Raw genomic sequence first — 56,957 nt, 5'->3', positions numbered from 1 at the left:
GAGACCCACCTCGTCGCAGTCCCGGCCAATCACGGGCCGCCCCGGTGACGACCCCGGCCCCTCGCGGCCCTCCACCCCGCCACGTCCGTCCGGCCCCACCGGCCCCTCGGCCACCCGATCCCATCCCGACCGCCCCGCCCCGTCGACCCTCCCCTCCCCGCCCCGCCCCGCCCCGCCCCGCCCCGCCCCGCCCCGACGATCTTGCACTTTCGGCCCCCAGGAGGGGGCTTTTGCGGCAATTGCCGGGGCCGCAAGTGCAAGATCGCGTGAAAGTGGGGCCGCCACGGGGGCAGGAGCACGGCCGCGAGGGTGGAGGGTGACGCGAGGGGCGAGACCGGGCGGGGGAGAGGGTGGGGCGGAGAGGAGTAGCCGGGGGTGTGCGGGGGATGCCGGGGCGGGCCAGCCTGAGGGACGCGGGAAGGCCGGTCGCCGTGCGGAGGGATCGGGCGCTGCGAATGTGAGCTGGATCACATTCATTTGGCGCGCAAGGACTTGTCAGCATGGATAAGGCCAGATCCAGGCGGCTCAGGTATTATGGAGCAGTTGCCGTGGGCGCCGATGCGATCGAAGTCCTGCCTACGGCGCGCGTGCGGCCCGGTCCGGTTCGGCACTTTCTGGCCCCCGACCGTGTGGCCCGCGCCACACCGAAGCGCCCTGAGGACAGAGCGGGGCGCACCACGAGAGGGCACCCCGACATCCACATGAACGAACAGAACCAAGATCACACAGACGGGCAGGACCTGTCCCCCGTCGTACCCGTGCGCCCCGAGGCGCCGACCTTCGCGGCGCTCGGCGCCCGCCAGGAGACGGTCGAGGCACTGGCCGCCGCCGGCATCACCCGCGCCTTCGCCATCCAGGAGTACGCGCTGCCGATCGCGATGCGCGGCACCGACCTGATCGGGCAGGCGCCGACCGGCACCGGCAAGACCCTCGGCTTCGGCGTACCGCTGCTGGAGCGGGTCTTCGCCCCCGACGAGGGGGGCGACGGCGTGCCCCAGGCGCTGGTCGTCGTACCCACCCGTGAGCTGGGCCTCCAGGTCGCCAAGGACCTCGACACCGCCGGGCGGACCCGGGGCGTGCGGGTGCTGCCGATCTACGGCGGCGTCGCGTACGAGCCGCAGATCGAGGCGCTGCGCAAGGGCGTCGAGATCCTCGTCGGCACCCCGGGCCGGCTGCTCGACCTCGCCAAGCAGAAGCACCTCCGGCTGGACCGGGTGCACGCGCTGGTGCTGGACGAGGCCGATCGGATGCTCGACCTGGGCTTCCTCGACGACGTCGAGAAGATCCTGGCGATGCTGCCGGAGGACCGGCAGACGATGCTCTTCTCGGCGACCATGCCGGACCCGATCGTCGCCCTGTCCCGGCGCTTCCTGCGCCACCCGGTGACCATCCACGCCGGGCACACGGCCGAGACCGGCCCGAACCCGCAGACCAAGCAGCTCGCCTACCGCACCCACTCGATGAACAAGATCGAGATTGTGGCGCGCATCCTCCAGGCGGAGGGACGCGGGCTGACCATGATCTTCACCCGGACCAAGCGGGCCGCCGACCGGGTCGCCGAGGACCTCGACTTCCGGGGCTTCGCCGTCGCCGCCGTCCACGGCGACCTCGGCCAGGGCGCCCGGGAGCGGGCGCTGCGCGCGTTCCGCGCCGGCAAGATCGACACGCTGGTCGCCACCGACGTGGCGGCGCGGGGCATCGACGTCAGCGGGGTCACCCACGTCGTCAACTACGACTGCCCCGAGGACCAGGACACCTACACGCACCGGATCGGCCGGACCGGCCGGGCGGGCGCGACCGGGGTGGCGGTGACCTTCGTCGACTGGGACGACATGCCCCGCTGGCGGATCATCGACAAGACCCTCGGGCTGGACATGCCCGAGCCGCCGGAGACGTACCACACCTCCCCGCACCTCTACACCGACCTGGACATCTCCCGCGAGGTCAGCGGCACGCTGCCGACCGCCGAGCGGACCCGGGCCGGGCTCTCCGCCGAGGTCGAGGAGGACCTCGGCGGCGGGCGGCGACGCAGCGGCGACGGGGGTCGGCCCCGGCGGACCGCCGAGGGTCGCGGCCGGCGGCGGCGCGGTGGCGCCGACGCGTCCGCCGCGCCGGAGCCCACCGCCACCGACGACACCTCCGCCGAGGAGGGCTCCCGGACCCCGCGCCGGCGGCGGCGTCGCCGCGCCGGTGAGCTGGTCGCCGGCGAAGCGGCGACCGGTGACAGCGGTACGTCCGCCCCGGTCGTCACCGCCGACGGCGCCGGCCAGCCGCCCGCCGAGGGCGCGGTGAAGCCCCGCCGGCGTCGTCGCCGTCGCAGTGGCGCTGCCACCGGCGGTACGCCGGCCGAGGCGACCGCCGACTGACCGAGCCGTGCCTTGACGTCCCCGTGCCGCCCGGCACGGGGACGTCGCCGTTGTGCCCCGGCACCGGGTACGCCCTCGCAGCCCCGACCGGCGGACCAGGATGATGGAGCCATGCCCGAACCGTTGGACGCCGCCCTGACCGAGGTCCGGGCGCTGCTGTTGGACCCCGCGTTGACCCGGGCGGTCGCCGCCGGCCGTCGCCGGGGCCACCGCCCCGCCGTGGTCCGCGCCGAACTGCGACCGGTCACCCTCAAGGCGGGGCCCCGGTTGCAGATCGCCACCTCCGACGGGGACCGGCCGCACACCCGCAACGTCGCGCCCGGCCCGGAGGCGGACGCGGCGGTGGACGCGCTGCTGGCCGAGCCGTTCGGCAACTGGCACGTGGAGACCACCGACGCCACGCTCCAACTGCGGGTGACCAAGTCCGGCGAGGCGCAGGTGCACCGGGCGGGGGCGACCCGGACGGCGACCGCGCCGGCCGGGCACGACCGGGTCAAGGAGTACCTGCTCGACCCCGGTGACCCGATCTTCGCCGAGATCGGTGGCTCGGCGGCGAAGCGCCGGCAGGTGGACGCCTTCCTGCGGGCGCTCGCCGCCACCCTCCCCGACGACCTGACCGGTCCGCTGCGCGTGGTCGACCTGGGCTGCGGCAACGCGTACCTGACCTTCGCCGCGTACCGGTACCTGACCGGTCGGGGCCTCGACGTGGACCTGGTCGGGGTGGACGTCCGGGAGGACCAGCGCCGCCGCAACACCGACCTGGCGCACCGCCTCGGCTGGGCCGACCGGGTCAGCTTCGTCGCCGGTACGATCGCCGACGCCGTCGTGGAACCCGCTCCCGACCTGGTGCTCGCCCTGCACGCCTGCGACACGGCGACCGACGAGGCGTTGGCGCGGGCGGTCCGGTGGGATGCCCGCTGGGTGCTCGCCGCCCCGTGCTGCCACCACGACGTGGCCGCCCAGTTGCGGGCCCGTCCCGCCCCCCACCCGTACGACCTGCTGACCCGGCAGGGCATCCTGCGGGAACGCTTCGCCGACGTGCTCACCGACGCGCTCCGGGCCGGCCTGCTGCGGGAGTACGGCTACCGGGCCGAGGTGGTGGAGTTCGTGGACTCCCAGCACACCCCCCGTAATCTGCTGATCCGGGCCCGCCGGACCGGGGCCGGGCCGACCCCCGCCCAGCGGGCCGAGTACCGCGACCTGGTGGCCCAGTGGCAGCTCACCCCCCGGCTGGCGACGCTGCTGACCGCCGCCGACGCAGGCGGTGCCTAGGAACGGCGATCGTCGTCGCGGCGGTCCCGCACCGGCATCCGGTCGCCGGGGCCACGGCCCGTCCCCCGCTCGTGCTCCCCGGGCCGGGTCGGGAACGGCACCACGGTCCCCGGCCCGGTCGTCTCGGCGTTCCCGGCCGCCGCGAAGGCGTTCCAGGAGATGTCCACCAGCAGCCGCTTGAGGTCGGCGTGTCGGAGCGCGGCGTTGCGTTGCAGGGCGAGCCGGGCGCCGAGGACGACCCCGACCAGGGTGGTGGTGGTCGCCCCGGCGGCGGCGAGCACCTGCGCGCCGGTGGCCCCGTCCTGGGTCAACACCAGCACCAGCAACCAGATCCAGAAGCCGGCGGCGAAGACCCCGGCCTTGGCGACGAAGAAGAGGCTGACCGCACCGGGACGGTGCGGCGACGAACGGTCCTGCTCGGGCATGTCGCTCCTTTCCCAGGCGTGCACCGCCCCGGCCTGGTGGTGGCCCCGGCGTCCTGTCGGGTGCCATCCTGCGGTCACCCGGCGGTTCGGCACAACTACCCACCGCTGCCCCTACGGGCAACCGGGATCGTGTCCTGCGCCCCGAGCAATAGGGTCGATCGGTCAGTTGTCCCGGCTTCGGCCCGTACTACGCTCGAAAGACGCACCGTCCGGTGCTCCGGCCGGAAGGAAGACGCCGCAGGGATGGGTTCCGTACAGGTTTCGCCGCAGAGCGCGTTCGCGCGGTTCGTCCGTCGTGCCATCGACGACGCGCGCGAGACACGCGGCTGGACCGTCACCGACCTGGCGCACCACACCGGCGTCGGCCGGTCCACGGTGTTCCGCTGGCTGGCCGGCGACTGGCAGGACTATCCCGAACTGGCCAAGGTGCGCGGCTTCTGCGCCGCGTTGGACCTGCCGGTCACCGCGGCGTTCCGGGCGCTCGGGCTGCCCGACGCCGGCCCGGTGGGGCGGCGGCGCGGCGAGGACACCCCGGTGGAGGCGGACGTCCGGGTGATCCTGGAACGGCTGGCCGACCCCGGCATCCCGGCCGAGGAGAAGCACCACATCCGGGACCTGCTGCGCTACCTCGCGCACCGCCCGGTCCGGCGGGCCGGCGTCGGGCGGGACGAGGGCCTCACCCCACGGTCAGCGTGAACTCGGCGGTGCGTACCTCACCGGCGACCTGGAAGTCCAGGTAGAGCCGGTACCGGCCGGGGCCGGGCACGGTCAGCCAGAACTTCACCGCGTCCCCGTCGAGCTGGGGCTCGGGGTGCACGTGCAGGTACCCGAGGTCACCCTCGCGCAGCGCCACCAGGTGCCCGTACGCGCCGAGGTAGCGCTCGACCGTCGGCACCCCGCCGTCCGCGCCCCGGACCCGGAACAGCAGCGGCACAGACGTACCGGGGGTCGGCTCGCCCTCGTACCCGACGGTGAACCCGTCGACGGTGCTCTGCCGGGCCGCCTCGGGCAGGGGGCGGGGCGTGTAGTCGCCGGGCGCGACCAGGTCCACCCCGAGGGTCACCGCCGTCTGCGAGCCGTCGTCGGCCAGGGCGGTGAAGTCCGCGTACGCCCGCCACACACCCGGCTCGGGCAGGGTCAGCGGGATGGACCAGGTGCCGTCCGGGGCCATCGTCGGATGCAGGTGCTGGAACCCGGTGAGGTCCCGGCGCACCACGATCAGGTGCAGCGGCTTCTCGTGCACGATCGCGAACCGGGTCACCGGGCGGCGCTGCCCGTCGTGGATCTGGAACCGCAGGTCGCCCTGCCGGCCGACCGGGAACTCCCCGGTCAACGGGACGAGCGTGTAGCCGGCCGAGGTGACCGAGAAACCGGTGGCGGCGTCGTCCCCGCCGCCGTCGTGCTGGTGCGCCCCGGTGCCGGGGGCGTGGCTGTGCGCTCCGGCCGGCATCGCGCCGGCGGGCACACCGGCCGGCCCCGCGCCGGGGACGGTCTCGCGCGGGTTGAGCCGGCCGAGCCCGAAGCCGAGCAGGACGGCGAGCACCAGCCCGCCGACCACCAGCGCCAGCCGGACGGTGCCGGCGTCCACGGCGGTGGGCGGCGCCCCGTCGCCCGGCACGCCGTCGCCCGGAGCGCCGTCGCCCGGCGCAGCGTCGGTCGGAGCCCTGCCGCCCGGCAGACCATCAGCCCGCGTGCCGTCGCCCGGGTCCGCCTCGGCGACGACCGGGGACGTGGGCTGATCGGGGATGCGCTGGTCCGTGCTGGTCTGATCGGGGGCGCGCTGCTCAGGCAAGGCCGCTCACCAGTTCGTAGCCCGCCTCGTCGACGGCCGCCCGGACGGACTCGATCGGCAGGGGATCCTGACTGGTCACGGTCGCCGTACCGGCGGTCAGGTCGATCCGCACCTCGTCGACGCCGGGCAGCGTGGACAGCTCGTCGGTGACGGCGCGTACGCAGTGCCCGCAGGTCATGCCGCGCACCTCGTACGTCTGCGTGACGGATCCCTGGTCAGCCATGCCGACACGGTACTCCCAGGTCGGCAGGACACCATCGGGCGTGCGGCCGTGTGTCGATGATCCCAATGCGGGCGTTCTGGGAACTTTCCCGGCCCCCACCGGATCAGCCGACGACGGCCAGGGCGAGCGGCAGCACGTCCGGTGCGCCGGCCCGCCGCAGCAGCCGCGCCACGATCGTCATCGTCCAGCCGGAGTCGACCAGGTCGTCGACGAGCAGTACCGGCCCGGCCAGCCCGCCGAGGGCGGCGGCCAGGTCGTCGGGGACGGCGAAGGCGTCGTGCAGCGCGCGTACCCGCTGGGCGCTGTTGCCGCGCGGACCGGCCCCGGCGCTCTCCGGCCCGGTGGGGACGACCTCGCCGAGCAGCGGCAGCCGGCCGACGGCGGCGATCCGCTCGGCGAGCGAGCCGACCAGCCGGGGCCGTCGCCGCGAGCCGACCGCGACCACCCCGACCGGCCGGGCCGGCCACGGGTGGTCGCCGTGCGCCCACGCCTTGAGCACCTCGACCACGGCGGCGGTCACGTCGTCGGGAACCGGGCCGTCGGCGGCCTCCGGCCCGAGCAGGCCGCGCAGCCGCCCACCCCAGCCGAGGTCGGAGAGACGTCCCACGGCCCGGCCGGGCAGCGCCTGCTCACCGGGGGCGATCCGGCCCTTGAGGGGTACCCCGACCGCGTCCAGCCCGGTCGGCCAGAGCTTCTTCGGCGGCACCTCGACGCCGGGGCGGCCGAGGAAGGTCTGCGCGGCGGTCAGCGCCGCGTCGGAGACCTCCGGGGTGAACAGCGGGCCGGCGCAGCGGTCGCACCGCCCGCAGTCGGCCGCCCCGCTGTCGTCGAGGCATTCGCGCAGGTAGCGCAGCCGGCAGCCGCCGGTGGCGGCGTACTCGCGCATGGCCTGCTGCTCGGCGGTGCGGGCCTCGGCGACGCGGCGCAACCGGGCCTCGTCGTAGACCCAGGGTTCGCCGGTGGCGAGCCAACCGCCGCGGACCCGGCGGACCGCGCCGTCCACGTCGAGCACCTTGAGCATCAGCTCCAGCCGGGTCCGGCGCAGGTCGACGATGGGTTCCAGGGCCTGGGTGGAGAGCGGCCGGTCGGTGTGCAGCGCGGCCAGTACCGTGCGGACCTGCGCCTCCGGCGGGAAGGCGAGCGAGGCGAAGTACCGCCAGATGGCGGCGTCCTCGGCCCCGGGGAGCAGCAGCACCTCGGCGTGCTCGACGGCCCGGCCGGCCCGACCGACCTGCTGGTAGTACGCGATCGGCGAGGGCGGCGCGCCGAGGTGCACGACGAAACCGAGGTCCGGCTTGTCGAAGCCCATGCCGAGCGCGCTGGTGGCGACCAACGCCTTGATCTTGTTGTCGAGCAGGTCCTGTTCGGCGGCGCGCCGGTCGGCGTCGTCGGCCTGCCCGGTGTACGAGGCCACCGACCAGCCGCGTGAGCGGAGGAACTCCGCCGTCTCCCCCGCCGCCGCGACGGTCAGCGTGTAGACGATCCCGGAGCCGGGGAGCCGGTCCAGGTGGTCGGCGAGCCAGGCCAGCCGGTGGGCCGGGGTCGGCAGGTCGACCACGCCCAGCCGCAGCGACTCCCGGTCCAGCGAACCGCGCAGGACCAGCACGTCGGGGCGCTGCGCCGCCGGGTCGGCCAGTTCGGTGCCGAGCTGCTCGGCCACGTCGGCGGTGACCCGGGCGTTGGCGGTGGCGGTGGTGGCGAGCACCGGGGTCTGCTCGGGCAGCCGGCCGAGGAAGGTCCGCAGCCGGCGGTAGTCCGGCCGGAAGTCGTGCCCCCAATCGGAGACGCAGTGCGCCTCGTCCACCACGAGCAGCCCGGTGGTGGCGGCGAGCTTCGGCAGGACGGCGTCCCGGAAGTCGGGGTTGTTGAGGCGTTCCGGGCTGATCAGCAGCACGTCCACGGAGCCGGCGTGGATCTCGGCGGTGATCTCGTCCCACTCGTCGAGGTTCGCCGAGTTGATCGTCCGGGCCCGGATGCCCGCCCGCGCCGCAGCGTCGACCTGGTTACGCATCAGCGCCAGCAACGGCGACACGATCACCGTCGGACCGTGCTCCCCCGCCTCCCGCAGCAGCGCGGTGGCGACGAAGTACACCGCCGACTTGCCCCAGCCGGTCCGTTGCACGCAGAGCACCCGCCGCCGGTCGACCACCAGCGCCTCGATCGCCCGCCACTGGTCCTCGCGCAGCCGCGCGTGCTCGCCCGCCAGCCGGCGCAGCACCGCCTCGGCCCGTTCCCGTACCGCCGCCCGGTCCTGACCACCCATCCGGCATTCCTACCAGCCGCGCGTCACCGGGGACGCAGGGGCTCACCGACGGGCCGCCGGTGCGCAGTCGCCGCCGTGGCCGGCCGCCCGGGGGCAGCGCCGGCCGGCAGCGAGCAGCCGGTCGCAGAAAACCCGATGGTGTACGCCCTGTGCGTCCTCGTACGACACCGTGGTCTCGGCGCGGTCCACGTTCCCGAGGAACCCGACCGCCCGGCTGATCACCCGGGCGTACCGCTTGGCCACGTCGAGGTCCTCGGCGGCCACCGGCAGGTGCACCACGAACCGCCCGACGCTCACCGCTGATCCCCCGGCGCGAAGCGGGTCGGCCAGCCGTGCAGGGCAGCCTTGATCCGGGCGTTCTCCTCGGCCAGGGTCGCCAGGTCGCGCCGGGTCACCGCCAGCTCGCCCGCCACCCGGTGCAGGTACCCGTACACCTCGGCCGGATCCAGCCCACGCCGGACGACGCCGAACCGCCGCTGCCGGATCTGCCCGACGCTCAGCGACCGGCAGGACGCGGCCCGGTACCACCCGGCGTTCGGGCGGCGCACCAGCACCGGACGCGGGACCGGTTCCGGACGCCGGGTGGCCCGGCGGAACCGGGAGAGCAGGTCGAACATGAGGTCACCTTCCCCGGGCGCACGCCCGCTGTGAGAGATCCCGGATGGCGGCCCGATCCACGTCGGGGAAGCGGACCGGGCCGCCGGCCCCGCGACCGCAGCCCTCACCGGCGGTACGGCCACGCGACCAACCTCGCGCCCAGCCCCCTCAGGCTTGCCGAACCAACCGGAGCCGGACATCTACAAGGTACACCAATTGTTTGTGTAGGTCGACTCCACGTCATCATGACACAACAGCTTGTTGCAGATACTGGTGTAGGCCGGCATGATCGAAGACGCCGAACCAACCGGAGTCCTCACCATGCCCACAGCAGAAGCCCCATACCGCCGAATCGCCAACGACATCGCCGCAAAGATCAAGAGCGGCGAGTTGAAGCCCGGAGACAAGTTGCCTTCCACTCGGGAACTCGCCGAGACCTACGAGGTGCACATGAACACCGCCTCACGCGCCCTGTCCCTCCTGCACGACCGGGACCTCATCACCGGCCAACCTGGACGGGGCACCTACGTCGCCGACCCCACCCACCCAACTCCCTGACCATTCAGCCCCCACCCGCCTTTCCCCTGGGCGCCTTGGCAGCCTTCAGCCCCCAGGTCGCGCCTGACAAGGGTGGCGGGGCGAGCTGTCGGTGGTCGGTAGGGGTCACGTCTCCGGTAGATCGATTGGCGACCAAGCAGGCCGAGAACTCTTCGGGGACGTCGCGCCTCGACGGTCGCTCCGCAGCAGAGAGATCTTGGACAGCTACCGTTCCCAGCGAACGGTAGCTGTCCAAGATCTGCAAGGCGCGCTCGCTCCAGCGCCAACCGGGGAGGGGGCGGGAAGCACAGTGAAGCATCCGGCCGGCCAACAGGCCCACCTTGCCCCCTTATGCCCCAAACGCTCCCACCTCGCGAGGCCCAACCTGGGAGATCTTGGAGCCGAGTGGCCCCCAGCGGGGCCGATATCTTCCAAGGTCCACCGTTGACTAGATCCAGCCGGCAGAGCGGGGACACATTGTGCAGGTATGGCCGTTTCGCGCCTGCGAGGTGCCGAACAGGCCGGATGAAGTGGACCGGATGACGCGGAAGGGAAGGACCCCGGGAGGGGGCACTCCCTTCCAAGGACTCCCGGAGCGCCCCTTGCAGCCGGGGAGCTTTCGGGATGCATGACCGATCCGGTTGACCCAGCCGAGGTTGCGGTTGCCAGCGCCCCTTGCAGCCAGGGAGCTTCGGGATGCATGGGGGTGAAAGGGCTTCGCACCTGGATGCAGTCGGTCCGTTGGACGAGATATCGCGCGAAGGGACGAGTGCGCCGAAGCAACTCGTGAGCGCCGGGCCCGGCTCCGGGTGGTAGTGCGGTGTGCTACCCGAGTGGGGACGTGGTCTCACAGATGGGGCAGTTCGACAGGGCTCGCGAACACCCAACCCGACCGCGCCCGGCCCGTTGCCTGCCGCCGTCGGGTTCACCGGTCGGCCACACCGCTTTCTGATCGTGAGACACCCCGCCTGACGGCCGACGGAGCGTGAATCGTCTACGACATCAGCTCGACAGGCGCCCAAAGAGTGACCCGCGGCGGACGGCGACGCGGCGGCAACAACGAACTCGGCCCCTGTCCACTCCGCCACGTTGTCGGCCCACGGACATCCGCGTCAGGCCGAAGCACCACTGAAGCGCCACTGACAGCACCACTGAAAGCGCCGCTGAACCGCCGACCCTCGACGGGCGACGGTTCAGCGGTCGCGGAGGGGGCAGGCTGGTCAGGTGAGGCCGGCGCGGGCCGCGACGGCGGTGTCCGGGTGGTCGGCGAAGACGCCGTCGACGCCGAGGCGGTAGAAGAGTTCGTACTCGGCGGTGATGTCGCCCCGGGCGTTCGGGTCGGTGCCGGTGCGGTGGTCGACGGCGAGGAACTGGTTCTCCGCCCGGAAGGTCCAGGCGTGCACGACCAGCCGTTCCCGGTGCGCGTCCCGGACCAGGGTGGTGGGGGCGAGCAGCCGGCCGGTGGCGTCACGGGGGACGATCAGGTTCTTCTGCACCCCGACGCCGTCGGCGTACCGGGCGATCCAGCGCAGGCCGGCCGGGGTGGCCAGATCGGCGTAGGTGCGGGGGTCACCGGCGACGGTGAAGTCGTAGGGGCGGCCGGTGGCGTCGAGGAGCTGGGCCAGCGGCACGTCGATCATCCGGTCCAGCTTGCGCAGGTTGGCCGTCTCGAAGGACTGGATGATCACCGGGGCGTTCCGGCCGGTGAGCTTGTTGCGCCGCAGCACCGCCACCAGGGGCTCCTCCAGGGGCAGCCCGATCGAGGCGAAGTAGGTCGGGTGCTTGGTCTCCGGGTAGACGCCGATGGTCCGGCCCCGGGCCCGGCCCTCGGTTCGGGCCAGGTCGACGACCTCCTGGAAGGTGGGCACCGGGAACTGCCCGTCGAAGGCCGTGTTGGTCGACCGGACCAGCGGCAGCCGCTCCCGGGCGCGCAGGGTCCGCAGCTCGGCCAGGGTGAAGTCCTCGGTGAACCAGCCGGTCACGGTGACGCCGTCGATGGTCTTGGTGGCCTTCCGGCCGGCGAACTCGGGGCGGTCCGCGACGTCGGTGGTACCCGAGATCTCGTTCTCGTGCCGGGCGACGAGGTGGCCGTCCCGCGTCGGGACCAGGTCCGGCTCGATGTAGTCGGCGCCCATCCGGATGGCCAGCCGGTACGCCTCCAGGGTGTGTTCGGGCCGGTAGCCGCTCGCGCCCCGGTGGGCGATGACCAGCGGCCGGTCGGTGGCCCGTTGCGCCGGCTCCGGCCCGGCCGGGGCCGCCACCGCCGGCACCACCACGGCCGGCACCACGGCCGCCGCGAGCAGCGCGGAGGCCACACCAAGGGCGGAAAGGGTACGTCGCACCGCCGTCTCCTGTTCGTCGAGGGAAGGTACGCCCAGCAGACCGGTCCTCGTTGACGGCACGTTGATCGATGCCTGGCCGGCAGGTGAATCTCGCAGAATCGCGTTTTCCCGCCCCACTTCGCCCGACATCAGAAGATTGTCTGGTGCGCCGGCTTCTCCGCTACCCGGTACGCCTGGTGCCGGTCGGGTTCCTGGTGGCGATCCTGCTCGGCACCGGTCTGCTGATGCTGCCCCAGGCCGCCGTCGAGCACGAGTACACGCCGTTCACCACCGCGCTGTTCACCGCCACCTCGGCCGTCTCGGTCACCGGCATGAGCGTGGTCGACACGCACACCTACTGGAACGGCTTCGGATTGGTGCTGATCACCGTGCTCACCCAGGTCGGCGGCCTGGGCATCCTGACCGGGGCGGCGCTGGTCATCCTGCTGGTGGCCCGGCAGCTCGGCCTGCGCAACCGGCTGCTGGTGCAGGCCGAGACCACCGAGTACGGCATCGGCAACGTCCGCGCCCTGCTGCTGCGCATCGCCGTCATCGCCCTGGTCTGCGAGGCCGTGATCACCCTGGTCCTCGCCGGCCGGCTCTGGCTCACCTACGACTACCCGCTCGGCCGGGCGCTCTGGTACGGGCTGTTCCACGCGGTGCAGGCCTTCAACAACGGCGGCTTCTCGCTCTACCCGGACAGCCTGATCCGCTTCGCCCGCGACGCCTGGATCTGCCTGCCGGTGGCCGCCGGCACGATCGTCGGCGGGCTCGGCTTCCCGGCCATCTTCGACGCCGCCCGCACCTGGCGACGGCCGAGCCGGTGGGGGGTGGCCACCAAGCTGACCGTCTGGGGCAGCCTCGCGCTGCTGGTCGTCGGCTTCGCCGGCCTGCTCGCCACCGAGTGGGCCAACACCCGGACCGTCGGCTCGTACGGCTGGTCGGGCAAGGTGCTCGCGGTCGCCACCCAGAGCGCGGTGCTGCGTACCGGCGGCTTCCAGATGATCAACATGGCGGAGCTGGACGAGGAGAGCTATCCCCTCCTCATCGCGTTGATGTTCATCGGGGGCGGCAGCGCCAGCACCGCCGGCGGGATCAAGGTCGGCACCTTCTTCCTGCTCGCCTTCGTCATCTGGGCCCAGTTGCGCGGCGAACCGGACGTCACGGTCGGCAGCCGCCGGGTCGCCGGTGCCAGCCAGCGGCAGGGGCTGACCGTGGCGCTGCTCAGCGTCGCGCTCGTCGTCGCCGGCACCACCGTGCTGATCGGGCTGGCCGAGGACGTCCGCGACTACCGGGTGCTGTTCGAGGTGGTCAGCGCGTTCAGCACCACCGGCGTCACCGCCGGGCTCGCCGCGCACCTCAACGACGCGGGCCAGTTCGTCCTCATCGCCCTGATGTACGTCGGCCGGGTCGGGCCGCTCACCCTCGGGTCGGCCATCGCCCTGAACACCCGACGCCGGCTGTACCGCTACCCGGAGGAGCAACCCATTGTCAGCTAGGCGGCGTCGGGACGGCGGGGTGGTGGTGATCGGGCTGGGCCGGTTCGGCTGCCACCTCGCCTCCTCGTTGACCCAGCTCGGTCACGAGGTGCTGGCCGTCGACCGGAACCCGGACCGGGTGCAGAAGTGGTCGCCGTACCTGGACCGGGTGGTCCAGGCGGACTCGACCGAGGAGGGCACCCTCCGGCAGCTCGGCCTGGCCGACTTCGGCCGGGTGGTGGTCGCCATCGGCGCCTCGGTGGAGGCCAGCGTGCTCACCGTGCTGGCCCTGGCCGAGCTGGGCGGCCCGGAGATCTGGGCGCGGGCCACCTCGGACCAGCACGCCCGGATCCTGGAGTCGGTGGGCGCCCGGCACGTCATCTTCCCCGAGGCGGAGACCGGCGAACGGGTGGCGCACCTGATCGTCAGCCGGATGCTGGACTACATCGAGTTCGGCGACGACTTCGCCATCGCCAAGGTCCGCGTGCCGCAGTCCCTGGTCGGCCGCTCCCTGCGCGACCTCGGACCGATCGACCGGTACGGGGTGATGGTGGTCGGCGCGAAACTGCCGGGCCAGCCGTTCCGGTACGCCGCGCCGGAGATGGTGCTCGCCCCGGGCAGCATCCTGATCGTGGAGGGCAGCATCGGCCAGGTACAGGCCTTCGCCGCCCTCGCCTGACCCACCCCGGGCCCGCGCGCCCCGCCCTACCGGGTGTCGTCGCCGCTCGGCTGGGGCTGGGCCGGCCCCGGCTGGCTGTTCTTCCCGGGCTTGGCGCTGCGGTTGTTGCCCGGCCCGGTCGGCTGCCCCGCGCCCGGCTTCGCCGCCGTCTTGCCGGTGGCCTTGGCCTTGGTCGCCGGCTTGCCCGCCGGGCCGGTCGGCTTCGGCGCGGCCGTGCCCGCCGCGCCGCCCCCACCCGCCTTACCGCCACCCGCCTTGGCCGCCGCCTTGCCGCCGCCCGCCTTGCCGCCACCCGCCTTGCTCGGGGCCGGCTTGCCGGCCTTCGATGCCGCCTTGCTCGGCTTCGCTGTCGGCGACGCCGTCCCGGCCACCCCGGCGACCTGGACCCCGCAGGTCGTCTCGCCCACCCGGAACTCCACCGGCAGCGGGTTCACCCCGGTGTACCGGCCGGTGAGCGCGACCGTCGCCGAACCGCCCGGTGCCACCTGGGCCCGGTCGGCGGCGGGCCGGACCACCACCGACCGCCCCTGCTGGCGCACCGTCGCGGCGGGCTTGGTCAGGGTCTGCTCGGCGGGGAAGGCGAACTGCACCGACCAGTCCCGCAGTTCCCCCCGGCCGGTGTTGGTCAGCGTCAGGTCGGCGGCGAAGTCCCGCCCGGTGTCCGACCGCAGGACGTACGTCACCGCGCAGCTCACCTGCGGGTCCAGCCCCATCCGGGCCTCGGTCGGCCGCTCGCCGCCACCGGTGGCCGGGCTGCGCCCGGTGACGCCCCACAGCGCGGCGGTCACCGCCACCACGCCGAGGGCGGCCACCCCTGCCTCGACCCGACGCCGCCGGGGGCCTCCCCGACGCCGCCGTACCCGGTGCAGGGGCAGCGCGCCGGTCTCGGCCGACCAGGGCAGGATCGTGGTACCCGCGTTCGCCAGGGCCGTGGCGTCCGGCGCACCGCCGGTCGGGGCGGCCGGCACCAGCATCCCCACCGCCCCGGCGAGGGTACGGGCCAGCTCGGCGCTGCCGGGCCGGTCCCCGGGGCGCTTGGCCAGGCAGCGCCGCACCAGGTCCCGGACGTCGTCGGGCAGGTCGGGCACGGGCGGCATCGGCTCCGGGTCCTGGTACATGTGCGCCCGCAGCAGTTGGGTGGTGCTGCTGGCGTCCCAGGGCAGCCGGCCGGTGAGCATCCGGTACAGCAGCAGGCCGACCGCGTACACGTCGGTGGCCGGCGAGACCTGGCCGTTGTCGAGCCGCTCCGGCGCCAGGTACGCCGGGGTGCCGAGCAGCGGGCCGTCGGTACCCCGCTCGCGCGCCCCGACCAGCGCGGAGATGCCGAAGTCCACCACCTTCACCCCGGTCGCGGTCAGCATCACGTTGCCCGGCGTGACGTCCCGGTGCACCACTCCCCGGGCGTGCGCGGTGGCCAGCGCCGAGGCGGTCTCGGCGGCGATGGTCACCGCCTCCCGCCAGGGCAGCCGCTCGGCCCGGCCGAGCCGGGCGTGCAGCGGGCCGCCGTCGACCAGCTCCATCACCACGTACGGCACGGTGAGCCCGCCCCGCTCGGACTCACCGTAGTCGTACACGTTGGTGATGTTGGGGTGGCAGAGCCGGGCGGCGGCCTGCGCCTCGATCCGGATCCGGTGCCGGAACGCCCGGTCGGCGGCGAGCCGGGAGGCGAGCACCTTCACCGCCACCTGCCGGCCGAGCACCTCGTCGTAGCCCCGCCACACCACGGACATGCCGCCCGCGCCGAGTTGTTCGATCAGCCGGTACCGCCCACCGAGCGGTGCGGCGTCGCCACGGACCCTTCCACCCATGGTCGGAGGTGTTGCCCGGGAGGCACCGGGCTACACCTGGTCGATCGGAATCGGACTCGGATTCACCCGATCAGGCGGCACCGAGGAGCTGGTCCACCGGGGCGTAGTCGTCGGTCAGCACCAGCGCGTCGCCGACGAACTCGGCCAGCTCCGCGCCGGCCAACAGGCTCACCCGCTCGGGGAGCTGGTCCAGCCGGGCCCGCAGGGCCGGCAGCGGCAGCGGCTGGGCCGAGGCGACGAGGACGAAGTTGCTGCCCCACTCCCCGGCCAGCGCGGCCGGCGGGGCGACCAGCGCCACGTGCGGGAACTCGGCGCCGACGGTGGCCAGCTCACTGCGGACGAAGCGCAGCGGCGCGTAGTCGATCACGTTCTGCACGTAGATGCCGCCGGGGCGCAGCACCCGCCGGATCTCGGCGGCCATCTCCCGGGTGGCCAGGTGCCAGGGCACCACCAGGTGTCCGAAGGCGTCGCCGAAGACCAGGTCCCGGCTGGCCGACGGCTCCTCGCCCAGCAGGATCCGGGCGTCCCCGACCTCCGCCCGCAGCTGCGGCCCGGTCCGCAGGCCGAGCTGCTCGCGGCTCAGGTCGACCAGGCCGCCGTCGATCTCGAAGACCAGGTTGTCGGTGCCCGGCCGGGTGGCGGTCAGGTACCGGGGGACGGTGAACCCGCCGCCGCCGAGGTGCAGCGCGTCCCGCCGCGCGCCGGCCGGGGCGGAGACGTCGGCCACCGCGCCGAACCACTGGGTGTACGCGTACTCCAGGTGGGTCGGGTCGGCCAGGTCGACGTACGAGTGCTGGGCGGAGTTGAGCAGCAGGGTCCGCCCGCTCGCCCGGTCGGGATCGGTCTCCACGCTGGCGCAGTGGTACGCGGTCTCGATGTCGCACGGGTTCGGGGCGACCGTGGTCAGCCCCGCCCCGACCAGCCCCAGCACGGCCAGGGTGGCCCGGGTCCGGGCCGGGCCGGGCAGCCGACCCACCCCGTCCTGCCGGCGCAGGTACACCCAGAGGCCGACCCCGACCACGGCGAGGGCGACCGCCGTGGCGAGCACGATGGTGGTGCTGGTGAGCGCGGCCACCAGCACGAAACCGGTGGCCAGGGTGGCGGTGATGCCGCCCAGCGTGCCGATCCCGGAGAGCTTGCCCACCACCTGGCCGGTCTGCCGCAGGTCGGCGAGCTGGAGCTTGACCACCAGCGGGGTGACCGCCGAGAGCAGCATCGCCGGCACGAACACGGCCAGCACGGTGAGCAGCATGACGGCGCTCACCGCGCCGCCGCGCAGCACCTCACCGGCGTACCGGACGATCGGCAGGGTGACCGCGGTGGCGATGGCGGAGATCAACAGCGCGGGGGCGAGCAGCGGGCGGGGGTCCCGCCGGTCGGCCAGCCAGCCGCCGGCCCACGTCCCGTACGCGATGGCGGCCAGGGCCACCCCGATCACCGCGCTGGTGACCTGGAGGGTCACCCCGACATAGGGGCCGACCAGGCGCAGGGCCACGGTCTCCAGCACCAGGACCGCGCCGCTGGAGAAGAAGACCAGGAACGCGGCGAGACCGGGCGGCAGGGCGCGGACCGGCGGTGGCCCCACCTCGTCGGCTGGGGCCGTGACATCAGGAGTCGAGCTGCTCATCGCAGCGATGGTACGGCCCGTTCCTGACCGGCCGGGTCAATACATCGAGGTGTGAACGTGGTTCGTGTGGTCGGCGGCCGGACTGCCGCTGCCGCTGTACGCCCGCCAGCCGGTGCCGGGGTGCCAGATCTGCCGGTACCAGATGACGTAGAGGATGCCGAGGCGGCTGGCGTTGCGCACCTGCCAGGCGGCCAGGCTGTCGCCGTACGCCTTGTCGCCGCCGGTCGCCGTACGGTCCTCGAAGCCGCCCGAGGCGGCGGAGAAGTCACAGGCCCGGCCCTTCGGGTGCTCGCCCGACCCGCCGCTGCGGTAGCACGACGCGTACCGCTTGTACCCGGCCGCCTGGGTCTGCTGGAGCATGTTCAGCGTCCGGGGGGTGATGCAGCCGTTCGCCGGGGTCGGGTCGTTCACCGAGCAGGACTCCGACGGCCAGGAGCCGTCCGAGTTGCGCGGGGCGGAGCGCGCCGAGGAGGAGTTGCCGCCGCTGAAGCCGCCGCTGCTGCCGTTGCTGACCGCGGCGAGCGCCCGCTCGGCCTCCTTCTTCTTCTTCGCCATCGTGGCGACCTGCTTCTGCTGCTCCCGGATCTCGGCGTCGATCGCCTTCTTGGCCTGGTCCGCCTCGTCGCGGGCCTGGACCATGTCGCGCACCCGCTTGCCGTCGCGCTGGGCCATCACGTCCAGCGCGGCGACCCGGTCCAGGAAGGCGTCCGGGGTGTCGGCGTTCAGCAGCACCGCCGGGGCGGTGAGCCGGCCCAGCCGGTACGACTGCGCGGCCACCTCGCCGACCAGCTCGGTGAGGCCGACCAGGCGCTCCTCCATGGTCTTCAGCTCGCTGGCGAGCGCCTTCTGCCGCTTCTTGGAGGCGTCCAGCTTGTTCTTGGCCTCGATGTGCCCCTTCGCGGTCGCCTCCAGGGCGTCGCGCAGCTTCTTCGTCCCGCCCTCGTTCGGCTCGGCGTGGGCCGGCACCGCACCGACCCCGAGCAGCACGGCCACGGCGACGAGCAAAGCGACCAGCGGGCGGCGGCCACGACGCCGGATGAACATCGTCCTCGGCACGAAAGTGTCCCTCCGTCAGCCGCCGGTGACCCGGCCGGCGGCGGCCTCCAGCGGCGCCGGACGGCGGCCTGCTGGCGAAGACCGCCGGTCACGATACCGGACCGGGCGGCACCGATCGGGACCGCGCGCCCCCGGTCCGCGAAATCTCGACCCAGCGCCCCACCACCGTCACCGTCGGCGACGGGCGGGCGGTGCGCTAGTGGCCGAGCTCACCGAGCAGTGCGTCGTGGACCTCGGTCCAGACCTGCGGAGAGGCCGCGATCAGCAGGCCCAGACCCTCCTCGGCCGGGTGGTAGGCGCTGCCGTCGAGGCGGTCGGCCACCCCACCGGCCTCCCGGAGCAGCAACGCACCGGGCGCATGGTCCCACGGCATGGTCCGCCAGAACAGGACGTACTGCCGCTGGCCGGTGAGCAGGTCCAGGTATTCCCGGCCGGCGCAGTGGTGCCCGGGGACCAGCCCGCCGAGCCGGGTGGCGCCGGCCTCGACCCGCTGCCGGGTGGCCGCCGGCAGGTACCGGGTGGTGACGCTGCCCCACAGCGCGGCCGGACCGGTGCCCGCGACGGGTGGCTCGACCCGGTGGCCGTCGAGCCGGGTGCCCGCCCCGGCCCGCGCGGTGGCGAGGGTGCCGGCCAGCGGGTCCAGGATCCACGAGGCGACCGGCTCGCCGTCGGTCAGCAGCGCCACCATCAGGGCGAACGGCCGCCGGCCGGCGGCGAAGTTGGCGGTACCGTCGATCGGGTCGACCACCCACACGTCCCCGCCGCCGCGCAGGTGCCGCAGCAGGCCCGGGTCGGCGGCGACCGCCTCCTCGCCGACCACCACGGAGCCGGGGCGCAGCCGGCGCAGCCCAGCGGTGATCATCTCTTCGGCACGCTGGTCCGCGACGGTGACCAGCTCGCCGGGGGCCTTCTCGGTGATGTCCGCCTCGTCGAGCTTGCGGAACAGCGGCAGGACGATGTCGGCGGCGGTGTCGCGGAGCAGCTCGGCGACGTCGTCGAGGAGGGTGTCAGCCACGCGGCGGCAACTTCACCACGCTGACGAAGAACTCGTCGATCTGCCGTACCACCGAGATGAACCGCTCGAAGTCGACCGGCTTGGTCACGTACGCGTTGGCGTGGAGCTGGTAGCTGCGCAGGATGTCCTCGTCGGCCTGCGAGGTGGTGAGCACCACCACCGGGATCCGGCAGAGCTGCTCGTCCTTCTTGATCTCCTCCAGCACCTCCCGGCCGTCCCGGCGGGGCAGGTTGAGGTCGAGCAGGATCAGGTCCGGGGTCACCACGTCGGCGTACCGGCCCTCCTGCCGGAGGTAGGCCAGGGCCTCGGCCCCGTCGGAGACGACGGTCAACCGGTTGCGGAGCTTGTGCTCCTCGAACGCCTCCTGGGTCATCAGGACGTCGCCCGGATCGTCCTCGACCAGCAGGACCTCGATCGGGCTCTTGCCGTCCGCCGGCGCGGTCATCCCACCGTCTCCTTCGTGCCGCCTGTGCCACCACCGCCCGGCTCACCGGCCGGGTCCGGGGTGTCCTGCCGTCTCGCCTGCCGCACGGCCGGCCCGGTCCGGTCCGACCCGCCGTCGTCGTCGAGGGCGGCACCGGTCCCGGCGTCCGCGTCGGCGTCGGCCGGGCCGTCCGCCGCCGGTCCGGCGGCGTCCTCGCCGGTCGCCGCGTCCTCGGCCGCCTCCGCCGCCAGGGCGGCCTCGACGTCCTCGTCCCGGGCCGGGAGGGTGAACCGGATCGCCGTACCCTCCGGGGTGCCGGTGTCGACCCAGACCCGGCCACCGTGGTACTCCACGATCTTCTTCACGATAGCCAACCCGATGCCGGTGCCGGGGTAGGCGTCCTTGGAGTGCAGCCGCTGGAAGATGACGAAGATTTTGTCGGCGAACTCCGGCTCGATCCCGATGCCGTTGTCCTGGCAGGAGATCTCCCACTCGCCGTCGACCAGCCGGGCCGAGACGTGCACCTTCGGCGGCACGTCCGGGCGGCGGAACTTCACCGAGTTGCTCACCAGGTTGACCAGCAGGTTGGTCAGCAGCGGCTCCTCGCCCCGGATCACCGGCAGCTCCGACCAGGTCAGCTCGGCGTCGGCGTACTGCCGGCCCGCCTCGGTCTGCCCGGCCACCTCGGCCATCACGCGGTTCAGGTCGACGTCGGTGAAGCCGGTGGTGAGCCGCCCGATGCGGGAGAAGGCCAGCAGGTCGTTGATCAGGCGCTGCATCCGCTGGGCGCCGTCCACCGCGAAGGCGATGTACTGGTCGGCGCGCTCGTCGAGCTGGCCGGCGTACCGGCGCTGGAGCAGTTGGCAGAAGCTGGCCACCTTGCGCAGCGGCTCCTGCAGGTCGTGCGAGGCGACGTAGGCGAACTGCTCCAGGTCACGGTTGGAGCGGACCAGCTCCTCGGCCTGCTTCTGGAGCTGGCTGTTGACCCACTCGATCCGCTCCCGGGCCTCCCGGACCTCGTCCAGCTCCCGGGCGATCTTCTGCCGCATGCTGTCGACGTCCTCGGCGAGGGCGAGGAACTCCGGCGGCCCCTCCCCGGCGATCCGGTGCCGGTAGTCGCCGTCGGCCACCTCGCGCACCTGCCCGGCGAGCGAGGTCAGCGGGCGGACCACCATCTTCTCCAGGGAGAGCAGCAGGACCGTACCGGCCAGCACGACCACCACCGCCGCCACGATCAGCAGCAGGACCAGCAGGTCACCGGTGCGCTCTATCTCGCTGACGACCCGGTCCCGGGCGGTGAGGATCTCGGCCTGGAGCGCCTCGATCGCGCTGCGGATGCCGTCGAACTGCTGCCGGGCCTGGTCGTTGAGGAGGGCCTGCCCGGCGGCCGGGCCGTTGGCGGTGGTCGCGTTGATCACCGGCTCGGCCACGGTCGACCGCCACTGCTCGGCCCGTTCCTCGACCAGCCGCAGCTCCTGGGCGATGCCCGGGTAGTCGTCGATCAGCCGGCTGATGGTGGCGACGATCTCCCGTTCCTGGCGCACCCCCTCGTCGTACGGGGCGAGGTCGGTCCGGTCGCCGCTGACCGCGTACCCGCGGACCCCGGTCTCCTGGTCCAGCAGGACGCTGAGCAACTCCTGCCCGTGCACCCGCAGCGGGCCGGTCTCGGTCAGCGCGGCGTCGGTGTACTGGCGGTTCTGCGAGGCCACCACCGCCTCGGCCCCGGCCAGCGCGACCAGCAGCACGCCCACCACGGTGAGCATGGCCACCACCCGGCGGCGCAGGGTCCAGCCGTTCGTCCGCGAGGTGCTCACCGGCTGTCCCCCCGGCTCACCAGCAGCATGGCCACGTCGTCGGCGAGCGGGCCGCCGTTGAGCTGCTCCGCCCGGCCGACCAGCCAGCCGGGCAGCTCGGGCAGCGGCACCGCGTGGTTGGCCGGCTCGTCGAGCAGCCCGGTCAGTCCGGGGACGTCGAGCCGCTCGTCGCCGGCGCCCACCCGCCCCTCGATCAGGCCGTCGGTGTACATCAGCAGGGACCAGTCATCGGTGTCGAACTCCAGGTCGAAGGCCACGGGCCGGCGGGGTCGTACGCCGAGCAGCAGACCGCCCGGTGCCGGCACCGGCGCGACCTTACCCCCGGAGAGCAGCAGCGGCGGGGGATGACCCGCCAGCCGGACGGTGGCCCGGTTGGCGTCGATGTCCAGGCGGGTGGTCGCCACGGTGGCGAAGATCTCCTGCAACCGGCGCTCGCTCATCAGCACCTGCTCCAGCGCCGGCAGCACCTCGTCGTCCGGCACCCCGGCCAGGATCAGCGCCCGCCAGGCGACCCGCAGCTCGACCCCGAGGGCCGCCTCGTCCACGCCGTGCCCGCAGACGTCGCCGACGATCAGGTCGACCCGGTCCGGCCGGGTCTGCACCACGTCGTAGAAGTCCCCGCCGATCAGGGCGGCGTGCCGGCCGGGGCGGTAGAACGTGTGCACCGCGATCTGGTCGGTGGACATCAGCGGCTGGGGCAGCAGGCCGCGCTCCAGCCGGGCGGACTCCGCCTGGCGCAGCTCCACCTCGCGCAGCCGGCGGGCGTTCTCGTCGGCCCGCTTGCGTTCCACCGCGTACCGCAGGGCGCGGGTCAGCAGCACCCCGTCGACCTGCCCCTTGACCAGGTAGTCCTGGGCGCCCTCGGCGACCGCGACGATGCCCAGGTGCTCGTCGGTACGGCCGGTGAGCACGCAGACCGCGGCACCGCTGGACATCTCCAGCACCTGGCGCAGCCCGTCCAGCCCCTGCGCGTCGGGCAGGCCCAGGTCGAGCAGGACGCAGTCCACGCCCATCACCCGCTGCCGGGCCTCGCTGAGGCTGGTGGCGACCAGCAGGTCGATCATCGAGTTGGTCTCGGCGAGCAGCTCACCGACGAGGAAGGCGTCCCCCTCGTCGTCCTCGACCAGCAGCACGCGCAGCCGTTCACCCGGAGGAAGGCCGGGATGGTGCCCGAGGCCGCCCTGCGGCAGGGGGCGCGGCACGACGGCGGGTCCGGCCGGGCCGGTGACCCGGTGCGGCCGGGTCACCGCCGCGAGGCGCGGGAGATCGCTGCTGATGTCAGGCTCCTTCCGAGTGCCTCGCCGATGCTGTATTAGACAACGGTCGCACACGACACGCCGAGGCCGGCACCGGCGTGCCCTTCCCGCCCTCCGCTGCGGTGGGAGCGCGCCCGGCCCCACCGTCAACGGTACGGGGTGCTTTTTCCGGCCCGTCGAACTCCGCTCTGGTTCCGGCCGCCGCGGCTGTCCGCACTGGCCGCTGAGCGTGCAGGATGGTGCGCACCACCGGCCCCACCCCCGAGGAGACCCCGTGGGCGTACCCGTCACCCGCCCCGAGGACCGGGCCCTGGCCCGTCCCCGCCGCCGCCCACTCGCCGCCCTGCTCGCCCTCGCCGCGCTCGTCGCGGTCGGCGCCGCCGGCCTGCTCGACCTGCGTACCCCGGCGCCCCGGCCGGTCGACGCCCCGGCCGACGAGTTCAGCGCCGGCCGGGCGTACCAGCACGTCGAGGTGGTGGCGGCCGAGCCGCACCCGGTCGGCAGCCCGGCCAACGACCGGGTCCGCCAGCACGTCGAGGGCACCCTGCGCGGGCTGGGCCTGGAGACCGAGGTGCAGGACACGGTCGCCCCGGAGGCCGGCCAGCTCAGCGGCGGGGCCGGCGGCGCGACCCTGGCCCGGGTCCGCAACGTGGTGGCCCGGCTGCCCGGCACCGACCCGACCGGCCGGGTCTTCCTGGTGTCGCACTACGACTCGGTGCAGACCGGGCCGGGCGGCAACGACAACGCGGCCGGCACCTCGACCATCCTGGAGGTGGCCCGCGCCCTGGCCGCCGGCCCGCGACCGCGCAACGACGTCGTCTTCGTGCTCACCGACGCCGAGGAGGCCTGCCTCTGCGGTGCGTCGGCGTTCGTCGGCGGCCATCCGCTGGCCGCCGAGGGCGGGGTGGTGCTCAACCTGGAGGCGCGCGGCTCCACCGGGCCGGTGATCATGTTCGAGACGTCCCGGGACAACGCCGCCCTGGTGGACGTCTTCGGCCGGGCCGCGCCGCACCCGGTGGGCACCTCGTTCGCCGTGGAGGTCTACCGGGCGCTGCCCAACGACACCGACTTCACCGCCTTCCTGGGCCGCGACTTCGTCGGGCTGAACGCGGCGTACATCGACGGCGGGGCGATCTACCACACCCCGCTGGACACCGCCGCCAGCCTGGACCGGCGCAGCCTCCAGCACCACGGCGACAACACCCTCGGCCTGGCCCGCGAGTTCGGCCGGGTCGACCTGACCGGGCTGCGCGCCGGGCACGACGCCACCTACTTCCCGGTGCCGGGCGGGCTGGTCCGGTACCCGGGCTGGTTGACCTGGCCGCTGGCGCTGGCCGCGCTGGTGGCGGTGGCCGCGCTGGGCTGGCTGACCCGCCGCCGGGGCCGGGCCGGCACCGGCCGGCTGGTCGCCGGCTTCGGGCTCGGGCTGGTGCCGATCGTGCTCGCCCCGCTGGGCGCGCAGGTGCTCTGGTGGGGGGTCACCACGATCCGCCCCGAACACGCCGAACTGCTCGACCCGTACCGGCCGACCTGGTACCGGCTGGCCGTGCTGGCGCTGGCCGCCACGGTGCTGACCGGCTGGTACGCGCTGCTGCGCCGGTGGGCCGGGCCGGCCGCGCTGGCCGTCGGCGCGCTGGGCTGGCTGGCCCTGCTCGGGGTGCTGCTCGCCGCGCTGGCCCCCGGCGGGGCGTACCTGTTCACCCTGCCCGCGCTGGCCGGCGCGGTCGGCGGGCTGGTCGCGCTGCGCACCCGGATCGACGGGCCGGGGCCGGTGGTCGCGGTCACCGTGGCCGGGGCGGTCGCGGTGACCGTGCTGCTGCCCACGGTGGTGCTGCTCTTCCCGGCGATGGGCATGGCGATGGGTGGCGTCGCCGCCCTGGTCGCGGTGCTGCTCGGGCTGGCCGTGCTGCCCGTGGTGGACCTGCTGCACCCGGCGGCCGGCGGGCAGCGCGGGCTGGTCGCCCTGCGGGCCCGCCGGCTCGGCGGGCTGCCCACCCTCGCCGCCGCGATGGCGACGGTGGTCCTCGCCGGGCTCGGCCTGGCCGTCGACCGTTTCGACGCCGCCCACCCCGCCCCCACCCACCTGATGTACGCCCTGGACGCCGGCACCGGGCAGGCCCGCTGGCTCAGCCGCGAGACCGACCCGCAGCCCTGGACCGCCGGGTACGTCGGTGCCGTGGAACGGGTGGACGACCTCCCCGGGCTGGGCGTGCGGGACCTGCGGACCGGCCCCGCCCCCGCCGCCGACCTGCCCGCGCCGACCCTGGCGGTGCTGGGCGAGACCACCGAGGGGGTCAACCGGACGCTGCGGCTGCGGCTCACCCCGCAACGCCAGGCCCGCCTGGTCAGCCTGCACGTCGACACCACCAGCGCCGTCGTCGGCGCGATGACCGTCGCCGGCCGGCCGGTCACCCTGGACCGCGTCACCGAGCGGTGGGACTTCGGCGTCGTCTTCTACGCGCCCCCGCCCGAGGGCGTCGAGATCACCATGACCGTCACCCCGAAGCCGGGTCAGCCGGTACGCCTGCGGGCGATGGACAGCAGCGACGGCCTCACCGGCCTGCCAGGCTTCCGCCCCCGCCCGAGCGGGGTGGGCGTGGTCGGCTCGCACAGCTCGGACGTGGTCGCGGTGGCCCGCACCTACGAGCTGTGAGCCGGCCGCTGCGGGGTGCGGGCGCGCGCTGGCGTGGGGCGGTCCCGGGCATAATGCGGTCCCGGGCACCATGACGATTCGAGCGGTATACCTACCAGGCATATTTATTCCTGGTAGGTATACCGCTCGACGGTGGTACCGCCTCCGGTACCCGGGCGGGCGGGGGCGCTACTTCCAGCGGAAGTGGACGAAGAGGCGGCCGAAGTTCTTCGAGTCCTTCTCCACCCGGTGGTAGAGCTGCTTGACGTCCTTCTGGTCGAGGAACCGCAGCACCCGCTTCTTGAGCTGGCCCGAGCCCTTACCTGGGATGATCTCGACGAGGGTGGCCTTCTTGGCCACCGCCTCGTCCATGATCCCGCGCAGTGCCCGGTCGATGTCGTGGCCCTTGTTGAAGATGTCGTGCAGGTCCAGCTTGAGCTTCACCGCCCGGCCACCCCTCCGCTCAGCTCGCGTGCCGCCTCATCGTAGAGCCGTTGGCACCGCCGCCGACCCGCGACTCGACCCGGCGCAGCGCCGTGGTGTAGTCGGTGTTCGTCCCGTGCATCGCCGCCGCGATGCGCAGGTGCCGCAGCGCGTCGACGGGCCGGTTCAGCCGCTCCAGCGTCCGCCCGAGCACGTGGTGCGCGTAGTGGTCGCTGGGGTCACGGTCGACCAGCTCCCGCAACTGCTCCTCGGCCCGGTTGAGCTGGGCGGACTGGAAGTACGCCCGGGCCAGCAACTGGCGTACCGAGGAGTTCTCCGGCTCCGCCGCCACGATCGGCTCCAGCAGCCGGGCCGCGCCCCCCGCGTCGCCCGCCTCGAAGAACATGGTCGCCCGCCGGTACTCGGCCAGAAAGTCCATCCGACCCACCTCCTGGTGTCGCCACGCCACTTCCCCGACGCTGGCACAACATCGCCGGGACCGCGAGTGTTCCCCGGATGGAAGTTGCGCCGAACCCCGGTCAGCCGGTCGGGTCGTACCGGCCGGCGACCAGGTCCCAGGCGCGCACGCCGCCGACGATGCCGGCGGTGTTCGGTACCACCACCACGTCGTCGCCCATCCGGGCGAGCTGTTCGGGACGGATCAGCCGGGAGTTGCCGCCACCCAGGTAGAGGCGGTCCCAGCGGACCACCGGGCGCAGCCCCTCCACCACCTGCCGGATCCGACGGGACCAGAACCCGTCACCGAGGCGGCGGCGCTCCGGCTCGCCCACGTACGTGTCGTAGGTGGTGCCCCAGCGCACCGGGGCGTGGGACAGCTCCAGGTGCGGGGCGAGCGACCCGCCGTCGAAGAGCGCGCTGCCCAGCCCGGTGCCCAGGGTCAACACCAGCTCGCAGCCGGTCCCCGCGACCACCCCGGCGCCGTGCACCTCGGCGTCGTTGAGGACCAGCGCGGGTACCCCGAAGGCGTCGGCGAGCGCCGCGCGGGCGTCGTACCCGGACCACTCGGCGAGCAGCGCGGGGTCGACCTTGCTCCGGGGGCCGGCGCGGGTCACGTAGTGCGGGGTCGCCACCACCACGCCGTGCCGGATCATGCCGGGCATCCCGACGGTCACCCGCTCCGCCGTCGGCAGCCGGGCCCCCAGCTCCACCAGCGTCTTCACGAACAGCGCGGGCGGCAGCGGGTACGGCGTGGGCACCCGCAGCGGGCGGGCCCGCATGGTGCCGGCGGCGTCCAGCACCGAGGCCTTGATCCCGCCGCCACCGCAGTCGATCGCCAGAGTGGTCACCACTCCCGCGAGTCTGCCTCGTACCGCCGCACCGGGCGCGCCGGGTGCCCGAAATCGGCGGGGCCGGCGGGGCTAGGCTCGACCATTGATGAGCGCGACGCTGGTGGTCAAGGATCTCGCCGCCGGGCACGGCGACCGGCTCCTCTTCTCCGGGCTCGACCTGGTGGTCGCCCCCGGGGACGTGGTCGGCCTGGTCGGGGTGAACGGCGCCGGCAAGTCGACGCTGCTGCGTACCCTCGCCGGTCTGCTGCCGGTCGAGGCCGGGGCGATCTCACTCAGCCCGCCCACCGCCACCGTCGGGCACCTGCCGCAGGAGCCGGAGCGGCGGGCCGACGAGACGGTACGCGACTTCCTCGGCCGCCGGACCGGGGTGACCGGGGCCCAGGCCGCGCTGGACGCCGCCACCGAGGCGCTGACCGGGGGCGCCCCGGGCGCCGACGACACGTACGCCGACGCGCTGGAGCGCTGGCTCGCCCTCGGCGGCGCGGACCTGGCCGAACGGGCCGAGCAGGTCGCCGCCGACCTGGGCCTCACCGTCGACCTGGACCACCCGATGACCGGGCTCTCCGGCGGCCAGGCGGCCCGCGCCGGGCTCGCCTCGCTGCTGCTCAGCCGGTACGACGTCTTCCTGCTCGACGAGCCCACCAACGACCTGGACCTGGCCGGGCTGGAACGGCTGGAGCAGTTCGTCACCGGGCTGCGGGCCGGCACCGTGCTGGTCAGCCACGACCGGGAGTTCCTCACCCGCACGGTGACCCGGGTGCTGGAGCTGGACCTGCACCAGCAGCAGGTCAACCACTTCGGCGGCGGGTACGCGGCGTACCTGGAGGAGCGGGAGGTGGCCCGCCGGCACGCCCGCGCCGAGTACGAGGAGTACGCCGACACGAAGGCCGACCTGGAGGCGCGCGCCCGCCTCCAGCGCTCGTGGATGGAGAAGGGTGTCCGCAACGCCCGGCGCAAGGCCACCGACAACGACAAGATCGGCCGCAAGTTCCGGTCCGAGTCGAGCGAGAAGCAGGCGGCGAAGGCCCGGCAGACCGAACGGCTGATCGAGCGGCTGGAGGCGGTCGAGGAGCCGCGCAAGGAGTGGGAACTGCGGATGGAGATCGCCGCCGCGCCCCGCGCCGGTGCCGTGGTGGCCACCCTCCGCGACGCGGTGGTCCGCCGGGGCGACTTCGTGCTCGGGCCGGTGGACCTCCAGATCGACTGGGCGGACCGGGTGGCGGTGACCGGGGCGAACGGCTCCGGCAAGTCGACGCTGCTCGGCGCGCTGCTGGGCCGGCTGCCGCTGGAGCGGGGCCACGCCACCCTCGGCCCCGGGGTGGTGGTCGGTGAGGTGGACCAGGCCCGGCAGCTCTTCCTCGGCGACCAGCCGCTGCTGGACACGTTCCGGCTGGCCGTACCGGAGCTGTCGCCGGCGGACGCGCGGACCCTGCTGGCCAAGTTCGGCCTGCGCGCCGACCACGTGCTGCGGCCGGCGGCGACCCTCTCCCCCGGCGAGCGGACCCGGGCCGCCCTCGCCCTGCTCCAGGGGCACGGGGTGAACCTGCTGGTGCTCGACGAGCCGACCAACCACCTGGACCTGCCGGCCATCGAGCAGTTGGAGTCGGCGCTGGCCGGGTACCCGGGCACCCTCCTGCTGGTCACCCACGACCGCCGGATGCTGGACGCGGTGCACACCACCCGACGCCTCCGGGTCGACGCCGGCCACGTCACCGAGCACTGACCCCCACACCCGCCCTTGGTGTAAGGAAGGGCCCCTTATTAACACGTCGAGGTGAGAAGGGTTCCCTTCTCTACCGTATGCGTTAACAGGGGGCCCCTCCTTACACCCCGCCCGTTCCGGTGAATGCGCCGACGACGGGGCATACCGCCCGACATCGCGGGTATCGGCCCGGCCGGAGGTGGCCCATGGTCGCGCTGACCCATACCCCGCCCTCGGCCGAGCGGCTGCGGGCGGTCGACGAGTTCCTCGCCGAGGCGTGGGCGGACCAGGTGTCCCACGACGACCGGCTCCGCGACCTCGCGGTACGGGTGCGCTTCGACCGGGGGGTGGCGCACGTGACCGGCGAGGTCCCCGACGGTACCCACCTGCGGCTGGTACGGGACCGGCTGGGCCGGCTCGCCGGGGTGTTCGGGGTCTGGTGCCGGGTCCGGGTGGCCGGGCGGGAACCGGTCGTGGTCGACCTGGGCTGCGGCGGCACCAAGCAGTACCCGGGCAACCTGGGGCTGGACATCTTCCCCGCACCCGGGGTGGACGCGGTCGCCGACCTCTCCGGTTCCCTGCCGCTGGCCGACGACTCGGTGGACGTGCTCTTCGCCGTGCACATCCTGGAGCACCTGATCGACTTCCTGCCGCTGGTGGACGAGTGCCACCGGGTGCTGCGGCCGGGTGGTGTCCTGCACGTGATGAGCCCCTGGTGGGGGCACGTGAACGCGGTCGCCGACCCGACCCACGTCCGGCTGCTGGACGTGCAGACGGTCAAGGGGATCTGCGTGCAGCGGCCACCCGGGACCCCGCGCTGGTACCCCCTGCACGCCGGCTCCGACGGCGCGAGCATCTTCGCCGACCTGACCCCGCTGCCGCCGGACGCCCCCGGCCCCACCCCCGCCCACCTGGCCCGCTTCTTCGCCTGACCGGGAGCCGGGGCGGAAGCCGACCAGGAGCCGGGCGGAAGCCGGACGTCCGTGACCCGGAGCGGGATGGGCGGGGGCAGAGCCGGGCGGGAGGGGCGGGTCAGCGGCGGGCCAGGCGGTTGCGGCGGTGGCCGTAGGCGGCGTAGATGACCACGCCGAGCAGCAGCCAGGCGAGGAAGCGCAGCCAGGTCTCCACCGACAGGTTCAGCATCAGGTACACGCAGGCCAGCGCGCTGACGACCGGCAGGACCGGGGAGAGGGGCACCCGGAACGGGCGCTTCAACTCCGGCCGGGTACGGCGCAGCAGCGGCACCGCGACCGAGACGATCACGAAGGCGAAGAGCGCGCCGATGCTGACCAGGTCGGCCAGGGCGGAGAGCGGCAGGAAGCCGGCGAGCAGCGCCACCAGCACCGTCATCAGCAGGGTGACCCGGTACGGGGTGCCCCAGCGGGGGTGGATCTCGCCGATCTTCGGCGGGATCAGGCCGTCCCGGGCGATGGCGTACCCGATCCGGCCGATCGCCACCAACTGGACCAGGATCACGCTGGTCAGACCGGCCACGGCGGCGATCGCCACCAGCGCGCCGGCCCAGTTGGCGCCGACCGCGTTGAAGGCGGCGGCGATCGGGGCGCCCCGGTCGATCTCGGTGTACGGCACCATGCCGACCACCACGAACGACACCCCGACGTAGAGCACGGCGGAGAGCCCCAGCGTGCCGAGCAGCCCGAGCGGCAGGTCCCGGCCGGGCCGGCGGGTCTCCTCGCCGAGGTTCGCCACCGCCTCGAACCCGGTGTACGCGAAGAAGACCACCGCCGCCGCGCTGAGCACCCCGGCGATCCCGAAGACGGACGGCTCCAGCCCGAACAGCACCTGGGTCAGCGGCTGGGCCAGGCCGGACTCGCCGGCGGGCGGCTCCTGCGTCGGCGGGACGAACGGGGTGAGATTGTCGGCGGTGATGAAGAAGAGCCCGGCGGCCACGATGAAGACGCAGATCGCCACCTTGACCACGACCAGGACGTTGGTGATCCGGGCGGACTGCTGGATGCCGACGGTGGCGACCAGGCCGAGCAGCGCCACGATGGCGATCGCGCCGACGTTGACGACGCTGCCCTCCTCGCCGAACCAGGCGGTGGGCAGGCCGAACAGTTCGGCGAGGTACCCGGACCAGCCCCGGGCCACCACGGCCGCGCCGAGGGCGAACTCCAGCAGCAGGTCCCACCCGATGATCCAGGCGACCACCTCGCCCATGGTCGCGTACGCGTAGGTGTAGGCGCTGCCGGCGGTCGGCACGCTGGAGGCGAGTTCGGCGTAGCAGAGCGCGGCGAGCAGGGCGACCACCCCGGCGACGGCGAACGAGACGATCACCGCGGGACCGGCGGAGTCGCGGGCCTCCAGGCCGGTCAGGGTGAAGATGCCGGTACCGATCACGATGCCGACGCCGAAGCCCATCAGGTCGAACGGGCCCAGCTTCCGGCGTAGCCGCCGGCCCTGCTCGCCCTCCTCGGCGGTGCTCTGGGCGATCACGTCCTGGATCGGTTTGGTGCGCAGCACGGACACCGCGCTCACCCCTCCCACCGGTCGGCCACCCCGTCGGCGGCTGGTGACCGGCGTTGCTACCCGCCGGGACGACCAGCGAACCGTCACCCCGCGCAGCCTTTCGGTAACACCTGGCCAGACTCCGCCGCATCACCTCGGATCGATCGATACATCGGCGGGCGTCGCCGGCCACGACCCCTTGCGCAGACCGGGCGGATGTGAAACTTTCCTTCTATCGATATTCGTCGTGCGGCGAATGTCGCCGACCGGTCCGGTCCGGCGGGCCGCCGCCGACGCCGGGGCCGCCCGCCGACCCGACGAAGGGAGGTGCCGGATGACAGCGATCCGGCTGCCCGCCGCCGCCCTGGCCGTGGCGCTGCTCGGCCCGCTTGCCGCCACCGCCCCGGCGACCGCCACGACCACGCCACCCACCAGCCGCCCTGCGCTGACCACCGCCGCCGGACCGACCGGCGCTCCCGCCTCGACCGCCGGTCCCGGATCGACCGCCGGCTGCGACACCGACCCGGCGACGCCGAAACGGCAGTTCCGGGCGATGTGGATCTCGTCGGTGGTCAACATCGACTGGCCGTCGGCCGCCTCGCTGACCGCCCCGGACCGGATCGCCGCCCAGCAGGCCGAGTACCGCGCGCTGCTCGACCTCGCGCAACGACGCCACCACAACGCGGTCGTCGTCCAGGTCCGACCGACCGCCGACGCGCTCTGGCCGTCGCCGCACGAGCCCTGGTCGGAGTACCTGACCGGGGTGCGGGGCCAGGACCCGGGCTGGGACCCGCTGGCCTTCCTCGTCGCCGAGGCGCACCGGCGCAACCTGGAGTTCCACGCCTGGTTCAACCCGTACCGGGTCTCCATGCCGGCGCCGGGCGGGGCCGGTGCCGACCTCGACCGGCTCGCGCCCGGCCATCCGGCCCGGCAGCACCCGGAGTGGACCTTCGCGTACCCGCCGGCCGGGGTCGCCGGCAGCCGGCTCTACTACGACCCCGGGGTACCCGAGGTCCGCGCGTTCGTGCAGACCGCGATCCTGGACGCCGTCCGGCGGTACGACATCGACGGGGTGCACTTCGACGACTACTTCTACCCGTACCCGAGCGGCACGCACGAGGTGCCCGACGACGCCACCTTCGCCCGGTACCACCGGGGGTTCACCGACCGGGCGGACTGGCGACGGGACAACGTCGACCTGCTGATCCAGGAGACCGGCACCCGGATCAAGGCGGTCAAGCCGTGGGTGAAGTTCGGGGTGAGCCCGTTCGGCATCTGGCGCAACGCCTCGGCCGACCCGCTCGGCTCGGACACCACCGGCAGCCAGTCCTACGACATCGTCTCGGCGGACAGCCGCCGGTGGGTACGCCAGGAGTGGATCGACTACGTCGTGCCGCAGTTGTACTGGTACATCGGGCAGTATCCGGCGGCCGACTACGCCCGGCTGGTCCCGTGGTGGGCCGGCACCGTCCGGGGTACCCGGGTGCACCTCTACGTCGGGCAGGCCGACTACAAGAGCGGTGACCCCGCGTACGGGCCGGACTGGCAGGACCCGCGCGAGTTGTCCGACCACCTGACGCTGAACCGGGCGTACCCGGAGGTCCTGGGGAACGTCCACTTCTCCGCCGTCCAGGTCCGGGCCAACCGGCTCGGCGCGACCGACGTCTACGCCGCCGAGCACTACTCCCGTCCGGCGCTGGTACCCGCCATGCCGCACCTGCCGGCCCGGCCACTGCTCGCCCCGGTGCTCGGCGGCGCGACCCGGCAGGCCGACGGGGTCCGGCTGACCTGGCGGCAGCCGGCTGACGGGACGGGCCCGTTCGGGACGGCGACCGGGTACGCGATCTACCGGTTCGACGGGGCGGGTCCGACCGACCCGTGCGGGCTGGCCGACGCCGCGCACCTGGTCGACACGGTCCGGGCGGTCCCCGGCGCGACGCAGTCCTGGGTGGACCCGACGGCCCTGCCGGACCGGCGGTACACGTACCGGGTCACCGCGCTCGACCGGCTCGCCAACGAGAGCCCGGCCAGCCCGCCCCGGCGGCTCTGACCGGGCCGGCCGCCCGCCCCCGGCCGGGTCAGCTCCGACACCTCAGGGCATTCGTCTCTTTCCACGCATGTCACCAATATTTCCCCTCCGTGGAAGATCCATGGACGACGATACAACGACACTGGTCGACATCCCGGTGACCGACCGGTAACCCCACACCCCCGCCACCCTGGAGGTCCCCCATGCGCCGCCGTCTCGCCACCCTCGTCGCCACCGCCGCACTGGCCCTGGCGGGCACGTTCGCCGCCGCGTCCCCGGCCGCCGCCGCCCCCACCCCGCAGCAGAAGCTGAGCGTCCTGTCGAGCTGGACCCAGACCAGTGCCACCAGCTACAACAACTGGAACTCGGCCCGACTCAACCGGGCGCCGTGGGCCGCCTACAACTTCGACTGGTCCACCGACTACTGCTCGTCCAGCCCGGACAACCCGCTCGGCTTCAGCTTCTCGCTGTCCTGCCACCGGCACGACTTCGGGTACCGCAACTACAAGGCGGTCGGCCAGTTCTCCGCCAACAAGGCCCGCCTGGACAGCGCCTTCTACGAGGACCTGAAGCGGGTCTGCGCCACGTACAACTCGGTCGTCCGGCCGGCCTGCCTCAGCCTGGCCTGGACCTACTACGAGGCGGTCCGGATCTTCGGTTCCGTCGCCGCCGTCAGCCAGGCCGACCTGGACCGCGCCGCCGACCTCAAGGCCCACGCCGAGCAGCGAGCCGCCTAGGTGTAAGGAAGGGCGTGGGGTCAGGGGGCGACGGGTGGGGCGGGGGTGGTGAAGCGGGTCGAGTCGGCGGCGAGGTCGGGATGCTCCACCCGGAGCGCGAGCGCCGCCGCCTCCTCCAGGCTCAGCTCGCTCCCCTCCTGGTACGCGGCGTCGAAGGCCCCGTCACCGAGCCGCCCCCGGACCTCCGCCTGCCGCTGCGACCAGTACGCGTCGTGGATGCCGGGGGTGCAGCGCATGCTCGCCCGGGTCGCCTGGGCGGCACCGAAGAGCCGGGCGGCGGTGAGCGGGTCGCCCCCGGCGGCGCAGCGCACCGCGATCGCGTCCACGGTGTCGCAGGCCCGCCCGTGGAAGCCGTGGCTCAGTCGGGAGCGGAGCGCCACCAGCAGGTGCTCGTGCGCGGCCACCAGGTCACCCCGGGCCAGCGCCACCATGCCGAGCAGCATGTCCACCGACCGGCGGCCCCGCTCGACCGGGCGGGCCGCCTCGATCGGGCGGGCCGCGCCCAGCAGCTCCGCCGCCTCGTCCAGGGCGCCCCGCTGCCAGAGCAGCTCGGCCAGGCTGAACACGGCGAAGAGCGCGTCGCCCATCACGCCCTGCTCGTGCGCCCAGTCGATGACCTCCCGGCAGACCCGCTCCGCCTCGACGAACTGTCCCATGTCGACCAGCGGGGCGGCCCGTCCGGCGAGCACCCGGGCCAGCAGGCCGGCCTCCCCGGCCTGCCGGGCGGCGGCCTCGGCCCGCTGCGAGAAGCGCAGCTCCTCGGCCAGCTCACCGTCCGCGCCGGCGTGCAGCGAGTGCAGATGGTACGCCGCCGCCAGCTCCGCCTCGGGGATCACCTCACCGGTCTCGGCGATCCGGCCGTAGAGCCGGAACAGCCAGAGCCGCCCCTCCCGGGCCAGGCCCCGCTCCCGCCACCACTGGTCCAGTCCACCGGCCAGCCGCAGGCCGGCCCGCGCGCTGCCCCCGGTGGCGCACCAGCGCAGCGCGGCCCGCAGCTCCCCGGCCAGCGGGTCCAGGGCGTACAGCGACAGGGTCACCGGCCGCCCGTCCGGGCCCAGGTGGGCCCGTTCCAGGGCGTGCGTCGACCAGGCCACGTGCCGGTCCCGGGCGGTCCGTTCCTCGCCGGCCTCGGCCAGCCGCCGCGCCGCGTACGCCCGGATCGGGTCGAGCATCCGGTACGTGCTGCCGGCGGCGCTCGGCTCGGCCAGCAGCATCGACTTGTCGACCAGCACACTGAGCGGGTCGAGCGGGTCGTCGTCGAGTAGCCACTGCACGGTCGCCAGGTCGACCGGGCCGGCGAAGACCGACAGCCAGCGCAGCAGGCGTGCCGCCCGGGGCCCGAGGGTCCGGTACGACCAGGTCACCGTCGCCTGCATGGTGAGGTGCCGTTCCGCCGCCGACCGGCGGACCGCCCGGGTGGCCGGCGTGGGCGGGGAGGCCCCGGTCGCGGCGGCGACCAGGTCGACGGTGTCCTCCTGGTTGCCGCTCCAGTCCCCCTCGACCGGGGGCGGGGTCGGGTCGTCCCGGCCCGCGTCGAGGGTGCCCAGCACGTCGTCGAGCCGCTCGGCGAGCTGCCCGGCCGAGAGGACCCGCAGCCGGGCGGCGGCCAGTTCGATGGCGAGCGGCAGGCCGTCGAGCCGCTGCACCACCCGCCAGAGGTCGGCCTCCTCGGCCGGATGGGGCTGCCGGCCGCCCCGGGCCGCCACCGTCCGGTCGAGCAGCAGCGCGACCGCGTCGCTCTGCGCCCCGTCGGGGCGTGGGTCGACCGAGAGCGGCGGAATCCGCCACACCACCTCGCCGGGCAGCCCGAAGGACTCCCGGCTGGTGGCGAGCACCCGGACCCCACCGCCGCCGGCGAGCAGCCGGGAGATGAGCTCCGCCGACGCGGCCGGCTGGGCGTCGCAGGTGTCCAGGACGATCAGCATCCGCCGGTCGGTGGCGTACTCGACCAGGGTGTCCACCATCGGCCGGCCGGGCTCCGGACGCAGGCCGAGCACGGCGGCGACGGCGAACGCCACCAGGCCGGGGTCGGTGACCGTGGCGATGTCGACGAACCAGAGCCCGTCCGGATAGGACTCCACCACGCAGGCGGCGAGTTCCACCGCCAGCCGGGTCTTGCCGGCGCCCCCGGCCCCCAGCACGGTCACCAGCCGGTGCTGCCTCATCAACCGGTCCAGTTCGGCCCGCTCGGCCTCCCGGCCGATGAACGTGGTGACCTGGGTGGGCAGGTTGTGCGCCACCGCGTCGGCCGTACGCGGACGCGGGAACTGCCGTTCCAGGCCGGGCGCGACGAGCTGGAACAGCCGTTCCCGGTCGTCGAAGCCGCGCAGCCGGTGCAGGCCGAGGTCGAGCAGGGACGCCCCGGCCGGCAGCGGATCGGCGTGCCGGGCGGTCGCCGCCGAGCAGAGCACCTGCCCACCGTGGGCGGCGGCGGCGACCCGGGCGGCCCGGTGCACCTCCGGGCTGGCGTACTCACCGTCGCGCGGCTCGGCGTACCCGGTGTGCAGCCCCATCCGGACCCGGGGGGCCGACTCCGGGCTGGGCCAGTCGTGCCCGGTCAGGGCCAGTTGGGCGGTCAGGCAGGCGGTCAGGGCGGCGGCGGCGTCGGAGAACGCGATGAAGAACGAGTCCCCCTCGGTGAGCAGCTCCGCGCCCTCGGTGCTGGCCAGTGTGCGGCGCAGCAACCGGCGGTGTTCCCGCAGCACCGGCCGGTACCCCGGGCCGAGGAGCTGAGCCAGCCTGGTCGACCCCTCGATGTCGGTGAACACGAAGGTCACCAGGCCGCTCGGGAGGTCAGTCGGTGTCGACATGCGTGGAACCTCCGCACCTCACGTCGGCATCATGCACTCCCCGGGCCATCCGTAGCGCGCCGTCGGCGGCCAACGGGTGTGCCCCACGGTGCCATTCGACCTGCGCAGCGGCAAGGTCAGGGGAAACACGCCGTCCACTGGGGACGATGGTGTCAGCAGCCGCAGCCTCCACCGCAGCAACCTCCACCGGTGGGCGCGGGCGCACCACCGGCCGCTCCCGCACCGCCCCGGCCGGTGACCGCGACCGTGGAGAGGAGCTTGACCGTGTCGTGGTGCCCCTGCGGGCAGGACGCCGGCGCGCCGGCCTGGGCCATCGGGCGGTTTACCTCGAAGGTGTCGCCGCACGCGCGGCAACGGAACTCGTACCGGGGCATGCCACCAGGGTACGGCCGGACCTGACGTGCTGGGCAGCATGGGTGATACTCGACGGGTGGTGGACGGCCAGGAAAGCTCGATGAACCGACCTCTGCGGCCGGCCGCGCCCCCGGCCGAGCCCGCTCCGTCCGGCGAGCCGCCGGCACCGACCCGCGTCTTCCGGATACCCCGGCCGCGCCGCCCCTGGCTGAGCAGACAGCCTGCTGAGCAGCCCCCGGCCGCCGCCGACACCGCCCCACCGACCGGCACCACCCGGGCCCCCGACACCGCCCCAGCCGCCGACAGCACCCCGGCTACCGGCAGCGCCGGGCCGGCCGGTACGGCGTCGGCCGGCACCACGGCAGCCGATGCCACGGCAGCCGATGCCACGCAGGCCGGCACCACCCAGGCCGGCGGGACGTCAGAGGCACCTACCGGCCCGCCCGACGCCGCCGCCCAGCAGGTCAACGCCGCCGAGCCGACGGTCGGGAAGATCACGACCGGGAAGAGCGAAGCGGGGCAGACCGGCGGAGCGCCCGGGGCCGCCGGACAGGCTGCGACGGGTACGCCAGGAGCGGGCAAGGCCGGCGCGGCGACCGGGACGGCCGGGGCCGCCGACGGCACCGCGGATCCGGCGGCCGGGGCCGCCGACGGCACCGCAGGTCCGACGGCCGGGGCCGGTGACGGCACCGCAGGTCCGACGGCCGGGGCCGGGGACGGCCCGACGGCGGCAGCCACCGGCAGCCCCGAGGCCGGCACCGCCGACACCGCCACCGGAAGGGGGAACGGCAGCGGCAGCCCAGCGGCCGGCACCGGCACCGGCGACACGAAGGCCAGCATCAGCGACACGAAGACCGACGGCACGAAGGTCGAGACCGACGGCGCGGCGGCCGGCGCGGATGGCACGAAGACCGGCACCGGCGACACGAAGACCGACGGCACGAAGATCGGGGTCGACGGCACGAAGGCCAGCACCACCGGTGGCGCGGCGGCGGGGGCGGCCGGTGGGTCGGGGGGTCGGCGGCGGCGGGTTCCGTTCGCGCACGCGCTGCGGACGCCGCCCCGGCGGGCGGCGGCGCGGGCGGCGCAGGCCACCCGGGAGTGGTCCCGGCGGCCCAGCGGACGGCTCACCCTGCCCGGCGTGTTCCTGCTCGCCCTGGTCGCGGCCACGGCGACGGCCGGCGCGCTGCTGGTGCCGGCGACCGCCGGGGACACCCGGCGGGTCGCCGAGGCGACCGCCGACCCGAGCAGCGGCGTGGTGCCGGGGCTCGGGACCGGGGTACCCCTGCCGCCCGGCGCGACGGCGGTGCCGGCCCTGCCCGGCGGGACGCCGCTGCCCGGCCTCTCCGGGTCTCCCCTGCCGGGGGTGACACCGGGTCCCGGGGGCGTGCTGCCGACGGGGCCGGCGGTCGGTCCGGTCGTCGGTCGGCCGGCCGACGCGCTCGCCGCGTGGGCGCAGACCACCGGCGCCAAGGTGGGCATCTCGCCGGTCGCCATGCAGGCGTACGGCTACGCCGAACTGGTGCTCGCCGAGACGAACCGGAGTTGCGGGCTGAGCTGGACGACGCTCGCCGCGATCGGGTTCGTGGAGTCCCGGCACGGGCAGGCGAACGGGGCGACCCTGAAGCCGAACGGCCGGGCGGAGGACCCACTGATCTTCGGGCTGCCACTGGACGGCCAGGGCGGCCGGATGCTGATCCGGGACAGCGACCAGGGCCGGCTCGACAACGACACCACGTACGACCGGGCGGTCGGTCCGATGCAGTTCATCCCGACCACCTGGGAGGAGATCGGGGCGGACGCCGACAACGACGGCGTGAAGGACCCGCACAACATCAACGACGCCGCGCTCGCCGCCGGCCGGTACCTCTGCAAGGGCAGCCGGAACCTCACCATTCCGGGTGACTGGTGGGAGGCGATCCTGTCCTACAACGACGTCCGCCGGTACGCGCTGGACGTCTACAACACGGCCAACCGGTACGGTCAGGCCAGTCGCACGTGAGGTGATCTTCCAAGCACAATGGAGAACTGGACACTTCCGCCGGCCACCTGCACCCGGCAAGCTAGACGGGTGATGGTGCGCGAATGGGATCCCAGGACCGCGTCGTCCGCCGAGATCACATCACTGGTGGAGACGCTGAACGCGGTCCTGGCGACCGACCTTCCGCAGGACCCGTCCTGGCGGGCGGACTCGATGCGGGAGTACCTCGGCGAGGTGATGCCCGGCGAGCGGCGGATCTCCTGGATCGTCCAGGCCGAGCCGACCGATCCGACGGCCCCGGGAGCCGTCCTCGGGCACGTCCACGTGCTGCTACTCGGCGACATCGGGGTGCTGGAGGTGCTCGTCCATCCGTCCCAGCGCCGGACCGGCCTCGGCCGACGACTGGTCCGGCTGGCCGCCCGCCGGGTCTACCAGGAGGGCTTCCAGTCGGTCGGGGTGGAGGTGGTGGGTGACACGCCCGCCGTCGCCTTCTACGAGTCGCTCGGCTTCACCCGGGACTACGTCGAGACCCGCAGCGTGCTCGACCTCTCGACGGTGGACTGGCCGGCGCTGGGCGAGATGGCCGCCGGGGTGGGCGCGGGCTACCAGGTGCAGTTCTACCCGGGTGGGCCGCCGAACGAGCTGATCGAGGCGTACGTGCGGGCGAAGGCCGAGATCCGCGACGTCGAGGACGGCGAGCTGCGGCCCAGCTCGTACGAGCCGGAGCGGCTCCGGGACAGCCTGGACTGCCTGCACCGGCGGGGCATGAAGCCGTACATCGTGCTGGCCCTGCACGAGCGGACCGGGGAGGTGGCCGGGCTGACCGAGGTGGTCGTCCCGGCACAGCACCCGACCCGGGCCGACCAGTACGACACGATCGTGGTGCAGGACCACCAGGGGTACGGCATCGACCGGGCGATCAAGGCGCGGATGCTGCTCGAACTCCGCTCGGCCGAGCCGGGGCTGACCGAGGTGCAGACCTGGAACGCCCAGTCGAACGAGGCGATGCTCAAGGTCAACGCCGAGCTGGGGTACCGCCCCGACCGCGAGTGGTGCGAGTACGGCGCGGACGTCGCCGAGCTGGTGCACCGGCTCGACGCCCACGGCTGACCCGGAAGCGGGAGAGACGGTACGAGATGACCACCCGACCGGGCGGCCCGGACGTCCTCGGCGAGCTGCGCGCACGACCGGACCTCGACGCGACCCTGGCGTACTACGACACCCTGCCGGCGGTGCCGGTCGAGGGGATGCTGGGCCGCTGGCGCGGGACCGGCCTGCCGACCGGCCACCCGATGGACGGGCTGCTGGAGCAGCTCGGCTGGTACGGCAAGCGGTTCGAGAGCGCCGAGGTGGTCCACCCGCTGGTCTTCCGTACCCCGGGCGGGGGGCTGACCAGCGTCAACCCGGCGCTGCTGCCGGTCGGCACGCTGATGCGGCAGCCGGCGCTGACCCGGCTGCCGGCGGCGGACACCCTGTTCCGGGTGCTCCGGCCGCTGCTCGGCACCGCCCGGCCGACCGCGCGGCTGCGGCTGACCGAATACCGGGGGGTGGTCACCGCCACCATGTGCTACGACGCCCACCCGATCCACGACGTGTTCCGCCGCATCGACGCGGACCGGGTCCTGGGCGCGATGGACGTCCGGGGCTCGAAGCACCCGTACATGTTCGTCCTGACCCGGGTCCGGCCGGCCCCGGACGGCGGGCCCGGCCGGCGGCCCGGTCAGTAGCTCTCGCGCAGCAGCCGGGCGGCCTCGGCGGCCCAGTAGGTGAGGATGATCCCCGCGCCGGCCCGGCGGATCGAGGTGAGCGTCTCCATGATCACCCGTTCCCGGTCGACCCAGCCGTTCGCGGAGGCGGCCTCGACCATCGCGTACTCCCCGGAGACCTGGTAGGCGGCGACCGGGACGTCCACGGCGGCCCGGACCGCCGCGACCACGTCCAGGTAGGGCAGGGCCGGCTTGACCATGACCATGTCGGCGCCCTCGGCGACGTCCAACTCCACCTCGCGCAGGGACTCCCGCAGGTTCGCCGGGTCCTGCTGGTAGGTGCGCCGGTCGCCCTGCAACGCCGACTCGACGGCGTCGCGGAACGGGCCGAAGAAGGCCGAGGCGTACTTGACGGCGTAGGCCAGCACCGCGACGTCGGCGTACCCGGCCGCGTCGAGCGCCCGGCGGACCACCCCGACCTGGCCGTCCATCATCCCGGACGGGCCGACCACGCCGGCCCCGGCGGCGGCCTGGGCCACCGCCATCTCCGCGTAGGCGGCGAGGGTGGCGTCGTTGTCGACGTCACCGTCCGGGCCGAGCAGGCCACAGTGCCCGTGCGAGGTGAACTCGTCCAGGCAGAGGTCGCTCATCACCACCGTGGCGTCGCCGACCTCGGCGGCCACGTCCCGGATGGCGACGTTGAGGATGCCCGCCGGGTCGATGCCGCCCGAGCCGGTGGCGTCCCGCTCGGCCGGCACCCCGAACAGCATGATCCCGCCGACCCCGGCCTGGACCGCCTCGACGGCCGCCTTGCGCAGGGAGTCCCGGGAGTGCTGGAGCACCCCCGGGAGCGAGGCGATCGGGCGGGGCTCGGTGAGCCCCTCCTTGACGAACATCGGCAGCACCAGCTCGGCCGGGGCCACCCGGGTCTCGGAGACCAGCCGCCGCACCGCCGGGGTGCGGCGCAGCCGGCGGGGCCGGATCTCGGGGTACGGCATGGCGGGGCCTCCCTGACGACTAGCGGAACCTCAGCGCGGTGGGGCCCTGCACCTTCGAGCCACGACGCTGCTTGGCCGGCATCGCGGCCAGCTTCTCCCGCAGCTCCACGGCGTACGCGGCGAGCGCCTCCACCAGGTCGGGCACCGAGGCGTGCGGCGGCTGCACGTCGACCCGCAGGCCGAACTCCGTCGCGGTCTCCGCCGTCTTGGGCCCGATGACAGCAACCACGGTACGCGCGTGCGGCTTACCGGCGATTCCGACCAGGTTCCGGACGGTGGACGAGGAGGTGAAGAGCACCGCGTCGAAGCCACCCGACTTGATCGCGTCCCGGATCTCGGCCGGCGGCGGGGCGGCCCGCACCGTGCGGTACGCGGTGACGTCGTCGACCTCCCAGCCGCGCTCGGTGAGCCCGGCGGCGAGCGTCTCGGTGGCGATGTCGGCGCGCGGCAGCAGCACCCGGCCGACCGGGTCGAGCACCTCGTCGTGCGGGGAGAACTCGGCCAGCAGCCCCTCCGAGGACTGCTCCCCGGCGGGGATCAGCTCCGGCTGGATACCGAAGGCGCGGACCGCGTCGGCGGTGGCCTCCCCGATACAGGCGATCTTGACGCCACCGAAGTGCCGGGCGTCCAGGCCGTGCTCGGCGAACTTCTCCCAGACCGCCCGGACCGCGTTGACCGAGGTGAAGATGACCCAGGCGTACCGGCCGTCGACCAGGCCCTTGACCGCCCGCTCCATCTGCGCCGGGGTACGCGGCGGCTCCACCGCGATGGTCGGCACCTCGCACGGAATCGCCCCGTACGCGCGCAGTCGGGCGCTCATCGCGCCGGCCTGCTCCTTGGTCCGGGGGACGAGCACCTTCCAGCCGTACAGCGGGCGGTTCTCCCACCAGCTCAGCTTGTCCCGCTGGCCGACGCCGGTGCCGAGGGTCAGCACCACCCGGCCGGTGAAGCCGAGCGCCGCCGCGACGAAGGAGTCCACCGTCGAGGTGGTGGTGTACTGCGTCTCGCCGGTGCCGTCGCCGGTCACCCCGACCTCGGTCGTCCCGTCCACCCCGGCGGCGAGCAGGCCGTCCCGGATGGCGGCCAGGTCACCGGCGTCCACCGCGAGCGCCAGCGAGCCCCGGGCCACGGCTGCGGCGAGCGCCTCGAAGTCCAGCGCGGTGACGTCCTCGACGTCGGCGGCGGTGCGCACGCCGGGCAGCGGCACACCGGCGTAGGTGGCCACCCCCTCGGCCTGGCTGACCCCGGGCACCACCTCGAAGTGCGCGGCGGTGCGGGCCACCGCCTGCACCTCCTTGACCACCGAGTCGTGGCCGAACGGGTCCCCGGCGACCAGGTGCACCGCGTTCAGCCCGGAGCGGGCCGCCGAGATCAGCACCTTCGCCACGTCCCCCGGTACGCCCTCGGCCGGGCTGAACTGCGTGTCCTGGCGGGCCTGGGTGCGTACGGCGTCGAGCAGCGACTCGGGTACGCCCCGGTCGTACACCACCTGGTCGGCGTCGACCAGGGCGTCGTGCGCCCGGCGGGTCAGCAGGCCCGGGTCGCCGGGGCCGGCCCCGACGAACGCGATGCGGCCTACGGGCTTACGGGTGCGGGTCATCCTGTGCTCCCAATGTGCTGTGTCCCCGGGCCGGCCTGTTCGTCCTGGCCGAGGATCGAGTCGGCGCCGAGGTCGAGGAGTTCGGCGGCGAGGGCCTTGCCGATCTCCGCCGCGTCGGCGGGCGTACCGGTGCGGGACAGCCGGAGGTCTCGGGTACCGTCCGGGCTGATCACCGCCCCGCGCAGGTAGATCTCATGGACGATCTCGTCCTCGGTGCCGGAGCCGGTCGGCTCCCCTTCGGCGAGGATCGCGTAGGCGGCGACCGGGGCGGAGCACCCGGCCTCCAGGGTGGCCAGCAACGCCCGCTCCGCGGTGACCGCGGCGCGGGACGGTGCGTGGTCGAGCAGGGCGAGCAGCTCGACCAGCTCCGGGTCGTCGACCCGGCACTCCACCGCCAGCGCGCCCTGGGCGGGCGCGGGCAGCATCAGCATCGGGTCGAGCGTCTCGGTGATCTCGTCGGTGCGGCCCAGCCGGGCCAGGCCGGCCCGGGCCAGCACCACGGCGTCGAGATCGGCGTCCGGGCCGAGCACCCGCGCCAGGCGGGTGTCGACGTTGCCCCGGACCGGGGTCACCACCAACTGCATCCCGAGCGCGTGCAGTTGGGCGGTGCGGCGCAGCGCGCCGGTCCCCACGGTGGCACCGGGGGGAAGTTCGGCGAGGGTCCGCCCGTCCCGGGCGACCAGGGCGTCCCGGGGGTCCTGGCGGGGCGGTACCGCCGCGATGTGCAGCCCGGGCGCCTCCGCGGTGGGCAGGTCCTTGTAGGAGTGCACCGCGAAGTCGATGGTGCGGGCGGTGAGCGCGTCCCGCAGGGCGGAGACGAAGACGCCGACGCCGAGCCGGTGCACCGGGGCCGACGAGCGGTCCCCGGCGGTGACCACCTCGACCAGCTCGACCGGCCGCCCGGTGGCGGCGGTGAGGGCCTCGGCCACCTGCCCGGACTGGGCCATCGCCAACGCGCTGCCCCGGGTACCCAGGCGCAGGGGCACGGTCATCGGTCACCTCCGAAGTGCGGGACGGTGTCGGGGCCCACCAAGTCGGGCGCGGTGCCGCCGACCACGTCGGGGACGGTGCCGACCGGTGAGGTCTGCGGCACCTGGAGATCGAACAGCTCGCGCAGCAGCGCCGCGTACTGGTCGCCGCCGGGCTCCGCGGCGAGCTGCCGGACCCGTACGGTGGGCTGGTGCAGCAGTCGTTGCACCACCCGGTGCACCGTACGCGCCACCTCGGCCCGCTGCTCGTCGGTGAGATCCGGGCGACGCTGCGCCAGCCGGCGCAGCTCGGTGCTGACCACGTCGTCCGCGCGCCCGCGCAGGGCGGCCACGGTGGGCGCCACGTCGGCGCCGCGCAGCCAGGTGAGGAAGCCCTCGACCTCGCCGGTGACGATCCGCTCGACGGCGGCGGCGTCGGCCGCCGCCGGACCGCCGGCCAGCACCGCCGCCATCCGGTCGATGTCGATCACCTCGACGCCGGGCAGCTCGGCGACGCCGGCCTCGACGTCGCGCGGCACGGCCAGGTCGAGCAGGACCAGCGGCCCCCGGCCGGGGTCCCGGCCGGCGAGCGCCCGGGTGACCACCGCCCGGGTGAGGACCGGTTCGGTCGCCGCGGTGGCGGCCACTACGATGTCCACTGTGGAGAGCGCTGCGGGGAGCCCGGTCATCGGCACCGCGCTCGCCCCGTACGACTCGGCCAGCCGGACGGCCCGGTCGGCCCCCCGGTTGGTCACGGCCAGCGGCCCGGCCCCGAGGCGGGACAGGGTCGCCACCCCGAGGGCACCCATCGCGCCGGCCCCGACCACGAGCGCCGGCCGGCCGGTCAGGCCACCGTCGAGGTGCTCCGCGGCCAGGCCGAGCGCGGCGGTGACCACACTCTGGCCGGCCCGGTCGATGCCGGTCTCGGCGTGCGCCCGCTTGCCGACCCGCAGCGCCTGCTGCATCAGCTCGTGCAGCAGCCGGCCGGTCGAGTCCGCGCCACTGGCCCAGTGGTACGCGTCACGGAGCTGGCCGAGGATCTGCGCCTCGCCCACCACCATCGAGTCCAGCCCGGCGGCCACCCGGAAGACGTGCTCCACGGCGGCGGCGTCGTAGTGCACGTAGAGGTGGTCGGCGAGCGCGGCCGGCGGGCACCCGGCCTGCTCGGCGAGGACGGCACAGATGTCGCCGAGCCCGCCGTGGAAACCGGACACGGCGGCGTACACCTCCACCCGGTTGCAGGTGGAGACGAGCACGGCCTCGGCCACGTACGGCTGACCGACGAGCCGGTCCAGGGTGCGGGTGAGGTCGGCCGGGGCGACCGCCAGGTGCTCCAGGACAGCGACCGGAGCGGTGCGGTACGACGCGCCGACGACGAGCAGCTTCACGTGCCGATCGCCTCCTGGGTGTCGGGAGCCGCGAGCCCGCCGGGCAACGCGGTGAGGGTGGACCCGCCGGTGGCGGGCAGCCGGGTCAACGATGCCTTACGGTGCTCGTGGAAGGACAGGATCTGGAGCTCGATGGCGAGGTCGACCTTGCGCACGTCGACCCCGTCCGGCACCGAGAGTACGCACGGCGCGAAGTTGAGGATGCTCGTCACGCCGACGGCGACCAGCTCGTCGGCGACCCGCTGGGCGGCGGCGGCCGGGGTGGCGATCACCCCGATCGCGATGGCCTCCTCGGCGGCGACCCGGGGCAGGTCGTCGATGTGCCGCACGACCAGCCCGCTGATCTCCTCACCGACCCGCTTCGGGTCGGCGTCGAAGAGCGCGGCGATCCGGAATCCCCGGGTGGCGAAGCCGTCGTAGCCGGCCAGAGCGTGACCGAGATTACCCACGCCGACCAGGGCCACGGCCCGGCGTTGGGTGAGCCCGAGCACGTACTCGATCTGGTCGATCAGCAGGGCGACGTCGTACCCGACCCCCCGGGTGCCGTACGAGCCGAGCTGGGAGAGGTCCTTGCGGAGCTTGGCGGAGTTCACCCCGGCGGCGGAGGCGAGCCCTTCGCTGGAGATCGTCTCGTGCCCGGTTTCCGCGAGGTTGTGCAGGGCACGAAGGTACTCCGGAAGCCGAGCGACGGTCGCCTCGGGCAGGTCCGGGAGCGCCGGTACGACACCGGCGCGGCCGGACGCGCCAGGGTGACGATGCTGACTCATGAGACTCCGTGCGGTGCGATCCTCTGCCAGCTCCCGTCGCCGGCCGTTTCGGGACTCCCACCGGCGGCCGATACTCACGGCTGTGCTAGTGGGGCGCGTCGGAACTACAGAGTAGGCGCTTGTGAAGACGTGCACAAATCGCGATCTTGCAGATCGGCGCAGCGCCGCCACCAGGCCTCCATTCCACAAGATCGATCCGCCGGACGCGGCGGGGCCACCCGTCGATTATTGCGCAATTCCGACTTCCCTCGCCAATCACCAAGATCGGCGTGGTGGGGGCAGCCCTACCAGCGCGAACCCGGTGGGCAGGATGGGTTCCGCCGCGCCGGCTGCCTAGCCTCGACGGCATGACCACCAGCACTTCCGCCGACCCACCGCCCGTCGCCGCCCCGGTGCCCACCGGCGTCCTCACCCCCCGGGCCGGGATGCGTCGCCAGCTCGGCACCGACACCCGGTACGTGCTGCTCGGCTTTCCGGTCGCGCTCGCCGGCTTCGTCGTCCTGTTCGCCGGCACCCTCCTCGGGACCGGGCTGCTGGTCACCGTGCTCGGCCTGCCGATCCTGGCCGGCACCCTGCAGACCGCCCGCAAGCTGGCCGCCGTCGAGCGGCAGCGGCTGGAGCGCGTCCTCGGTCACCCGGTGGTCCGCCCGGAGTACCGGGAGCCGGCCCCCGGGGCGGGCACCTGGCGGCGCATCCTGGTGCCCCTCGGCGACCCCCAGTACTGGCTCGACCTGCTCCACGCGCTGCTGAAGCTCCTCTTCGCGGTACCCAGCTTCGGGGTGACCCTGACCTGGTGGGCCGGCGCCGTGGTCGGCACCCTCTACTGGGCCTACGACTGGGCGCTGCCCCACCCGGAGGAGAACGAGGGGCTGGCGGAGCTGCTCGGCCTGGGCACCTCCCCCGCCGCCCGGATCGGGCTGAACACCGTGATCGGGGTGTTCTTCCTGCTCACCCTCCCGCTGGTGGTCCGGGGCTGCGCGCTGCTGGCGGCCAGCCCCGGCCGGGCCCTGCTGACCGGGGTGGCCGAGATGCGCCAGCGGATCACCCAGTTGGAGGAGCAGAAGCGGGCCGCCGCCTCGGCCGAGGCCACCGCGCTGCGCCGGCTGGAACGCGACATCCACGACGGGCCGCAGCAGCGGCTGGTCCGGCTGGCGATGGACCTGAGCCGGGCCCGGCACCAGCTCGCCAGCGACCCGGACGCCGCCGGCCGCACCCTCGACGAGGCGGTCACCCAGACCCGGGAGACCCTCGCCGAACTGCGCGCGCTGTCCCGGGGCATCGCCCCGCCGATCCTGGTCGACCGGGGACTGCCGAGCGCGCTGGCCGCCCTCGCCGGGCGCGGGCTGATCCCGGTCGAGCTGCGGGTCGACCCCGAGCTGGCGACGCCCGACGGACGGCTCGACCCGGCCGTGGAGAGCACCGCCTACTTCGTGGTCGCCGAGGCGCTGACCAACGTCGCCAAGCACAGCGGGGCGACGGAGTGCACCGTCGCGGTGACCCGGCACGGCCCGACGCTGACCGCCGCCGTGACCGACGACGGCCACGGCGGCGCGCACCTGGCCAAGGGGCACGGCCTGGCCGGGATCGCGGACCGGGTCCGCGCGGCGGGCGGCCGGCTGGACGTGGTCAGCCCGGCCGGCGGCCCGACCGAGATCCGCGCGGAGCTGCCGCTGTGACCGCCTCCGACCCCGGACATTCCGCCGGTGGGGCGGCTCCCGTCCCGCCCGGCCGCGCCCCGGCCCCCCGCCCCGACGTGGTAGACACCAGACCCATGCGGGTGGTCATCGCCGACGACGCCGTCCTGCTCCGGGAGGGGCTGGTCCGGCTGCTCACCGAGCGCGGGCACGTCGTGGTGGCCGCCGTCGGGGACGGCGACGCCCTGGTGGCGGCCGTGGTCGAACACCGCCCCGACGTGTCGATCGTGGACGTGCGGATGCCGCCGTCGCACACCGACGAGGGGCTGCGGGCGGCGGTGCAGGCCCGGCGGCTGGTGCCCCGTACCCCCGTGCTGGTGCTCTCCCAGTACGTCGAGGTGTCGTACGCCGACGACCTGCTCGCCACCACCGGCAGCGCCGGCGGCGGGGTCGGGTACCTGCTCAAGGACCGGGTCGCCGCGATCGACGAGTTCCTCGACGCGCTCGACCGGGTGGCCGCCGGCGGTACCGTGCTCGACCCGGAGGTGGTCGGGCAGCTCTTCGCCCGACGCCGCCGCGACGACCCGCTGGGCGCGCTCACCCCGCGCGAGCGGGAGGTGCTGGCGCTGATGGCCGAGGGGCACACCAACACCGCCATCGCCCGGATCCTGTTCGTCAGCGACGGCGCCGTCGAGAAGCACGTCCGCAACATCTTCACGAAGCTGCACCTGCCGCCCGACACGGACCGCCACCGCCGGGTCCACGCCGTCCTGGCCTACCTCCGTTCCTGACCCGCCGACCCCGCCTCAGCCGTCAGCGGAGGGCGCCGACCCCGCCTCAGCGGTCAGCGGAGGGCGCCGCGCCCCCGCCTCAGCGGTCGGCGGAGGGTGCCGCGCCCCCGCCTCAGCCGTCACACGAGGGTGACGGCCAGGCGGACGGCGTCGGTGAGGGTGGCGGCCACCGGGTGGCCGGAGGTGCGCAGGCGCTCCGGGTCGGTGAAGCCGCCGGTGTAGAGCACCGCCCGGCCGCCGACCGACTCGGCGGCGTCGGCGTCGTCCAGGGAGTCGCCGACCAGCACCACCCGCCCGCCGTCGACAGACAGGTCGGCCAGGTGCCGGGCCAGCGACTCGGCCTTGCGGTCGCCGCCGACCACCGCCCGGGAGCCGTCGACCCGGGCGAAGCGCCCGGTCAGCCCGTAGGTGTGGACCGCCGGGACCAGTTCCTCGTGGAACCACATCGACAGCAGGGACTGGCTGCCCGGCCAGGCGGACATCGCGCTGACCGCGTCCTCGGCCAGCTCGCAGGTGGTCAGCCCGGCCCGGTACGCGTCGTGGAAGATCCGGTCGAGGCGGCCGAACGCCTCCTCGTCCACCGCCCGGCCGAGCACCTCGGCGTAGTAGTCGGCGACCGGGCGGCGGAACCGTACCCGGTGCTCCTCGGTGCTCACCACCGGCCCGCCGACGCTGGCGAACGCGGCGTTCGTGGCGGTGACGACCAGGCTCAGGTCGTTGAGCAGGGTGCCGTTCCAGTCCCACACCAGGTGGTCGCGCGCAGGGGTCATCCGAGCACGATAGGCGAGCGGCCTAGAGCTGGGGAGTGGTGAGGTCGCGCAGCAGCCGGTCCTCCTCCACCCGCCAGTAGCCGTGCTCCTTGCCGTCGAGCAGCACCACCGGCACGCGGTCGCCGTACTCCCGCTCCAACTCGACGTCGGCGGTGACGTCCTTCTCGATCCACTTGTCACCGGTGACCGCGACCACCCGATCCAACGCCACCTTGGCGTCCTCGCAGAGGTGGCAGCCGGGCCGGGTGATCAGGGTGAGCCGGGCGTCGGTGGACATCGGTACCTCCTCCAGCGGGCGGTCGTTCGGCCGAGTGTGGCACAGTGGCCGGCACCCGGCCCGGCCGAGTGCCCGGACACCTCGCTCCGACCTGCCCCGCAGCCACCCTGACCAGGCCTTTGACCTGGATCAGCCGCCGGCCGGAAAGTCAAACGCCCACGACGGACAACCGGTCCGGCGGGGGCCCGACAGGGGGGGAAATACTTCCGCTCTGTGTAACGGACTTGCCACGCACGGGTGACGTCGGCCCCTATCATCACTCGGGTCGGCTCACCCCATTTGCCGTGAGTTGACACCCCTCAGCCCGAGGAGGCCCCCGTGCCCGTGAGCGCATTGGACCAGCACCTCAGGGGGATCTGCCGTGCGTCGGCGGCGTACCCCGGAGCGACCCTGTCCGACCGTCCGGTCGGCCCCGTCGCGCGACCCCGCGCCGGGGTCCCGGCGGTCACGGACGGTAAGGGGGTGGAGCGGTGACCGCCCCGGGGTGGGAGCAACCAGCCGGGCTGGGCACGCCCGGCGGGCGGTCGACGGTCAACGAGCGTCCCGGCGGGACGCTCGACGACGCCTGGAGCCCTCCGGTACAGAGCGAGGACGCGGCCAGACGGTTACGCAGCCGGCCCCACCACAACGAGGCCGCGCCGCGACCGCCCGCACCCGGCGGCAACGCCAAACCGGTCGGGGGTCGGGTGGCGGTCCCCGCCCGGCCGACCATGCCGGTGCAGGGTCGCCGCAGCGCGGACCCGCCCACCCCGACCGATCCGGCCTGCTCGGAGACCGCGGTGCTGCCGGCGGTACCGGCCACCGCCGGGGGCGGTGGTGGTGGCGGGGGCGGCAACGGTGGCAGCCCGACGGGGTACCCGAGCCGGCCGGACCCGTCCGACCCGGCCACCGAGGTCTGGGCGCTGGTGGAACGCGCCCAGGCCGGGGACGCCGAGGCGTTCGGCCTGCTCTACGACCGGTACGTGGACACGGTCTTCCGGTTCGTCTACTTCCGGGTGGGCAACCGGCAACTGGCCGAGGACCTCACCTCCGACACCTTCCTGCGCGCGCTGAAGCGGATCGGCAGCTTCACCTGGCAGGGGCGGGACCTCGGGGCCTGGCTGGTCACCATCGCCCGGAACCTGGTCGCCGACCACTTCAAGTCGGGCCGGTACCGGCTGGAGGTGACCACCGGCGACGTGCTGGACGCCGACCGCGAGGACCGGGGCCCGGAGGGCAGCCCGGAGGCGGCGGTGGTCGAGCACATCACGAACGTCGCCCTGCTCACCGCCGTCAAGCAGCTCAACCCCGAGCAACAGGAGTGCATCGTGCTCCGCTTCCTGCAGGGCTTCTCGGTCGCCGAGACCGCCCGCGCGATGGGCAAGAACGAGGGGGCGATCAAGGCGTTGCAGTACCGGGCGGTCCGGGCCCTGGCCCGGCTGCTGCCGGACGGTTTCCAGCCGTAGCGCCGGCAGCGGACGGATCGCGGGGCGGCCGGGTCGATTTCGCCACCCGGGCCCCGTAACCGGGGCCCGCCGCGGACCGTTTTTCCGGGTGCGACCGGTGGTCACCCCGGCAATCCCGGGCCCCATGGTCCGGGCAGCGCCGTCGGCGACAACCTTCGTACGCCGGTGCCCACTGTCTCCGGTCGCTGGCGACGAGCACGGCTGACCGGCCGTGACCAGCGAGAGGAGGTGCCTGCGGTGGACCACAGCCTCTTCCTGCGTCGACGCGCTGAGCGCTTCGCACAGCTTCTCGACGAAGCCAACGGCGGCCGTCGGCACCACGTCCGGTCCCGGGTGGACGACCAGCTCACCGCGCTCGTCGCGGTCGGGCAGCGCCTCAGCACCGAGCGGCCCGCCGTCGACGCCGAGGTCGACCCCGGTTTCCGCACCAGCCTGCGCGCGATGTTGCTGGCCACGGCGGAACGGGAGGGCATCGGGGCACCCGTGATCGCGCCGGCCGACAGCACACCCGCCGGCCGACAGCCGGTCGTCGGTCCCCCGCCCCGACCGCTGCTGCCGGCGGTGACAGCCCGGCGGGCCCGCGCCCGACTGGCGATCTTCTCCGGCATCGCGGTCGGTGCCATCGCCGTCTCCGGCATCTCGGCCGCCAGCGAGAACGCCGTACCGGGTGACGCCCTGTACGGCATGAAGCGGTCCACCGAGCGGGCCCAGCTCGCCCTCGCCGGCTCGGACCCCAGCCGGGGTCAGCTCTTCCTCGACTTCGCCCGGACCCGGGTCGGCGAGGCCGCCACCGTCCGGGGCGACGGGGACCGGTACGGCGCGGCGCTCGACGGCATGGACGGCCACACCCGCGAGGGCGTACGGCTGCTCTTCACCGCCGTCACGCAGCGGACCGACCCGGCCGGGCTGGACGCCGTGGACACCTTCCTCACCGGCCAGCGCCGCGCGCTCAACGACCTGCTCGACGGGGCCTCCCGGGCCGAGCGGGAGCGGACCCGCCGGTCACTCGCCCTGCTCGACGCGGCCGGCGAGCGCTCCGCGGTGTTGCGTACCTCGCTCACCTGCGGCCTCCCGGCGACCACCGGCAGCGACGAGTTCGGCCCCGTCCCGGGCTCCTGCCCGACCCCCCGCTGACCCCGGCCCCGGGCCGGCTCGCTTGCCGGCGCTGACCCCGGGCCCGCCGCCCGGCCGTCCGGAGTTCTCCCGCCGTCCGGCCGGTCGTCACCGCAGCCCGGATAGGCTCGGTGAACGGCAGCCGCCGGGACGTCGAGCGGAAGGGGAGCGCGTGGCCCGAGACCGTAAGGTGACGATCAGCACCGACGTCCACGGGCACACCGCCGGCTGGGCGGAGAGCGGGCCGCCCGTTCCCCCTGCGCCCGACCCGACCGCCGCCGCCTTCTTCGACGTGGACAACACGATGATGCAGGGCGCGTCGCTCTACTGGTTCGCCCGGGGTATGGCCGCCCGCAAGTACGTCACCACCGCCGACCTGGCCCGGTTCGCCTGGCAGCAGCTCCGGTTCCGGGTCCTCGCCACCGAGCACGCCGGCACCATGTCCCAGGTCCGGGAGGCGGCGCTCGCCTTCATCGAGGGGTGGCGGGTGGCCGACATGGAGCGGCTCACCGAGGAGATCTTCGACGAGCTGATGGCCCCCCGCATCTGGGCCGGTACCCGTCGGCTCGCCGAGCGGCACCTGGCCGCCGGGGAGCGGGTCTGGCTGGTCAGCGCCGCGCCGGTGGAGATCGGCCGGGTGATCGCCGCCCGGCTCGGGTTGACCGGGGCGATCGGCACGGTCGCCGAGATCGTCGACGGGGCGTACACCGGGCGGCTGGTCGGCGAGCTGATGCACGGGCCGGCGAAGGCGGACGCGGTCGCCCAGCTCGCCGCCGTCGAAGGGCTGGACCTGTCCCGCTGCGCCGCGTACAGCGACTCCGTCAACGACCTGCCGATGCTCTCGGCGGTCGGCCGGGCGGTGGCCGTGAACCCGGACGGCACCCTGCTGCGGCGGGCCCGCCAGCACGGGTGGCCGGTGCACGACTTCCGGACCGGCCGGCGGGCGGCCATGATCGCCGTCCCGTCGACCGTCGCCGGGTTGCTGGTCGGCGCGGTCACCGCCGGCCTGGTCGTGCACCGCCGTCGCCGCAACGCCTGACGATCCGCCCCCGGCCGCCGCACGCGGTACCGCGCCCGGACACCGCCGTGGTGTCCGGGCGCGGCGCGGGCCGACCGGTCAGTAGTCGTCCCGACAGTTGTGCCCCGGATTGGCACTGATCGGCACGAAGGCCATCGCGTCGAAGGCCACCGCGTCGAAGTTCTGGGTGGTGGCGCTGCCGACGTTGTTCAACTGCACCTGCGCGCCCCGCCCCAGCTCGTACGTGCCCAGGTACACCCACTTGTCCTGGCCGAGGTTGGCCGGATTCGGGTTGGGAACGGGGAACCCGGGCGAGCCCGGGGCAACATCGACCGCCCAGCCGGCTTCCACGGCCAGGTTGACCGTGCAGGTCACCTGCTGGCCGATGGTGCCCGTGGTGATCAGGTACGAGGCGCCGTCGTAGTCCGCGCCGTGGCTGGGCACGTGGGCGAGGATGTCGTACCGGTGCCGTTCCCCAGGGATCAGGTCGAGGTTTGGCGTCCACGACCCGACGATCCGCCGCTTCGGGTTGCCGGCGTGCACGTACGTGTACCAGAGATGTCCCTTGTAGCCGGCGCCGATCTGGTGCAGGTCGACGTCGGCGTACGGGGCGGTGCTGCCGCCGCCGGCCGGCGAGCCCCGCCGGATGGTGAACTTGCCGTCGCTCGGGCCGACGTCGCACCCGAGGTTGTACTGCCCGGTGTCGTTGAGCGAGTAGACCACCGAGACCCGCTTGTTGGGGTTGCGGTTACCGCCGTTGTTACCGGTGAAGGTCTCGCAGTTGCGGGGGTAGATCCGTTTGACCCCCGGTTCCGCAGCGCCGGCGCCGAAGGTCAGTTTCTCCCGGGCGCACTCCTCCAGCAGGCAGTTGCCCGAGTTCGCGACTCCGTGCCACCAGCACAGCTCGGACTCGGCCGGGCAGCCGTTGTTGGCCTGGGAGCAGTTGTTGACCGTCGAGCAGAACTCGTACCGGTCCGGATGGACAGCACCTGCCGCATGCCCTGCGGCCCGGTCCGCGGCGAGTTCGCCCCGTACTGCGGTTCGGCGTACGCCGAGGACATGATCCGGAAGCCCTTGAGCTGCGGCGTCTCCGCCCAGCCCATGATCCGCTCCGGGTACGCCCAGTGGTTCGGGTTCTCCGCGTCGGCCACCCGGTGCTAGCTTGACTCCGCTGCGGGGCCGTGGGGACACGGCGGGCAACGACGGGGGATGCACATGACCGGGCAGGACCGCGACCGCACGGCCCCACGGGAGCCGCTGCCCGAGACCGACGATCCGCCGCCGCCAGCAGGATCACGGCGGCCAGGGAAGCCGCTGATCGCCGGGGCGGTCCTGGTGGCCGCCGCGGTCGCCGCCACCGGCGTCCTCTGGCTCCGGGCCGACCCGCCAGCCGACGCGCCGACCGCTGAGGGCCCTGGAGCCGCCGCCCCACCCGCCGCACCGGCGCCCGGAAGCGGGCCGGCCGTCGAAGCCCCCACCGGGGAGTCACCCACCGGCGCTCCGGTCGACGGTGCGGCCCCCAGCGGGCAGCCGACCGCCGTCGCGTTGCCGGCCATCCCGGGCTCGACGATCGACGAGATCACGGCGGGGTGGACGAAGCGGTTCGGCACCACCCCGCAGGCCCAGGACCGGCACTACAGCGCCCAGGCGACCCTGCCCGGCTACGACCAGCCGGTCCGGCTGGGGCTGGTCAGCGGCACGGACGACGGGGACAACGGCCCGACCTCCGTCTACTGCTCCACGCACGACGACCCGCCGTTGCGGGTCGACCGGAAGCTGATCCGCGCGCTGCTCGACTCGTGCCTCGCGCCCGCGCTGGCCGACGGCGAGCAGGAGGCCCTGACAGGCTGGCTCGCCAGACAGGACTACTCCGCCGACGTCTACGCCACCCGGGGATTCGACCGGTTCAACGCCGAGGTCGTCTCCGCCGGGGGCGCCCTCCAGGTGCAGGTGCAGGCTAAGGGCCGAACGGGTCCGGGCGCCGTTCGAGTAGCTGGTGCAGGGTCTGCTGGATAGTCTCCCGGACCTGGTCGGCGAGGTTGAACACGACCAGCGGATCGTCGGCCGAGTCGGTCAGGTGGTCGGTGGGGATCGGCGGGCAGAACTCGATCAGCCACTTGCTCGGCAGCGGCACCATGCCCAGCGGCCCGAGCCACGGGAAGGTCGGCGTCACCGGGAAGTACGGCAGCTTGAGCAGCCGGGCCAGCGGCTTGATGTCGGCGAGCATCGGGTACGTCTCCTCCGCCCCGACGATGGCGACCGGCACGATCGGGGTGCCGGTGCGCAGCGCCGCCGAGACGAACCCGCCCCGCCCGAACCGTTGCAGCTTGTACCGGTCGGCGTAGAGCTTGCCGATCCCCTTGAACCCCTCGGGGAAGACGCCGACCAGCTCACCGGAGCCGAGCAGGCGCTCGGCGTCCGGGTTGCAGGCGACCGTACCGCCGGACTTGCGGGCCAGCTCGGAGACGATCGGCATCCGGAAGACCAGGTCCGCGCCGAGCAACCGCAGGTACCGGTGGGCGGGGTGCCGGTCGTGCAGCACGGCGGAGAGGACCAGCGCGTCCAGCGCGATCGTGCCGGAGTGGTTGCCCACCACCAGCCCCGCCCCGTCGACCGGGACGTGCTCCATCCCGCTGACCTCGGTGCGGAACCAGTCCCGGTACAGCAGGCGCAGGACCGGGTGCAGGACCTTTCCGGTCAACTCCGGGTCGAAGCCGAACTCGTCGACCTCGTAGTCGCCGGAGAGCCGCCGCCGCAGGAAGGCCAGCCCCGCTGCCACCTTGCGGTCCCAGTGGTCCCCCGGCCGCTCCGGCACCGACCCGCCCCGCCCGGCGGCCACCTCCCCGGCACCGGCACGCCCGGAGGCGGCCGGCGCGGGTGCGGCCCGCTCGAGAGCGGCCGACTCCAAAGCAGCCGACTCCGCAGCAGCCAGCTCAGGAGCGGCCGGCTCGGGAGCGGGGGCGTCCGGTCCGCCGGGGTCGGAGGCGGTCGGGCCGTTGGCCCGGCCCGGCGTCGGGGCGGTGGCGGGCGCGTCGGCCGGTGCGGGCCCGTGCGCCGGGGCGGCGGGCGCGCGGTGGTGCCC

48 protein-coding genes and 1 pseudogene are annotated in these 56,957 nt (G+C 74.2%); 20 read left to right on the top strand and 29 right to left on the bottom strand.

What is annotated here, in order from left to right:
* The first annotated feature begins 701 nt into the window (after positions 1 to 701).
* The gene (locus tag AWW66_RS11295; protein WP_067363901.1) at positions 702 to 2,366 is read left to right on the top strand and encodes a DEAD/DEAH box helicase; all 1,665 of its coding nucleotides are present in this window, start codon (positions 702 to 704) and stop codon (positions 2,364 to 2,366) included.
* 111 nt (positions 2,367 to 2,477) lie between these two features.
* A complete protein-coding gene (locus AWW66_RS11290; protein ID WP_067363898.1) occupies positions 2,478 to 3,638 on the top strand; it encodes a class I SAM-dependent methyltransferase in 1,161 nt (386 codons plus the stop codon).
* Here the strand turns inward: AWW66_RS11290 and AWW66_RS11285 are convergent.
* Positions 3,635 to 4,063 (bottom strand): hypothetical protein, encoded by a 429-nt coding sequence (locus AWW66_RS11285; RefSeq protein WP_067363895.1) that lies wholly within the window; start codon positions 4,061 to 4,063, stop codon positions 3,635 to 3,637. The genes AWW66_RS11290 and AWW66_RS11285 overlap by 4 nt on opposite strands.
* Before the next feature lie 243 nt (positions 4,064 to 4,306).
* Between AWW66_RS11285 and AWW66_RS11280 the strand changes: the two genes are divergently transcribed.
* A complete protein-coding gene (locus AWW66_RS11280) occupies positions 4,307 to 4,759 on the top strand; it encodes a helix-turn-helix domain-containing protein (RefSeq protein ID WP_067363892.1) in 453 nt (150 codons plus the stop codon).
* Here the strand turns inward: AWW66_RS11280 and AWW66_RS11275 are convergent.
* From AWW66_RS11275 to AWW66_RS11255, 5 genes are all read right to left on the bottom strand, one after another.
* The gene (locus AWW66_RS11275; RefSeq protein ID WP_396890328.1) at positions 4,740 to 5,855 is read right to left on the bottom strand and encodes a hypothetical protein; all 1,116 of its coding nucleotides are present in this window, start codon (positions 5,853 to 5,855) and stop codon (positions 4,740 to 4,742) included. The two genes, AWW66_RS11280 and AWW66_RS11275, sit on opposite strands and share 20 nt — an antisense overlap.
* Positions 5,848 to 6,078 carry a heavy-metal-associated domain-containing protein gene (locus tag AWW66_RS11270; protein ID WP_067363886.1) on the bottom strand — a complete coding sequence of 77 codons (231 nt, stop codon included), beginning with the start codon at positions 6,076 to 6,078 and terminating at the stop codon, positions 5,848 to 5,850. The genes AWW66_RS11275 and AWW66_RS11270 overlap by 8 nt, the downstream gene beginning before the upstream one ends.
* Positions 6,079 to 6,181: 103 nt before the next feature.
* Positions 6,182 to 8,341 (bottom strand): RecQ family ATP-dependent DNA helicase, encoded by a 2,160-nt coding sequence (locus tag AWW66_RS11265; protein ID WP_067363883.1) that lies wholly within the window; start codon positions 8,339 to 8,341, stop codon positions 6,182 to 6,184.
* Positions 8,342 to 8,383: 42 nt separating this feature from the next.
* Positions 8,384 to 8,638 (bottom strand): hypothetical protein, encoded by a 255-nt coding sequence (locus AWW66_RS11260; RefSeq protein WP_067363880.1) that lies wholly within the window; start codon positions 8,636 to 8,638, stop codon positions 8,384 to 8,386.
* Positions 8,635 to 8,958: a DivIVA domain-containing protein gene (locus AWW66_RS11255; protein ID WP_067363877.1), complete on the bottom strand. Its 324-nt coding sequence runs from the start codon at positions 8,956 to 8,958 to the stop codon at positions 8,635 to 8,637. Before AWW66_RS11255 ends, AWW66_RS11260 begins: the two co-directional genes overlap by 4 nt.
* A gap of 265 nt (positions 8,959 to 9,223) precedes the next feature.
* Here AWW66_RS11255 and AWW66_RS11250 point away from each other — a divergent pair, with 265 nt between their 5' ends.
* Complete coding sequence (locus AWW66_RS11250) at positions 9,224 to 9,496, top strand: GntR family transcriptional regulator (RefSeq protein ID WP_396890327.1); 273 nt, start codon at positions 9,224 to 9,226, stop codon at positions 9,494 to 9,496.
* Positions 9,497 to 10,695: 1,199 nt separating this feature from the next.
* On the opposite strand, the gene AWW66_RS11245 is transcribed toward AWW66_RS11250, so the two are convergent.
* Entirely contained in the window at positions 10,696 to 11,817 is a 1,122-nt protein-coding gene (locus AWW66_RS11245) for a glycerophosphodiester phosphodiesterase (RefSeq protein WP_067363873.1), read from the bottom strand.
* A 143-nt stretch (positions 11,818 to 11,960) separates the two neighbouring features.
* On the opposite strand from AWW66_RS11245, the gene AWW66_RS11240 reads away from it, so the two are divergent.
* Together AWW66_RS11240 and AWW66_RS11235 are read left to right on the top strand one after the other, a co-directional pair.
* Positions 11,961 to 13,295: a TrkH family potassium uptake protein gene (locus AWW66_RS11240; RefSeq protein ID WP_067363869.1), complete on the top strand. Its 1,335-nt coding sequence runs from the start codon at positions 11,961 to 11,963 to the stop codon at positions 13,293 to 13,295.
* Positions 13,285 to 13,953: a potassium channel family protein gene (locus tag AWW66_RS11235; RefSeq protein WP_067363866.1), complete on the top strand. Its 669-nt coding sequence runs from the start codon at positions 13,285 to 13,287 to the stop codon at positions 13,951 to 13,953. The genes AWW66_RS11240 and AWW66_RS11235 overlap by 11 nt, the downstream gene beginning before the upstream one ends.
* A 26-nt stretch (positions 13,954 to 13,979) precedes the next feature.
* Here AWW66_RS11235 and AWW66_RS11230 read toward each other — a convergent pair whose 3' ends face one another.
* From AWW66_RS11230 to AWW66_RS11200, 7 genes are all read right to left on the bottom strand, one after another.
* A complete protein-coding gene (locus AWW66_RS11230) occupies positions 13,980 to 15,761 on the bottom strand; it encodes a serine/threonine-protein kinase (protein ID WP_083978400.1) in 1,782 nt (593 codons plus the stop codon).
* Between the two features lie 70 nt (positions 15,762 to 15,831).
* Positions 15,832 to 17,388, bottom strand: a complete 1,557-nt coding sequence (locus AWW66_RS11225) for a fused MFS/spermidine synthase (protein ID WP_067363863.1) — start codon at positions 17,386 to 17,388, stop codon at positions 15,832 to 15,834.
* Between the two features lie 36 nt (positions 17,389 to 17,424).
* Positions 17,425 to 18,432 (bottom strand): coiled-coil domain-containing protein, encoded by a 1,008-nt coding sequence (locus tag AWW66_RS11220; protein WP_067363860.1) that lies wholly within the window; start codon positions 18,430 to 18,432, stop codon positions 17,425 to 17,427.
* Positions 18,433 to 18,640: 208 nt separating this feature from the next.
* Positions 18,641 to 19,459 (bottom strand): inositol monophosphatase family protein, encoded by an 819-nt coding sequence (locus AWW66_RS11215; protein WP_067363857.1) that lies wholly within the window; start codon positions 19,457 to 19,459, stop codon positions 18,641 to 18,643.
* Positions 19,452 to 19,904, bottom strand: coding sequence for a response regulator (locus AWW66_RS11210; protein WP_067363853.1), 453 nt, complete (start codon positions 19,902 to 19,904; stop codon positions 19,452 to 19,454). The genes AWW66_RS11215 and AWW66_RS11210 overlap by 8 nt, the downstream gene beginning before the upstream one ends.
* On the bottom strand, positions 19,901 to 21,646 hold the full coding sequence (locus AWW66_RS11205; protein ID WP_067363922.1) for a sensor histidine kinase: 1,746 nt from the start codon (positions 21,644 to 21,646) through the stop codon (positions 19,901 to 19,903). Before AWW66_RS11205 ends, AWW66_RS11210 begins: the two co-directional genes overlap by 4 nt.
* A gap of 47 nt (positions 21,647 to 21,693) precedes the next feature.
* On the bottom strand, positions 21,694 to 22,944 hold the full coding sequence (locus AWW66_RS11200) for a PP2C family protein-serine/threonine phosphatase (protein WP_245648177.1): 1,251 nt from the start codon (positions 22,942 to 22,944) through the stop codon (positions 21,694 to 21,696).
* Positions 22,945 to 23,227: 283 nt separating this feature from the next.
* Here AWW66_RS11200 and AWW66_RS11195 point away from each other — a divergent pair, with 283 nt between their 5' ends.
* A complete protein-coding gene (locus AWW66_RS11195) occupies positions 23,228 to 25,606 on the top strand; it encodes a M28 family peptidase (RefSeq protein WP_067363850.1) in 2,379 nt (792 codons plus the stop codon).
* A gap of 168 nt (positions 25,607 to 25,774) precedes the next feature.
* Here AWW66_RS11195 and AWW66_RS11190 read toward each other — a convergent pair whose 3' ends face one another.
* The 3 genes from AWW66_RS11190 to AWW66_RS11180 all read right to left on the bottom strand — a co-directional run bounded on the left by AWW66_RS11190 (position 25,775) and on the right by AWW66_RS11180 (position 27,318).
* Positions 25,775 to 26,029: a Smr/MutS family protein gene (locus tag AWW66_RS11190; protein WP_013736060.1), complete on the bottom strand. Its 255-nt coding sequence runs from the start codon at positions 26,027 to 26,029 to the stop codon at positions 25,775 to 25,777.
* A gap of 19 nt (positions 26,030 to 26,048) precedes the next feature.
* Positions 26,049 to 26,447 carry a tetratricopeptide repeat protein gene (locus tag AWW66_RS11185; RefSeq protein ID WP_067363847.1) on the bottom strand — a complete coding sequence of 133 codons (399 nt, stop codon included), beginning with the start codon at positions 26,445 to 26,447 and terminating at the stop codon, positions 26,049 to 26,051.
* Between the two features lie 100 nt (positions 26,448 to 26,547).
* The gene (locus tag AWW66_RS11180; protein ID WP_067363844.1) at positions 26,548 to 27,318 is read right to left on the bottom strand and encodes an ROK family protein; all 771 of its coding nucleotides are present in this window, start codon (positions 27,316 to 27,318) and stop codon (positions 26,548 to 26,550) included.
* 85 nt (positions 27,319 to 27,403) lie between these two features.
* Here AWW66_RS11180 and AWW66_RS11175 point away from each other — a divergent pair, with 85 nt between their 5' ends.
* On the top strand, positions 27,404 to 29,041 hold the full coding sequence (locus AWW66_RS11175) for an ABC-F family ATP-binding cassette domain-containing protein (protein WP_067363841.1): 1,638 nt from the start codon (positions 27,404 to 27,406) through the stop codon (positions 29,039 to 29,041).
* Positions 29,042 to 29,226: 185 nt separating this feature from the next.
* Complete coding sequence (locus tag AWW66_RS11170; protein ID WP_067363838.1) at positions 29,227 to 29,952, top strand: class I SAM-dependent methyltransferase; 726 nt, start codon at positions 29,227 to 29,229, stop codon at positions 29,950 to 29,952.
* A 100-nt stretch (positions 29,953 to 30,052) separates the two neighbouring features.
* On the opposite strand, the gene AWW66_RS11165 is transcribed toward AWW66_RS11170, so the two are convergent.
* Complete coding sequence (locus AWW66_RS11165) at positions 30,053 to 31,519, bottom strand: amino acid permease (RefSeq protein ID WP_245648165.1); 1,467 nt, start codon at positions 31,517 to 31,519, stop codon at positions 30,053 to 30,055.
* 304 nt (positions 31,520 to 31,823) lie between these two features.
* Here AWW66_RS11165 and AWW66_RS11160 point away from each other — a divergent pair, with 304 nt between their 5' ends.
* A complete protein-coding gene (locus AWW66_RS11160; RefSeq protein WP_067363913.1) occupies positions 31,824 to 33,539 on the top strand; it encodes a glycoside hydrolase family 10-like protein in 1,716 nt (571 codons plus the stop codon).
* Between the two features lie 182 nt (positions 33,540 to 33,721).
* Positions 33,722 to 34,255: a phospholipase gene (locus AWW66_RS11155; RefSeq protein ID WP_067363835.1), complete on the top strand. Its 534-nt coding sequence runs from the start codon at positions 33,722 to 33,724 to the stop codon at positions 34,253 to 34,255.
* A 20-nt stretch (positions 34,256 to 34,275) separates the two neighbouring features.
* On the opposite strand, the gene AWW66_RS11150 is transcribed toward AWW66_RS11155, so the two are convergent.
* Both AWW66_RS11150 and AWW66_RS32615 read right to left on the bottom strand, forming a co-directional pair.
* A complete protein-coding gene (locus AWW66_RS11150) occupies positions 34,276 to 37,065 on the bottom strand; it encodes an ATP-binding protein (RefSeq protein WP_067363832.1) in 2,790 nt (929 codons plus the stop codon).
* Between the two features lie 152 nt (positions 37,066 to 37,217).
* Complete coding sequence (locus AWW66_RS32615; RefSeq protein WP_083978399.1) at positions 37,218 to 37,439, bottom strand: FmdB family zinc ribbon protein; 222 nt, start codon at positions 37,437 to 37,439, stop codon at positions 37,218 to 37,220.
* Positions 37,440 to 38,048: 609 nt separating this feature from the next.
* Between AWW66_RS32615 and AWW66_RS35245 the strand changes: the two are divergent.
* The 3 genes and pseudogenes from AWW66_RS35245 (at position 38,049) to AWW66_RS11135 (ending at position 41,127) form a co-directional block, all read left to right on the top strand.
* Positions 38,049 to 39,421, top strand: a pseudogene (locus AWW66_RS35245) (lytic transglycosylase domain-containing protein).
* A gap of 72 nt (positions 39,422 to 39,493) precedes the next feature.
* Positions 39,494 to 40,510 carry a GNAT family N-acetyltransferase gene (locus AWW66_RS11140; RefSeq protein ID WP_067363829.1) on the top strand — a complete coding sequence of 339 codons (1,017 nt, stop codon included), beginning with the start codon at positions 39,494 to 39,496 and terminating at the stop codon, positions 40,508 to 40,510.
* Positions 40,511 to 40,536: 26 nt separating this feature from the next.
* Positions 40,537 to 41,127: a DUF4334 domain-containing protein gene (locus AWW66_RS11135; RefSeq protein WP_067363826.1), complete on the top strand. Its 591-nt coding sequence runs from the start codon at positions 40,537 to 40,539 to the stop codon at positions 41,125 to 41,127.
* On the opposite strand, the gene hemB is transcribed toward AWW66_RS11135, so the two are convergent.
* The 5 genes from hemB to AWW66_RS11110 are packed head-to-tail and all read right to left on the bottom strand — an operon-like array spanning position 41,121 to position 46,827.
* A complete protein-coding gene (gene hemB / locus AWW66_RS11130) occupies positions 41,121 to 42,104 on the bottom strand; it encodes a porphobilinogen synthase (protein ID WP_067363823.1) in 984 nt (327 codons plus the stop codon). The genes AWW66_RS11135 and hemB overlap by 7 nt on opposite strands.
* Before the next feature lie 19 nt (positions 42,105 to 42,123).
* A complete protein-coding gene (locus AWW66_RS11125) occupies positions 42,124 to 43,704 on the bottom strand; it encodes a bifunctional uroporphyrinogen-III C-methyltransferase/uroporphyrinogen-III synthase (RefSeq protein WP_067363820.1) in 1,581 nt (526 codons plus the stop codon).
* Positions 43,701 to 44,696, bottom strand: a complete 996-nt coding sequence (hemC, locus tag AWW66_RS11120; protein ID WP_067363817.1) for a hydroxymethylbilane synthase — start codon at positions 44,694 to 44,696, stop codon at positions 43,701 to 43,703. Before hemC ends, AWW66_RS11125 begins: the two co-directional genes overlap by 4 nt.
* Complete coding sequence (locus AWW66_RS11115) at positions 44,693 to 46,060, bottom strand: glutamyl-tRNA reductase (RefSeq protein ID WP_067363814.1); 1,368 nt, start codon at positions 46,058 to 46,060, stop codon at positions 44,693 to 44,695. The genes hemC and AWW66_RS11115 overlap by 4 nt, the downstream gene beginning before the upstream one ends.
* Entirely contained in the window at positions 46,057 to 46,827 is a 771-nt protein-coding gene (locus AWW66_RS11110) for a redox-sensing transcriptional repressor Rex (protein ID WP_067363811.1), read from the bottom strand. The genes AWW66_RS11115 and AWW66_RS11110 overlap by 4 nt, the downstream gene beginning before the upstream one ends.
* A gap of 347 nt (positions 46,828 to 47,174) precedes the next feature.
* Here AWW66_RS11110 and AWW66_RS11105 point away from each other — a divergent pair, with 347 nt between their 5' ends.
* Both AWW66_RS11105 and AWW66_RS11100 read left to right on the top strand, forming a co-directional pair.
* Positions 47,175 to 48,503 carry a sensor histidine kinase gene (locus tag AWW66_RS11105; RefSeq protein WP_067363808.1) on the top strand — a complete coding sequence of 443 codons (1,329 nt, stop codon included), beginning with the start codon at positions 47,175 to 47,177 and terminating at the stop codon, positions 48,501 to 48,503.
* Positions 48,504 to 48,598: 95 nt separating this feature from the next.
* Positions 48,599 to 49,252, top strand: a complete 654-nt coding sequence (locus tag AWW66_RS11100) for a LuxR C-terminal-related transcriptional regulator (RefSeq protein ID WP_067363805.1) — start codon at positions 48,599 to 48,601, stop codon at positions 49,250 to 49,252.
* A gap of 119 nt (positions 49,253 to 49,371) precedes the next feature.
* On the opposite strand, the gene AWW66_RS11095 is transcribed toward AWW66_RS11100, so the two are convergent.
* Positions 49,372 to 50,022, bottom strand: a complete 651-nt coding sequence (locus AWW66_RS11095) for an HAD family hydrolase (RefSeq protein WP_067363802.1) — start codon at positions 50,020 to 50,022, stop codon at positions 49,372 to 49,374.
* 22 nt (positions 50,023 to 50,044) lie between these two features.
* Positions 50,045 to 50,299 carry a glutaredoxin family protein gene (locus AWW66_RS11090; protein ID WP_067363799.1) on the bottom strand — a complete coding sequence of 85 codons (255 nt, stop codon included), beginning with the start codon at positions 50,297 to 50,299 and terminating at the stop codon, positions 50,045 to 50,047.
* Between the two features lie 470 nt (positions 50,300 to 50,769).
* On the opposite strand from AWW66_RS11090, the gene AWW66_RS11085 reads away from it, so the two are divergent.
* From AWW66_RS11085 to AWW66_RS11075, 3 genes are all read left to right on the top strand, one after another.
* Positions 50,770 to 51,744 (top strand): ECF subfamily RNA polymerase sigma factor, BldN family, encoded by a 975-nt coding sequence (locus AWW66_RS11085; RefSeq protein ID WP_067363796.1) that lies wholly within the window; start codon positions 50,770 to 50,772, stop codon positions 51,742 to 51,744.
* A 237-nt stretch (positions 51,745 to 51,981) separates the two neighbouring features.
* Positions 51,982 to 52,878: a DUF5667 domain-containing protein gene (locus AWW66_RS11080; protein ID WP_067363793.1), complete on the top strand. Its 897-nt coding sequence runs from the start codon at positions 51,982 to 51,984 to the stop codon at positions 52,876 to 52,878.
* A gap of 151 nt (positions 52,879 to 53,029) precedes the next feature.
* The gene (locus tag AWW66_RS11075; RefSeq protein WP_067363790.1) at positions 53,030 to 53,896 is read left to right on the top strand and encodes an HAD family hydrolase; all 867 of its coding nucleotides are present in this window, start codon (positions 53,030 to 53,032) and stop codon (positions 53,894 to 53,896) included.
* 78 nt (positions 53,897 to 53,974) lie between these two features.
* Here AWW66_RS11075 and AWW66_RS11070 read toward each other — a convergent pair whose 3' ends face one another.
* The gene (locus tag AWW66_RS11070; RefSeq protein WP_245648163.1) at positions 53,975 to 55,066 is read right to left on the bottom strand and encodes a hypothetical protein; all 1,092 of its coding nucleotides are present in this window, start codon (positions 55,064 to 55,066) and stop codon (positions 53,975 to 53,977) included.
* 24 nt (positions 55,067 to 55,090) lie between these two features.
* Between AWW66_RS11070 and AWW66_RS11065 the strand changes: the two genes are divergently transcribed.
* Positions 55,091 to 55,891, top strand: a complete 801-nt coding sequence (locus AWW66_RS11065) for a hypothetical protein (protein WP_157527377.1) — start codon at positions 55,091 to 55,093, stop codon at positions 55,889 to 55,891.
* Here AWW66_RS11065 and AWW66_RS11060 read toward each other — a convergent pair.
* Complete coding sequence (locus tag AWW66_RS11060; protein ID WP_067363910.1) at positions 55,833 to 56,714, bottom strand: lysophospholipid acyltransferase family protein; 882 nt, start codon at positions 56,712 to 56,714, stop codon at positions 55,833 to 55,835. The two genes, AWW66_RS11065 and AWW66_RS11060, sit on opposite strands and share 59 nt — an antisense overlap.
* Positions 56,715 to 56,957 lie beyond the last annotated feature (243 nt).

The sequence above is a fragment of the Micromonospora rosaria genome (assembly GCF_001567585.1).
Classification (GTDB): Bacteria; Actinomycetota; Actinomycetes; order Mycobacteriales; family Micromonosporaceae; genus Micromonospora; species Micromonospora rosaria.
This window is presented reverse-complemented; position numbering and strand designations above follow the sequence as displayed.

Coding starts and splice junctions, on each gene's coding strand:
- AWW66_RS11295 (WP_067363901.1), top strand. CDS start 702: ATGAACGAACAGAACCAAGATCACACAGACGGGCAGGACCTGTCCCCC.
- AWW66_RS11290 (WP_067363898.1), top strand. CDS start 2,478: ATGCCCGAACCGTTGGACGCCGCCCTGACCGAGGTCCGGGCGCTGCTG.
- AWW66_RS11285 (WP_067363895.1), bottom strand. CDS start 4,063: ATGCCCGAGCAGGACCGTTCGTCGCCGCACCGTCCCGGTGCGGTCAGC.
- AWW66_RS11280 (WP_067363892.1), top strand. CDS start 4,307: ATGGGTTCCGTACAGGTTTCGCCGCAGAGCGCGTTCGCGCGGTTCGTC.
- AWW66_RS11270 (WP_067363886.1), bottom strand. CDS start 6,078: ATGGCTGACCAGGGATCCGTCACGCAGACGTACGAGGTGCGCGGCATG.
- AWW66_RS11265 (WP_067363883.1), bottom strand. CDS start 8,341: ATGGGTGGTCAGGACCGGGCGGCGGTACGGGAACGGGCCGAGGCGGTG.
- AWW66_RS11255 (WP_067363877.1), bottom strand. CDS start 8,958: ATGTTCGACCTGCTCTCCCGGTTCCGCCGGGCCACCCGGCGTCCGGAA.
- AWW66_RS11250 (WP_396890327.1), top strand. CDS start 9,224: ATGATCGAAGACGCCGAACCAACCGGAGTCCTCACCATGCCCACAGCA.
- AWW66_RS11230 (WP_083978400.1), bottom strand. CDS start 15,761: ATGGGTGGAAGGGTCCGTGGCGACGCCGCACCGCTCGGTGGGCGGTAC.
- AWW66_RS11225 (WP_067363863.1), bottom strand. CDS start 17,388: ATGAGCAGCTCGACTCCTGATGTCACGGCCCCAGCCGACGAGGTGGGG.
- AWW66_RS11220 (WP_067363860.1), bottom strand. CDS start 18,432: ATGTTCATCCGGCGTCGTGGCCGCCGCCCGCTGGTCGCTTTGCTCGTC.
- AWW66_RS11210 (WP_067363853.1), bottom strand. CDS start 19,904: ATGACCGCGCCGGCGGACGGCAAGAGCCCGATCGAGGTCCTGCTGGTC.
- AWW66_RS11205 (WP_067363922.1), bottom strand. CDS start 21,646: ATGCTCACCGTGGTGGGCGTGCTGCTGGTCGCGCTGGCCGGGGCCGAG.
- AWW66_RS11185 (WP_067363847.1), bottom strand. CDS start 26,447: ATGGACTTTCTGGCCGAGTACCGGCGGGCGACCATGTTCTTCGAGGCG.
- AWW66_RS11175 (WP_067363841.1), top strand. CDS start 27,404: ATGAGCGCGACGCTGGTGGTCAAGGATCTCGCCGCCGGGCACGGCGAC.
- AWW66_RS11170 (WP_067363838.1), top strand. CDS start 29,227: ATGGTCGCGCTGACCCATACCCCGCCCTCGGCCGAGCGGCTGCGGGCG.
- AWW66_RS11160 (WP_067363913.1), top strand. CDS start 31,824: ATGACAGCGATCCGGCTGCCCGCCGCCGCCCTGGCCGTGGCGCTGCTC.
- AWW66_RS11155 (WP_067363835.1), top strand. CDS start 33,722: ATGCGCCGCCGTCTCGCCACCCTCGTCGCCACCGCCGCACTGGCCCTG.
- AWW66_RS11150 (WP_067363832.1), bottom strand. CDS start 37,065: ATGTCGACACCGACTGACCTCCCGAGCGGCCTGGTGACCTTCGTGTTC.
- AWW66_RS32615 (WP_083978399.1), bottom strand. CDS start 37,439: ATGCCCCGGTACGAGTTCCGTTGCCGCGCGTGCGGCGACACCTTCGAG.
- AWW66_RS11140 (WP_067363829.1), top strand. CDS start 39,494: ATGGTGCGCGAATGGGATCCCAGGACCGCGTCGTCCGCCGAGATCACA.
- AWW66_RS11135 (WP_067363826.1), top strand. CDS start 40,537: ATGACCACCCGACCGGGCGGCCCGGACGTCCTCGGCGAGCTGCGCGCA.
- hemB (WP_067363823.1), bottom strand. CDS start 42,104: ATGCCGTACCCCGAGATCCGGCCCCGCCGGCTGCGCCGCACCCCGGCG.
- AWW66_RS11125 (WP_067363820.1), bottom strand. CDS start 43,704: ATGACCCGCACCCGTAAGCCCGTAGGCCGCATCGCGTTCGTCGGGGCC.
- hemC (WP_067363817.1), bottom strand. CDS start 44,696: ATGACCGTGCCCCTGCGCCTGGGTACCCGGGGCAGCGCGTTGGCGATG.
- AWW66_RS11110 (WP_067363811.1), bottom strand. CDS start 46,827: ATGAGTCAGCATCGTCACCCTGGCGCGTCCGGCCGCGCCGGTGTCGTA.
- AWW66_RS11105 (WP_067363808.1), top strand. CDS start 47,175: ATGACCACCAGCACTTCCGCCGACCCACCGCCCGTCGCCGCCCCGGTG.
- AWW66_RS11100 (WP_067363805.1), top strand. CDS start 48,599: ATGCGGGTGGTCATCGCCGACGACGCCGTCCTGCTCCGGGAGGGGCTG.
- AWW66_RS11095 (WP_067363802.1), bottom strand. CDS start 50,022: ATGACCCCTGCGCGCGACCACCTGGTGTGGGACTGGAACGGCACCCTG.
- AWW66_RS11090 (WP_067363799.1), bottom strand. CDS start 50,299: ATGTCCACCGACGCCCGGCTCACCCTGATCACCCGGCCCGGCTGCCAC.
- AWW66_RS11065 (WP_157527377.1), top strand. CDS start 55,091: ATGACCGGGCAGGACCGCGACCGCACGGCCCCACGGGAGCCGCTGCCC.